Genomic DNA, 57,671 nt, shown 5'->3' on the forward strand with positions numbered 1-57,671 from the left:
ATTTACGTGATCCCGGTCGTTTCCAGAAATTAGGGGGTAAAATCCCTAAAGGTATTCTGATGGTGGGGCCTCCAGGTACAGGTAAAACATTATTAGCAAAAGCCATCGCGGGTGAAGCGAAAGTTCCATTCTTTACCATTTCAGGTTCTGATTTCGTTGAAATGTTTGTGGGTGTGGGTGCTTCTCGTGTTCGTGATATGTTTGAACAAGCTAAAAAAGCAGCACCTTGTATCATCTTTATCGATGAAATCGATGCGGTTGGTCGCCAACGTGGTGCCGGTTTAGGTGGTGGTCATGATGAACGTGAACAAACACTGAACCAAATGCTTGTTGAGATGGATGGTTTCGAAGGTAATGAAGGTATTATTGTTATTGCGGCAACTAACCGTCCTGATGTGTTAGACCCAGCATTACTTCGTCCGGGTCGTTTTGACCGCCAAGTGGTTGTTGGTTTACCTGATGTGCGTGGACGTGAGCAAATCCTTAAAGTCCATATGCGCCGTGTGCCTTTATCACCAGATGTTGATCCAGCAATTTTAGCGCGTGGTACGCCAGGTTTCTCTGGTGCTGACTTAGCTAACTTAGTTAACGAGGCTGCTTTATTCGCTGCACGTGGTAATAAACGTGTTGTCTCAATGGTCGAGTTTGAGAAAGCGAAAGATAAGATAATGATGGGCGCAGAGCGCCGTTCAATGGTGATGACTGAAGAACAAAAAGCATCAACTGCTTATCATGAAGCGGGTCACGCAATTATTGGCCGTTTAGTACCTGAACATGATCCTGTGCATAAAGTGACGATTATTCCTCGTGGACGTGCATTAGGTGTGACTTTCTTCTTACCTGAAGGCGACCAAATTAGTGCGAGTCGCCAGAAGTTAGAGAGCCAAATTTCAACACTTTACGGTGGCCGTTTAGCTGAAGAAATTATCTATGGTGCAGAACATGTTTCTACGGGTGCTTCTAATGACATCAAAGTTGCAACCAATATTGCACGTAACATGGTGACACAATGGGGCTTCTCTGAAAAATTAGGGCCATTGCTGTACGCAGAAGAAGAAGGTGAAGTGTTCTTAGGTCGTTCTGTTGCTAAAGCGCAGCATATGTCTGATGAAACAGCTCGTACAATTGACGAAGAAATTAAAGCTATCGTTGATCGTAACTATGTTCGTGCTCGTCAGATCTTAATGGACAACCTTGATATTCTGCACTCAATGAAAGATGCACTGATGACTTATGAAACTATCGATGCGCCTCAAATTGATGATTTAATGAATCGTCGCGATGTTCGTCCACCTGCGGGTTGGGAAGGCAATAATGGCAATAGTGGTACAACTACTGCCCAGCCAGCACAAGCGCATGTAGCGAGTGAGCCAAAAGATAAGCCAGAGTCAGAAAGTGATACACCTTCTGATAAAAATACTCACTAATCCTTATTGGGTTATGCACATTGAGTAAGCTATAAATACAAACCCCAGGCTTCTGGGGTTTTTTTTTGAAGGTATCAATGAAATGAAATTAATGGCGAGAGGAACAGAACTTAACTTATCAACACCTCAAGTTATGGGGATTTTGAATGTTACTCCAGACTCTTTTTCTGATGGTGGCACTCATAATTCACTTAATGATGCAGTTGATCATGCGGCAAAATTAATCGCTGAAGGGGCTTCTATCATCGATATTGGTGGTGAGTCAACTCGACCTGGCGCAAGTGATGTCTCTATTGATGAAGAGTTGCAGCGTGTTGTTCCTGTTGTTGAGGCTATTCGTCAGCGTTTTGATATTTGGATCTCTGTTGATACATCCAAAGCTCAGGTCATTACTGAATCAGCAAACGTCGGTGCTTCAATTATCAATGATATTCGCTCTTTACAAGAGCCGGGAGCACTTGAAGCAGCAGCTAAAACAGGTTTGCCTGTGTGTATTATGCATATGCAGGGCAACCCTAAAACTATGCAACAATCGCCACATTATGAGAATGTGATGATGGATGTTGATCGTTTTTTACAAGAAAATATTCAACGTTGCGTTGATGCAGGGATCGAAAAAAATCAAATTATTCTTGATCCAGGATTCGGCTTTGGTAAAAATTTAGCGCATAATTACCAATTATTAGCACACTTAAGTGAACTTCATCACTTTGGTCTACCTATACTTGCCGGAATGTCACGCAAATCAATGGTTGGACAACTATTGAATGTGCCACCACAAGAGCGTGTTGCTGGTAGCGTGGCATGCGCAGTTATTGCAGCGATGCAAGGCGCACAAATTATTCGTGTACACGATGTTAAAGAGACTGTTGATGCGATGAAAGTCGTACAAGCGACTCTTTCTGCAAAGGAAAATAATGAATGAGCGAACGTAAATACTTTGGAACAGATGGTATCCGTGGAAAAGTAGGTGATAGTCCAATTACACCTGATTTTGTATTAAAACTAGGTTGGGCTGCGGGCAAAGTATTAGCACGTCATGGCTCTCGCAAAATCATTATTGGTAAAGATACTCGTATTTCAGGCTATATGCTGGAATCAGCATTAGAAGCGGGTTTAGCGGCTGCAGGTTTATCAGCCTCATTTACTGGACCAATGCCAACACCGGCTGTTGCTTATTTAACGCGTACATTTCGTGCTGAAGCAGGGATTGTTATTTCAGCTTCTCATAACCCTTATTACGATAATGGGATTAAATTCTTCTCTATTGATGGTACAAAATTACCAGATGAAGTAGAAGAAGCTATTGAAGCTGAAATGGAAAAGCCAATTACTTGTGTTGAATCCGCAGAGCTTGGTCGTGCAAATCGTATCGTGGATGCGGCAGGTCGTTATATTGAATTCTGTAAAGGGACTTTCCCGAATGAAAACAATCTTAATGGTCTAAAAGTGGTTGTCGATTGTGCTCATGGTGCAACATACCATATCGCGCCAAACGTATTTCGTGAACTAGGTGCTGAAGTGATCACTATTGGTTGTGAACCAACGGGTATCAATATCAACGAAGAGTGTGGTGCAACAGATGTTCGTATGTTGCAAAAACGCGTATTAGAAGAAGGCGCTGATGTTGGTTTAGCTTTTGATGGTGACGGTGACCGTATCATCATGGTTGACCATCAAGGTCTAAAAGTTGATGGTGACCAAATTCTCTATATTATTGCGAGAGAAGCATTACGCCAAGGTCAATTACGCGGTGGTGCTGTTGGTACTCTAATGAGTAATATGGGATTAGAGATTGCACTTAAACAACTGGGTATTCCTTTTGTCAGAGCAAAAGTGGGTGACCGCTATGTGCTTGAAAAACTACAAGAGAAAGGCTGGCGTTTAGGTGCCGAAAACTCAGGCCATATTATTTTATTAGATAAAACAACGACAGGTGACGGTATTGTTGCAGGTTTACAAGTTTTAAGTGCAATGGTGCGTAACCATATGAGCCTACATGATCTATGTAGTGGCATGAAGCTATTACCGCAAGTGTTAGTGAATGTTCGCTTTACGGGTAGCCACGACCCGTTACAAACATCTGAAGTTCAGCAAGTCGCCAAAGCAGTTGAAGACGAGCTGGCTGGTAAAGGTCGTGTATTGTTGCGTAAATCAGGTACAGAACCTTTAATTCGTGTCATGGTTGAAGGTGAAAATGAAGAGCAAGTTACTGCGATGGCAAATCGTATTGCTGACGCAGTGAAGCACGTGGGTTAATTGATGATTTTTTCTTCAATCAATCACTTTGTAGTAAAATAACCTTGCTTGTCAGTTCAGCTTTGGTTAGTATTCACACCCGCTTAGTAAGGTCTTGAACTAAAGCGGGTGAAGCAATCGAAGGTTATCGTTAAGACGATAAGTTCCATAGAAAAGGTAACGCAAATGTATACGGCACTCATTGTTATTCTTATCATTGTAGCAACAGGGCTAGTTGGTCTGATCCTGTTACAGCAGGGTAAAGGTGCTGATATGGGCGCTTCTTTTGGTGCAGGTGCTTCCGGTACAGTATTTGGTTCAAGCGGTTCAGCTAACTTTATGACCCGTATGACCGCTGTTTTAGCAACAGCTTTTATTGTACTTGCCCTTATTTTAGGTAATCTAAGTGCCAATAAAACTGTGCGTGAAGACAGCAAATGGATGTCTATCGAGCAGACTACAGAAGAAGCTAAAAAAGCTGAGCAGTTAGCAGCGCCTGTAGCGCCAGCAAATACAGATATTCCGCAGTAAACTAAGTAAAGATTTAAATGAGATTGTTAATATTTACGCAGTAACAGTCTCATTAAGTGCCGAGGTGGTGAAATTGGTATACACGCTACCTTGAGGTGGTAGTGCCTATAAAACGGGCGTACGGGTTCAAGTCCCGTTCTCGGCACCATTATTCCAGATAGCTTGCGTTTTGCTTGTTATCAGCGTAAAATTTGCCACGTTTTTCGAACGCGGGGTGGAGCAGCTTGGTAGCTCGTCGGGCTCATAACCCGAAGGTCGTCGGTTCAAATCCGGCCCCCGCAACCACTTCTAACAATACAGCACTTTTCTCATTAATCATCTTGTTGAACCGATTATGATCCTGAGTGGAATGTGCCGTAAGAAGAGGTTATTCTCGAATGGCAAGTTACAGGGTCCAGTTGCATAAAGCCCCGAATTTCGGGGTTTTTTGTTATCAGAGAATAGAATACTGGGCTATAGGCCCTTTTTTTATGCCTTGGGGGTGGGTTTGTCCACATTAGAGCAAAAATTAACAGCGATGGTTTCAGCACCAGTAGAAGCATTAGGCTTTGAATTTGTCGGTCTTGAGTTTATTCGTGGCCGAGAATCAACATTGCGCATCTATATTGATAGTGAAGACGGTATCACTGTTGATGATTGTGCTGATGTTAGCCACCAGGTCAGTGCTGTGCTGGATGTTGAAGATCCAATTCAAACAGTTTATAACCTTGAGATTTCTTCTCCTGGTTTAGAACGACCTTTATTCACTGCAACGCATTATGAGCAATTTATCGGTGAAGAAGCCGCTATTGTATTACGAATTGCAATGCAAAACCGCCGTAAATGGCAGGGCATTATTAAGTCTGTCGCTGGCGAAATGATCACGGTTACTGTGGATGGTAAAGACGAAGTGTTCGCACTGAGCAACATCCAGAAAGCTAACCTGGTACCCCACTTTTAAGTTTTGAAGAGGCAACTAGGATGAACAAAGAGATTCTGGCTGTTGTGGAAGCGGTCTCTAACGAAAAATCTCTTCCTCGTGAAAAGATTTTTGAAGCACTGGAAACCGCACTAGCGACAGCAACTAAGAAGAAATACGAGCAAGAGATTGACGTTCGCGTTTGTATCGACCGTAAAACCGGTGACTTCGATACATTCCGTCGTTGGGTTGCTGTTGATGAAGTGACTCAACCAACTCGTGAAATCACACTTGAAGCAGCTCAATATGAAGATCCTAGCATTGAGCTAGGTGGTTATATTGAAGATCAGATTGAATCTGTCACTTTCGACCGTATTACGACACAAACCGCTAAACAAGTTATCGTACAAAAAGTACGTGAAGCTGAAAGAGCAATGGTTGTTGATCAATTCCGCGAACAATTAGGCGAAATTATCACGGGTGTTGTGAAGAAAGTGAACCGTGAAAATATCACTTTAGATTTAGGTAATAACGCTGAAGCGGTTATTTTACGCGAGGATATGTTACCGCGTGAAAACTTCCGCCCAGGTGACCGTTTACGTGGTGTTTTATACGATGTACGTACAGAAACCCGTGGTGCACAACTTTTCGTGACACGCTCTCGCCCTGAAATGCTGGTTGAACTTTTCCGTATTGAAGTACCAGAAATTGGCGAAGAAATCATTGAAATTAAAGCTGCAGCGCGTGATCCAGGTTCCCGTGCCAAAATCGCAGTAAAAACTAACGACAAGCGTATTGACCCTGTGGGTGCTTGTGTTGGTATGCGTGGTGCACGTGTACAAGCCGTTTCCAGCGAATTGGGCGGCGAGCGAATTGATATTGTTTTGTGGGATGATAATCCTGCACAATTCGTCATTAATGCAATGGCTCCGGCAGATGTTGCTTCTATTGTTGTCGATGAAGACAAATGCACAATGGATGTTGCAGTCGAAAGCAGTAACCTTGCACAGGCAATCGGCCGTAATGGTCAAAACGTTCGTCTGGCAGCACAGTTACTGAAAAAACATCGTGGTGATGACAAGTGGGAATTAAACGTCATGACTGCTGATGAACTGAATGCAAAACATCAGGCAGAAGCAAACGCAGCCATTGAAATATTTACTAAGCATCTCGACATTGATGAAGACTTCGCAACTGTTTTAGTTGAAGAAGGTTTCTCTACCCTTGAAGAGTTAGTTTATGTGCCAATCAGTGAACTGCTGGCTATTGACGGATTAGATGAAGACACCGTTGAAGCTCTACGTGAAAGAGCAAAAGCTGCACTAACAACGATTGAGTTGGCTCAAAAAGAAAGCCTAGGCGATAACCAGCCAGCCGAGGACTTATTAGCTCTCGAAGGCTTGGAGCGCTCTTTAGCATTTGATCTAGCTGCCCGTGGTATCTGCACACTGGAAGATCTTGCCGAACAGGGTATCGATGACCTAACTGATATTGAAGGTTTAAATAGTGAGCGCGCAGGCGAACTCATTATGGCCGCACGTAATATCTGCTGGTTTGGGAATGATGCGTAACAACTGAGCAGGAAGGAACAGAATGACAGATGAAACAGTAAAATCACTGGCAGAAGAGATTCAGACACCGGTTGAACGTTTGGTACAGCAGTTTGCTGATGCCGGTATTAAGAAGACCGTCTCTGATTCTGTCTCCCAAAAAGAGAAAGAAACCTTACTGGCTTGGTTGAATCGTGATAAAGACGTATCAACCAACCAACCAGAAAAATTAACGTTACAACGCAAAGTGCGTAGTACGTTAAGTGTTCCTGGTACAGGTGGCAAAAGTAAATCAGTAGCCATCGAAGTCCGCAAAAAACGCACTTATGTGAACCGTGACGCCGTTGAAAAAGCGCAAGCGGATGAGCAAGCTCAGCGTGAAGCGGAAGAAAAGGCGCATCGCGAAGCCGAAGAAAAAGCCCAGCGCGAAGCACAAGAGAAAGCACAGCGCGAAGCTGAAGAAAAAGCAAAACGTGAAGCTGAAAAGGCGAAGAAAGACGCCGAAGAAAAAGCGAAACGTGAAGCTGAAGAAGCAAAACGTGAAGCAGCGGAATTAGCTAAGCGCGAAGCAGCGGAAAAAGATAAAGTGAAACAAAACGATAAACCAAAAGCTGATAAAGCAGCAGATCAGGAAAAAGCACGTCGCAATGCTGAACAGGCTGAACTGAAGCGTAAAACGGAAGAAGCACAGCGCCGTAAAGCGGAAGAAGAAGCACGCATAGCAGCAGAAAAAGCACGTCGTTTAGCTGAAGAAAATGCTGAAAAATGGACTGCTGAACCTAAAGCACCAGAAGCTGAAGGCTCAGACTATCATGTAACAACATCACGTTATGCTCGTGATGCAGAAGATGAAAGTGATGCTGAAGTTGAAGGTGGCCGCGGTCGTGGTCGTAATGCTAAGGCTCCTCGTCCTAAGAAAAACAACCGCCATTCTGAAAAAGCAGATCGTGAAGAAGCACGTGCTGCTGGCCGTACTAACAAGAAAGGTAAACGTAAAGGTAGCGCATTACAGCAAGGCTTTAATAAGCCAGCGGCTGTTGTAAACCGTGATGTTATTATCGGTGAGACTATTTCTGTTGCTGAACTGGCTAACAAAATGGCAGTAAAAGGGTCTGAAGTTATCAAAACTATGATGAAAATGGGTGCTATGGCGACCATTAATCAGGTTTTAGACCAAGAAACTGCGCAGCTTGTTGCTGAAGAAATGGGTCACAAAGTTATCTTACGTCGTGAAAACGAGTTAGAAGAACAAGTCATGAGCGATCGTGATACTGGCGAAGAAAGCGCAGTATCTCGTGCTCCAGTTGTGACTATCATGGGTCACGTTGACCATGGTAAAACATCATTACTGGACTACATTCGTTCAACGAAAGTAGCATCAGGCGAAGCGGGTGGTATCACCCAGCATATTGGTGCTTATCACGTTAAAACTGACAAAGGTGAAATCACCTTCCTAGATACTCCAGGTCACGCCGCGTTTACTTCAATGCGTGCTCGTGGTGCTCAGGTTACGGATATCGTTGTTCTGGTTGTTGCGGCAGATGATGGTGTAATGCCACAAACTATCGAAGCAATCCAACACGCAAAAGCAGCAAACGTACCGGTTGTTGTTGCAGTGAACAAAATTGATAAACACGAAGCTGATCCAGATCGCGTTAAAACTGAATTGTCTCAATATGGCATTCTGCCAGAAGATTGGGGTGGTGAAACTCAGTTTATCCATGTATCTGCAAAACAAGGTTTAGGTATTGACGAACTGCTAGATGCTATTCTTTTACAAGCTGAAGTTCTCGAACTGAAAGCAGTTAAAGAAGGTATGGCAAGCGGTGTTGTTATCGAATCTTACCTTGATAAAGGTCGTGGTCCAGTTGCAACTATTCTTGTCCGTGAAGGTACGCTAAATAAAGGTGACATCGTTCTGTGTGGTTTCGAATATGGTCGTATTCGTGCAATGCGTAACGAATTAGGTCAAGACGTTCAATCTGCTGGACCATCAATGCCAGTTGAGATTTTAGGTCTGTCTAATGTTCCTTCTGCGGGTGATGAAGCAACGGTTGTTCGTGACGAGAAGAAAGCGCGTGAAGTTGCATTATACCGTCAAGGTAAATTCCGCGATGTTAAACTGGCTCGTCAGCAGAAATCTAAACTGGAAAACATGTTTGCTAACATGGAAGAAGGTAAAACTTCTGAACTGAATATCGTTCTGAAAACTGACGTTCAAGGTACTTGTGAAGCGATTACTGATGCATTAGTTAAACTTTCTACTAATGAAGTTAAACTGAAAATCATCGGTTCAGGCGTAGGTGGTATCACCGAAACTGACGCAACATTAGCGGCCGCTTCTAACGCAATCATTCTTGGTTTCAACGTTCGTGCTGATGCATCTGCTCGCCGTATCATTGAACAAGAAAGTGTTGATTTACGTTACTACTCCGTTATTTATAGTCTGATTGACGAAATCAAACTGGCAATGAGCGGCATGTTGGCACCTGAATATAAACAAGAAATCATGGGTCTTGCAGAAGTCCGTGATGTGTTTAAATCACCTAAATTCGGTGCGATTGCGGGCTGTATGGTGGTTGAAGGTAACATCAAACGTAATAACCCAATTCGTGTTCTACGTGATAACGTGGTTATCTATGAAGGCGAACTTGAGTCACTACGTCGCTTTAAAGATGACGTCAACGAAGTGCGTAATGGCATGGAATGTGGTATCGGTGTGAAAAACTACAACGATGTCCGTGTTGGCGACATGATTGAAGTCTTCCAAGTTATCGAAATCAAACGTTCTATTGATTAATTTAGTACGTCTTGTTTTAAAAGGGAGCTCAAGGGCTCCCTTCTTATTCCTTTCTTTGTTGTATTCTCCTCTTATTTTCTCTCCATTTTTCAATATAACCGAAATAGATTGCCTTTCAGTAATTTATGAAAGTGAAATAACAGGGTAAAATAGCACCAAAGAAACATTTTATTTCTAAAGAAAGAAATCAGAGAAAGCGGTTGTTAAATACCACTTCATGTATACTCTTTAGATATCATTGATTTTAGATTTGAATTAATAATGACAAGCAGGGCGATACCCTATTGTCAGGGAGAGATAAAATGGCAAGAGATTTTAGCCGTAGTCAGCGCGTTTCTCAGGAAATGCAAAAAGAAATCGCCATCATTTTACAACGTGAAGTCAAAGATCCACGCATTGGAATGGCCACGGTTTCTGGCGTTGAAATTTCTCGTGATTTGGCTTATGCCAAAGTGTTTGTCACCTTTTTAAACTTATCTGGTGGTGAAAAAAGCGAAGAAGAAATGGTTGCAGAGGGGTTAACTGCACTTAATGAAGCCGCTGGTTTTATTCGTTCTTTATTAGGCAAAGCGATGCGTTTACGCATTGTGCCTGAGCTGACATTTGCTTATGACAACTCATTAGTTGAAGGTATGCGTATGTCTAACTTAGTTTCTAACGTCGTTAAAAGCGATGAAGAGCGTCGTCATAAAGAGGACAAATAATGGGGCGTCGTCGTAAGGGGCGTGAGATTAACGGCGTATTGCTACTCGATAAACCCCAAGATATTTCATCTAACGATGCACTCCAAAAAGTCCGCCGTATGTTTAATGCCAGTAAGGCTGGGCATACAGGGGCACTGGATCCTTTAGCAACAGGTATGCTCCCTATTTGTTTAGGTGAAGCAACGAAATTTTCACAGTTTCTATTGGATTCTGATAAGCGTTATCGAGTTATTGCCCGTTTAGGGCAACGAACCGATACTTCTGATGCACATGGTGAGGTTATTCAAGAGCGCCCTGTGCAATTTACACAGAAAGCTTTAGATGATGCCTTGGATAGTTTTCGTGGCGAAACATTGCAAGTCCCTTCAATGTACTCTGCCTTAAAACATCAAGGTAAACCGCTTTATGAATATGCCCGACAAGGTATTGAAGTTGAGCGTGAAGCAAGACCGATTACCGTTTATGAACTTCAGTTTATTCGCTGGGAAGGTGATGAATTAGAGCTGGAGATCCATTGTTCTAAAGGTACTTACATTCGAACAATTATTGATGATCTTGGTGAGAAATTACAATGTGGTGCTCACGTTATTTTCTTACGTCGACTAGAAGTTGCAGATTATCCTAAAGAGCGAATGGTAACGTTAGAGCAATTAAGCGCGATGATAGAGAAGGCTCAAACTGCACAAGAAGATCCTTTCTTGGCGCTTGATGCGCTGTTATTGCCTATGGATACTGCAGTTGCACATTTTCCTGTTGTGAATCTGACCACGATTATTGCGGGTTATCTTAAGTTGGGACAACCTGTTCGTGTGAATCATGACATCAGTGAAGGTGAATGGGTAAGAGTAACTGAGGGTGATGAAAAAAAATTCATTGGCCTTGCTATCATCAAAGATGGCTTAGTTGCACCGAAAAGAGTTGTTGTAGACTATAGCGCACAAGATAACACTTAATAGCAATCTTGCGCTAAAGGTGTTTGAAGCGTAGAATAATGCGGCTATCTGTTTAGGTGGCTGAGTTGGATAGCTGAATTAGAGATTGGCTATCTGAAAATTTTACTTAATTTGGAGTTTATTATGTCTCTAAGTACTGAAGCGAAAGCACAAATCGTTGCTGAATTTGGTCGTGATGCTAACGATACTGGCTCAAGCGAAGTTCAGATTGCACTGCTGACTGCAGAAATCAACCACCTGCAAGGTCACTTTTCAGAGCACAAAAAAGATCACCACAGCCGTCGTGGTCTGCTGCGTAAAGTTTCCAGCCGTCGTAATCTGCTGGACTACCTGAAACGTAAAGATGTTGCTCGTTACTCTGCACTGATTGAACGTTTAGGTCTGCGTCGCTAATCAAGAGAGTTTCACTGGAAAGGGGCCTGTTGGCCCCTTTTCTACTAGAAAGTGCTATTTTTAATATTAGTCGTTATGTTTTAATGTGGTGATTGTTATTTAGTCTCTCTAGTTACGACAATTCGCGCGGCTAATGAAAGTATTTCTCACTAAGTGGTTAATATTTTCATTAGTCGCGAGGGGACGTAGCGGAGAAAAGATCATTCATCGTCGCTAAACATCTGGCGACAATAAGATAAAGGATATTATTTTGCTGAATCCTACAGTTCGTAAATTTCAATACGGTCAACATACTGTTTCATTAGAAACAGGCATGATGGCTCGTCAAGCAACAGCTGCTGTTATGGTTGACATGGACGGCACCGCTGTTTTTGTCACTGTTGTTGCAAAGAAAAAAGTTAAAGCTGGACAAGATTTCTTCCCATTAACAGTTAACTATCAAGAGCGTTCATACGCTGCTGGCCGTATCCCTGGTAGCTTCTTCCGTCGTGAAGGCCGTCCTGGTGAAGGCGAAACGTTAATTGCACGTTTAATTGACCGTCCTTTACGCCCATTATTCCCAGAAGGTTTTTTAAACGAAATTCAGATCGTTGCTACTGTTGTTTCAGTTAACCCACAAGTTAACCCAGATATCGTTGCAATGATTGGTGCTTCTGCGGTATTAGCGCTGTCAGGTGTTCCATTCAATGGCCCTATTGGTGGTGCTCGTGTTGGTTTTATCGATGGACAATATGTTTTAAACCCAACTGTTGATGAGCTGAAAGTCAGTAAATTAGACTTAGTGGTTGCCGGTACGGCAGGCGCAGTCCTGATGGTAGAATCGGAAGCTGATTTACTATCAGAAGAAGAAATGTTAGGTGCAGTTGTATTTGGTCATGATCAACAACAAGTTGTTATCGAAAACATTAATGCATTAGTTGCAGAAGTGGGTAAAGAGAAATGGGATTGGGCGCCAGAAGCTATCAATCAAACTTTACATGACCGTATTGCACAATTAGCTCAAGCTCGTATTGGTGATGCTTATCGTATCACTGAAAAACAAGAACGCTATGAACAAATCGAAGCTATCCGTGATGAAGTTATTGCGACGCTAGTCGCTGAAGATGAAACTTTAGATGAAGCCGAAATCAGTGAAATCTTCTCAGGTCTTGAGAAAAACATCGTTCGTGCTCGCGTATTAGCTGGTGAACCACGCATTGATGGCCGTGAAAAAGACATGGTACGTGCATTAGATATTCGCACTGGTTTATTACCACGTACTCACGGTTCAGCACTATTTACTCGTGGTGAAACTCAGGCTCTGGTAACGGCAACATTAGGTACTGCACGTGATGCTCAAACCATTGATGACATCATGGGTGAGCACACTGATACATTCTTACTGCATTATAACTTCCCTCCATACTCTGTTGGTGAAACAGGCATGATGGGTTCACCAAAACGTCGTGAAATCGGCCATGGCCGTTTAGCAAAACGTGGTGTGTTAGCTGTAATGCCAACAATTGAAGAATTCCCATATACTGTTCGTGTGGTTTCTGAAATCACTGAATCAAATGGTTCATCTTCAATGGCATCTGTTTGTGGTGCTTCTTTAGCGCTGATGGATGCAGGTGTGCCAATTAAAGAATCTGTTGCAGGTATTGCAATGGGTCTAGTCAAAGAAGGCGACAACTTTGTTGTTCTTTCCGATATCCTGGGTGATGAAGACCATTTAGGCGATATGGACTTTAAAGTTGCTGGTAGCCGTAACGGTGTCAGCGCATTACAGATGGATATCAAAATTGAAGGTATCACTCGCGAAATCATGCAGGTTGCATTAAACCAAGCGAAAAGCGCACGTCTACATATTTTAGGCGTAATGGAAGATGCAATTAGCAAACCTCGTGCTGATATTTCTGAATTCGCACCGCGCATTCATACAATCAAAATTAATCCAGACAAGATCAAAGACGTTATTGGTAAAGGCGGTTCTGTTATCCGTGCATTAACGGAAGAAACTGGTACAACTATCGAAATCGAAGATGATGGTACAGTGAAGATTGCTGCAACAAGTGGTGATCAAGCAAAACAAGCTATCGCTCGTATCGAAGAGATCACGGCAGAAGTTGAAGTGGGTCGTATCTACAACGGTAAAGTAACTCGTATCGTAGATTTCGGTGCATTCGTTGCTATCGGTGGCGGTAAAGAAGGTCTGGTTCATATTTCTCAAATCGCAGACAAACGCGTTGAGAAGGTGAGTGACTACTTGGAAATGGGTCAAGAAGTGCCAGTTAAAGTACTGGAAATTGACCGTCAAGGCCGTATTCGCTTAAGCATGAAAGAAGCTCAAGCTAATCAGCAGGAAGCAACAGAAACTTCTTCTGAAGATTCTGCTAATTAATGATACTCTACTACCGATATCTAGACATGGGTATCGGTAGAGACTTATTATGATTGACAAGTAGGACGTCTAGAACGCTTTTTGTTGAAAGGTCTGACTTTGGGAGTGAGAAATGAAAACATTTCTGCGCGGTTGTTCTATTGCTGTTTTCATCTTTATTTCCGGATGCAGCACTAGTCCAGAGTGGCGTCAGAATGCGATTTTTGCCACACCATTGCAGCCTTCTTTACAACAAGAAGTGATATTGGCTCGTATAGAACAAATCCTAGCGAGCCGCTCATTAACCGAAGATGAATACGCACAGCTTTTATATGAGCGTGGTGTGCTGTATGATAGCCTCGGTTTACGAGCTTTAGCGCGTAATGATTTTTCAATGGCGCTATCAATACGACCAGATATGCTAGAAATTTTTAATTTTCTAGGTATCTATTTTACGCAAGCAGCGAATTATGATGCTGCTTATGAAGCGTTTGATTCTGTTTTAGAGCTTGATCCAACTTACAATAATGCGCGTTTTAATCGTGGTATCGCTTCGTACTACGGTGGCCGATTGAAATTGGCGCAGGATGATCTGCAGGCGTTTTATCAGGTCGATCCAAATGATCCCATTCGTTCGCTTTGGTTATATCTTGTAGAAAAAGAGATAAACACTGATTTGGCTAAACAACAGCTAAAACAGCGATACCAGCAGGCGGATAAAACGGGACAATGGGGATGGAATATAGTTGAGTTTTATTTAGGCGACATAAATGAGAAAACATTAATGTTGAAACTAAATGAGGCTTCAACCGATAACACTTCGCTCGCTGAGCATCTTAGTGAAACTAACTTCTATTTAGGTAAGTATTACCTAAGTCTGGGGGATACGGATAGCGCAGAAGCGTTATTCAAGCTGACGGTTGCCAACAACGCACATAACTTTGTTGAGCACCGCTACGCATTGTTGGAATTAGCACTGTTAGGCCAACAAGAAGACCTAGCGGAATCGGACCAGCAATAGCTGACGAACATTTCTCTGATCAGTTTGAAAGCCATCATCTACACAGGATGAGGGCTTGTTTGTTCGTTTAATAATATAATTTGAGCCAGTTCACATTTTAGATGATAAAGACCGACAAACCATGCGGTATGTTATGTCAACTGGCTGCCATAATGAATGAGGCACAGTGACATGACTACTGAAACCGATATGACTTTTGCTGATCTAGGTTTATCAGCACCTATTTTGACTGCACTGAATGACTTAGGCTACGAGAAGCCTTCTCCAATTCAGCAACAATGTATTCCTTTCCTTTTAAACGGTAATGATGTTTTAGGTATGGCACAGACGGGTAGTGGTAAAACTGCCGCATTTAGCCTGCCGTTATTACATAATCTTGATGAATCATTAAAAGCACCACAAATTTTAGTTTTAGCACCAACTCGTGAACTTGCGGTTCAGGTTGCTGAAGCAATTGAAGATTTTTCTAAGCATTTACCAAAAGTAAATGTTGTTGCTCTGTATGGTGGTCAGCGTTACGACGTTCAATTACGTGCGTTACGTCAAGGGCCACAAGTGGTTGTAGGTACACCAGGTCGTTTATTAGACCATTTAAACCGTGGCACATTAGACTTATCTAAATTAAAAGGTTTAGTCTTAGATGAAGCTGATGAAATGTTACGTATGGGCTTTATTGAAGATGTTGAAAACATTTTAAGTAAGATCCCAGCAGAACACCAAACTGCACTGTTCTCTGCAACAATGCCAGAAGCTATTCGTCGAATTACTCGTCGTTTTATGAACGATCCGAAAGAAGTTCGCATCCAAAGTAGCGTAACAACACGTCCAGACATTAGCCAAAGCTATTGGATGACATTTGGCGCGCGTAAAAATGAAGCGTTAATTCGTTTCTTAGAAGCAGAAGATTTTGATGCGGCAATTATTTTCGTTCGTACTAAAAACGCAACATTAGAAGTAGCTGAAGCTTTAGAGCGTAATGGTTATAACAGCGCAGCGTTAAATGGTGATATGAACCAATCACTGCGTGAGCAAACATTAGAACGTCTGAAAAATGGTCGTTTAGACATTTTAATCGCGACTGACGTTGCTGCTCGTGGTCTTGACGTTGACCGTATCAGCCTTGTTGTGAACTATGATATCCCAATGGATTCAGAATCTTACGTTCACCGTATTGGCCGTACAGGTCGTGCAGGTCGTGCTGGCCGTGCAATTTTATTCGTTGATAACCGTGAGCGTCGTTTACTGCGCAATATCGAACGTACAATGAAGATGACTATTCCTGAAGTAGAGCTGCCAAATGCAGAACTTATCAGCCAACGTCGTCAGGAAAAATTTGCACAGCAAATTGCGCAACAATTAGAAACTAGCAACCTTGACCAGTATCGTGCTCTGTTACCTAAATTAGCTCCACAAGGTGAAGAAGCGCTGGATATGGAAACACTGGCTGCGGTATTGCTGAAGATGGCTCAAGGTGAGCGCGCACTTATTCTACCACCTGATCCCGTTCGTCGTCCTCGTCGTGAATTTAACGATCGTGACGATCGTCGCCGTGATAACGATCGCGAGCGTTCTCCTCGTCGTGAACGTCGTGATGCTGGCGAAATGGATTTATACCGTATTGAAGTGGGTCGTGATGATGGTGTTGAAGTTCGTCATATTGTTGGTGCGATTGCTAACGAAGGCGATATCAGCAGCCGTTACATTGGTAATATCAAACTGTATGGTTCTCACTCAACCATCGAATTACCAAAAGGTATGCCAACAGATTTATTAAGCCATTTCACACGTACGCGTATTATGAACAAACCACTGAATATGCAATTAGTGGGTGATGCACAATCTCAGCCTTTCCGTGAGCGTCGTAATAACAGTCGTCGTGATGGTCAGCCACAAGGTGGTCGTCGTTTTAGTAACGGTGATCAACCACAACGTCGTGGTAATAACGATCGTGGTGGTGAACGTGGTAACTTCCGTGGTCGCAATAACGAAGGCACACCTCGTCGTCGTAGTAGCACTCATAACCAATAAGAGTTGGTAATTAACTTAATTTTAAATTGAGTTGATGACAAAAATAAAACCAGTCAACGAGAGTTGGCTGGTTTTTTTATACTTATTTTAATGGTATAAAATTTGTCACGACCGACTTCCATTAATCATAGGAAAGTTCATGCAAACCAATCAATTAGAATTACGTTGTATTCAGCAAGATGATGATACTCAACGTACAGACTTCAATTTTTATATTGATGGTATAGCATTGGATAAATGGTTCGGGTTTGAGAAATAAACAGATTTACGCTTTTCAGATTTTGACTTGGATTTTTTCGTTGTTGATAAAGCTCGTTTCCCGAATTATGACCGTCATAAAATTATTCGCAGTAAAATAGAGCAATATTTAGGAAATAAACCTGTTTATACTCAATTAGATAATAATCGATTGGTGTTGTATCGTTGTCATTGTGGTAGCGATTATTGCTCTGTGATCGCTTGTGATTTAGAAATTACAGAAGATCAGGTGAAGTGGAATAATATTGCTTATGAAGATGGGTTAGATAAAGAAGACGCACTAGAACTTGATGAACATGGAATTACGCCTATTGAACAGCTTATTTTTGATCGTAAGCAGTATCAGCAAGTTTTTAATGAGTATTTAGAACAATACTTATGATTATCTAAATACCCATTTATTACAGGGCGTTATTAATTAGCTTAAACCAATCGCTTCTTTTAATGGTTTTAGATATCGGCGACTAACAGGAATTTGGCTATTATTGTGTAATATCAATTCTGCCTGCCCATTATCACCAAAAATAATCTCATTAACATAATCCATATTCACTAAATATTGGCGATGGCAACGAACTAATTGTGTACGTGTTTCTAAGGTACGTAGTGTTAATTCAGTAAAGCCTTCCTGACCTTGATTATTGGTAACATAAACACCACTGAGTCTTGATGTTGCAAATACAGCCTCATCAATGGGCATTAACCAAATTCGGCTATGACCGGTACATGGAATGCACTTTAAACGCTCTTCAGGCGGTGTTAAGAGATCAATATTCTGCTTCTTACCTTGGCGTAAACGATTTAGTGTTTTCGTTAATCGCTCTTGCTCTAATGGCTTGAGTAAATAATCAAAAGCGTGCTCTTCAAAAGCCTGAATGGCATACTCTTCAAATGCAGTTAAAAAGACAATATAAGGGCGATGTTCAGGATCAAGCATTGTGACCATTTCAAGGCCAGTAATACGAGGCATTTGAATATCCAGAAAAACAACATCAGGCTTTTTACGATGTATTTCTCCTATAGCTTCAATCGCATTACTGCATTCACCAACAATATGAATATCCTTTTCAGTTTCAAGTAAACAACGTACATTTTCACGAGCCAACGGCTCATCATCAACGATTAATATATTCATTGTTATGTAACTTTATCCATGCTTTTTTCCAGAGGTAAGCAAATTTTCACCTTTGTATATTTATCGGCTTGGCATTCAACTAAAACACCATAAAGCTCGCCATAGCGTAATTTTAATCGTTTATCCACTAGTCTCATGCCTAAACCTAATTGATGCGATGGGCATTGATGACGGTAAAGTCCGGCATTATCACAAATTTCGATAATGATTAAATGATGCTCTTGATATGCTCTAATTGTAATCTTTCCTGTGTCCAATAACTGTGATGTTCCATGTTTAATTGCATTCTCGACCATGGGTTGAAGAGAAAATGCTGGTAAGCGTGCATTAGCTAAGTTTTCGGGTATTTGAATATCAATCTGTAACCGTTCCTGAAAACGCGCTTTTTCGATTTGTAAATACGCATTCACATGTTCAATTTCGTCACTTAATGTCACCACTGCCTCGGGTCTTTTTAAATTCTTACGGAAGAAAGTAGAGAGAAATTGCACTAATTGCTTTGCTTGTTCGCTATCACGTCGAATAACCGCTTGTAATGTATTAAGTGCATTAAAAAGAAAGTGAGGATTAACTTGAGCATGTAAGAGTTTAATCTCAGATTCTAAAAGAGATTGCTTATTTCGCTCATATTGTCCTGCCAAAATTTGTGCAGATAATAGACTTGCGATACCTTCACCTAAGGTGCGATTAATAGAACTAAATAGGCGATTTTTAGCCTCATAAAGTTTAATTGTGCCAATGACTTGGTTATTTTCACCTCTTAGTGGAATAACTAAGGTTGAGCCTAGTTTGCAATGGGGGGAAAGGGTGCAACGATAGGGCGTTTCATTGCCATCAGCATAGACTACTTCATTATTATTAATGGCTTGTTTGGATTGAATGGATGAAATAGGGGTTCCTGGTAAATGGTGATCAGCGCCAATACCAATAAAAGCCAGCAGCTTTTCTCTATCTGTAATAGCAACCGCACTGACTCTTAATTCCTGATAAATGACTTTTGCTACACGGGTACTGTTATCTTGGTTAAATCCTTTACGTAAAATACCTTCAGTACAGACAGCGATTTTTAATGCTTGTGTTGAGAATGCACTGGTATATTTTTCAAATATAGCGCGTCTATCTTGTAATATTCGAATAAACATTGCAGCGCCAATGGTATTAGCTACGATCATAGGGGCAGCAATATCTTTAACTAAAGAAAGTGCTTCATTAAACGGACGTGCTAATAATAAGATGATGCTCATCTGTATTATTTCAGCAAAGAAGGTCACTGTTGCTGCCGTCCATGGGTTAAATATTCGATGCATCTGCCCATGTTTTACGTAATAACGATGAACTAGCCCACCAATTAATCCCTCTGCAATAGTCGATACCATGCAGCTAAATGCAGTCATACCACCTAGTGAATAGCGGTGTAAGCCTCCTGTAAAACCCACAAGAAAACCGACGTAAGGGCCTCCTAGCAATCCACCTAAGACAGAGCCAATAGCACGCGTATTAGCAATAGAATCATTAATATGTAGCCCAAAATAGGTACCCATAATGCAGAAAATAGAGAATATAACGTAGCACATCAATTTATGTGGTAGTTTTATCGTGACCTGTAAAAGTGGCGTAAATAGAGGTGTTTTACTTAAAAACCAAGCAATAATTAAATAAACGCACATTTGCTGTAATAACAGCAAAATAAGATCAAATTCATACATAAGTATTGAGTACCGTTCTCTTTTCTATCTGATATATATAAAAAGTTCAGATAAAACGGGGATATTAATTAGACGATAAAGTTTGATATAAGAATAACTTAATCGCACTATCAAAGAAAATATTCCTTTGCGTCAGTGATCTGGCGCACAAAATTCTTAAAGAAATTCTGAGTTATTGTGTAATATAACTCTGTCAGTGAGTGTTCTACTTCACTATTAAGGTCTAATCGTTATATGAAAAAAAGAGCCATTTATCTTATTTTATTAATGCTAATACTAATTGCATTAGCCGTACTTTTCCGCGCGCATAATCAATATTTATTATTGCAAGGAGAAGTCGATGCGCCAGAAGTGATTGTTGCCTCTAAAGCAAAAGGTCGTGTTATAGAACGTCATATAGAGCGAGGTGATGATGTCAAAAAAGGGCAATTGATGATCACATTAGAAAGCCCCGAACTTAACGCACAAGTTGCAGCACTTGAGGCTGCTAAAGCACAATCTCAAGCTCAATTAGATTTGTCATTACATGGCACAAGAGAAGAGAGCATTCGTAATCTAGAAGCGGTGCTATCTCAAGCTAAAGTAGAAGCAGCAAATTCAGCAAGAGACTATCAGCGCATTAGTGCCGTTGCCAATAAAGGCTATGTTTCTGCAACAGAACTGGATAATGCGCGTCGTAGCCGTGACGTTGCTTCACAACGTGTAAGAGCGGCGCAAGCCGAATTAGATGAAGCCAAAAATGGCGATCGCATTGAGTTACGCCATAAATATATGGCAGCAGTACAACAAGCTGAACAACAATTAATTGAACTAAAAATTCAGCAAGATGACTTACAGGTGAAAGCCCCTGTTGATGGTGAAGTTGGTCCTATTCCTGCGGAAATAGGTGAACTTTTTAATGCCAATAGTCCGCTCGCTACCCTTATTCGTATTCCTGAAGCCTATTTTGTTTATAACCTTCGTGAAGATATTTTAGCGGATATTCGCAAAGGTGATCGCATTACGATCACGGTTCCTGCATTAGGTAATAAAGAGGTAGAAGCTGAAATTCGTTATATCGCTCCAATGGGTGACTACGCAACCAAAAGAGCGACAAGAGCAACGGGTGATTTCGATTTAAAAACGTTTGAGATCCGACTGTATCCTGTGACGCCAATTGAAGGGCTTCGCCCTGGCATGAGTGCATTATGGCGTTGGGATAAATAAGGATAAATAATGAGAGTAAAGGCAGCTTGGCGTGGCTTTAGTAGCGCATTTTCACGAGAAACTCATATGGCAGTTCGTAGCCCGGTTTTTCACTGGCTAAGCTGGTTATTTCCATTAATGTTGTTCACGTTAATTAGTGCTAACTTTTCTGAAGGTACATTGCTGAATTTGCCAGTTTCAGTGATCAATAATGATAATAGCCCATTATCGCGAACACTGGTTAGAGACTTAAATGCAGGCTCTCATGCGCAATTAAATACGCTAGATGGTAATCCTCGTACCGCAATGGAACGGCTTGGTAGCGCAAAAGATTACGCAATACTCACTATTCCTCGACACTTTGAAAGTAAGGTATTAGCAGGAAAACAACCTACTACACGTATGTATTACAACGGGTTGTATTATGCTGCAGGGAGCTATGCAATACAGGATTTTAGTGGACTAATTGCAGAACTTAATGCGCAATATCGCACGGTTTTAGCGCAAGAAATGAATAAACCTGTTCCCCCATTGGCAAAAGTGACCTTCTCTTATGACAGTTTGTTTAATGCCAGTGGTAGTTATATTTATTATCAGCAATTTGCGGCTACGATCCATATGCTCCAACTATTTGTCGTGACCTGTACGATTTATTCATTGTCGCGCGGTAATATGCTATTGAATATTAAGCCCTTCACATTTGCACTTATTGGTAAGCTCACGCCTTACACGCTGTTTTTCTTAACCTTATTAATTGTTGAATTAGCAGCATTAGTGCATTTTTCGGGGGCGAAAGTGAATGGTAATCCGCTCTATATGGTGTTAGTGGGATTCTTCTATATTATTGCAGCTCAAAGTGTGGGGTTGCTACTTTTTGCATTTACCAATAGTGCGATAACGGCATACAGTATGATAGGTATGTTGGTGAGTATAGCATTGGCATTTTCAGGCATGGCTGTACCTGAACTTTCGATGATCTTACCTGCAAGGATCATCTCTAACTTAGAGCCATTAACCCACGCCTTAAATGCGATGTTTGATATCTTCTTAAGAGAAGTATCACTACAAGGTATTTTATATGTTTGTTCACTCTTGCTGATTTATCCTTTTGCTATCGCCTTATTAGTTCGCAAACGTATTTTTAAACGGTTGGAATTACAGGTAGGTGTGGCATGATGCAGATGTACTTCCAAACCTTTAAGCGTGTTCTATTGGGTATGTTAGAAAAACCCATGTGGATGTTACTTATCGTTTCCCTATGCATTATGAGTTTGGTATATGCTAAACCTGTTTTATGGGATTTACCTGTAGCAGTGATTAATCAAGATCATAGCCCCGCAAGTTATTCACTGATCCGAGCATTAAACTCGACACCTAAATTAAGCATTAAGAACTACGATAATTTGGATGAAGCTCGACACGATATGATTATGCGTGAGCTTTTTGCCATTATTATTATTCCGACTGATTTTGAAAAGAAATTACTCAATGGTAAAGATGTCACCGTGCCGGTTTTTGGTGATGCAACAAACCGTCTTGCCAGCGGGCAAATTCAGCAGGAATTAATGTTGGCTTATCAACAGTTATTAGACTCTTACAATGGGCGCATTTTACAAAATGCAGGCTTTAGTGTTGAGCAATCAAAGATCCTATTAAAGCCTATTCAGGGTGAAACCATTGCGATGTATAACCCCGGAGTAAGTTTTGCTGCGATTATTTTCCCAGGCTTATTAGTGATGTTATTACAACATTCCCTTTTAATTGCCTGTGTGCGTGTCAGTATTGCCGTGAGAAGTACACCAAAAGGAAAGCCACCATTAGCGGTTTATTTAGGGGCGTTATCGGCACTTATTCCTATCTGGTTATTTTTATCTGCCGTCTTCTTTGCATTATGGCCTTGGGTATTAGGTTATCGACAAGAGGCTCCGCTTTACCAAATATGGATGCTCACTTTCCCATTCCTATTGGCAGTATTAGGTCTTGGTAAGCTAATTACAGAATGCTTACGCAGTGTTGAGATGATTTATCTGACCCTAGCATTTGTCACCACACCCGTGTTCTATATTTCTGGCACGATCTGGCCATTACAAGCAATGCCTGACTGGGTATTTGCCATTTCATCTGCATTACCTTCTACATGGGCAGTAAATGCTATGGCAGGCATAAATCAAATGGGATTATCATTCCAAAGTATATTGGGTGATATCGTGATGATGTTAGTTTTAGGCGTGATTTACACCGTGTTAGGTGTGCTGGTGGGGATGTTGCGTAATGGTGAGTTAAGACATATTACACACCAACTTAAGCGATGGTTACATTATCGTGGTGAGTCAAAATAAAAAGCCCTGATGGGCTTTCTATTTCATTACATTATGATTTGCTAAAATATTTTTACTCTACCAATTCCAATCCAGCTAGCTTACGCCAATAGCCATTACAGTCATGGTGATGAACGGTTATCAGTGGCTGTTGACCTTGTTCATTTTGGCGAAATTGTTTCAAGGTATCAAAAATTGCATCAGATTCAGGCGAAAGGCGAATAATGTCTACTAACCCTGTCATTGATGTTTGATCGTTACCCAAGTTATAACAGTAGCCACTTTGTGTTTGAATACCATTGAGCACAAATACTTGTTGGTTCTCTTGTGATAATACTTCACGACCTTGAGGGTATTTTTGACAGCAGGTTTCACAATCATCTTTAGAACGATTTTCAGAACGGGCAGTAAAACAACGAGCAGAATAGGCTAAAGGAAGATGTCCATAAGCCAATACTTCAACTTCAAATTTATTGCGAATGCCTAATTCTTCACATTGATTTAAAAGATTATTTAACCACTCACGAGAAAGCTCAACAGGCATACACCAACGTATCATGCCTTGCTTATACAATAAACGTAGTGCATAAGCGTTGTAGCAATTTAATCCGTGACCTGCGACAAAAGGAAGATGGCGCTCATAAAGCATATTGATCACGCCAAAATCATGTGCTTCAACTAAAAACTCACCATTATCAACTAACTTAGCAATTTCTTTTAATTCAGAAGGTGCTTGTAATAACGCTAAGGTAGAAAGAACTACTTGTTTACCGCTTTTAGCGACTTCTTTGGCTAGACTTATCCAATCTTGAGGCTTGATTTCTCTGCGCTTACTACAAACTGTTTCACCTAAATAGATAATATCAGCATCACACTGTGTTGCTTTTTTATAGAACGCTTCAAGTGTCTCTTTTTGCCAATAATAAAGTACAGAACCTAATGCATATTTCATTTTTATATCCTTATTATTGCCATTTGCGGTGATAAGCACCTAAAGTTGTTTGCGTTCCTTCTGATATTTTTCCTAATGCATTCATCCAACGCGGGTTGGTACTAAAACCTTGAGGATCTTTCTTGCATTGATCAATTGCAGCGCGCCAAACTCTTGCGACCTCTGTTACATAAGCTGGGCTACGTTGACGGCCTTCAATTTTGACTGATGCAATATTCATCGCCATGAGTTCAGGTAATAGAGACAGTGTATTGAGACTTGTTGGCTCTTCTAATGCATGATAACAGTGGTTATCAACAAAATAGCGTCCCTTACATAATGTTGGGTAACCTGCATTTTCATTGGGTGAATAGCGGTCGATAAGTACATCATTAAGACGAGATTCCATACCTTGTGGTGTCTGCTGCCAACGTACAAAACGAGCAGGAGAACAAGCACCAACGGTATTAGGAGATTCACCTGTTAAATAAGAAGAAAGATAGCATCGACCTTCAGCCATAATACATAAGCTACCAAAGGCAAAAACTTCTAAAGGTACTGGACTCGTTTGCGCTAATTGTTTGACTTGATGAAGAGACAGAACACGAGGAAGAACAATACGAGCCACATCGAAATTACGTTGATAAAACTCAATAGCTTGTGTATTGGTTGCTGAGGCTTGTACTGAAACATGACGTTCAATATGAGGATAACGCTCTGCAGCGTACTCTAACATGGCGATATCTGCCAAGATAAGCGCATCCGCACCTAAAGATGCTGCCATATCAACGGCTTTTTGCCAGCGTTCAAATCCATCAGGATGAGCAAAGGTGTTTATTGCAATATGCAATTTTCGCTGGTGGCGATGAACATAATTAACCGCTTCTTGTAACTTCTTTTCTGTGAAATTTAAACCAGCAAAATGTCTTGCATTAGTATCATCTTTTAAGCCGATATAAACCGCATCCGCACCATTATCTATGGCCGCTTTTAAGGCAGGTAAATTACCTGCAGGGCACAGCAATTCCATCTTCACTTCCCTTTAGAAATTAAGAATGATCAGAAATTGTAATGAGCAAGATAAAAAAAGGTTTTGATTTAGGGCAGAGAACTCTGTTTTTTGCTTAAGTAAAATCAAAGAACTCAAAATGTGAACAACGGATTAACTGAATATTGATATAGGATCGCAGAATAACTGTCTATATCTGGCACAATAGCCCATAATTTTATTTATAGGAGTCCGAACGTGTTTAACAAAATTCGTACCCATTTGGTTAAAGAGGGGCCTCGTTTTTTACGTTACCCTTTACAAGTTACTCCATTTGCTTTGCAACGCGATATCTTAGAACAGTTTTTAAGTTGGCAGTTTCGTGAATCATTAGCCGAAGGCGATTTACACTTCTTAGAAGATAAGTGGCTAAAAGTTGAGATAAGAGACTTACATTTACAGTGGTTTATCAGTGTTCGTGATGATAAATTAGTGGTTAGTCGCTTAGAAAAAGAAGATGTCAGCTTTAGTGGAAACGCTAATGATCTTATTTTAATTGCTGCACGCAAAGAAGATCCCGACACCTTATTTTTCCAACGTCGTCTACAAATTGAGGGTGATACAGAACTCGGGTTATATGTTAAGAACCTGATGGATGCAATTGAATTAGACTCAATGCCATCTGTGTTGCGTTTTGGTTTATTACAACTGGCTGAGTTTGTAAAAAGTGGACTTCAAGAAGAAAAAGAAGACACGCTACACAGCCATGAACTGAGCTCAACTTCATGCTAATACGTGTTGAAATTCCCGTTGATATTCCTGCAATTGATAGCCTTTTACGCCAAGCGTTTCCGACAAGTGCTGAAGCAGATTTAGTCGGACACTTACGTGAAGAAGGGTTATTAACATTAGGCATGGTGGCAATTAGCGATGAGGGCCAATTGATTGGCTATATCGGTTTTACACCTGTTGATATTGATGGAAAAGATTGTCAGTGGGTAGGGCTTGCACCACTTGCTGTTGCGCCTGATTTCCAAAACCAAGGTATTGGACGTCAACTGATAAATGAAGGATTAGATAGTCTAAATGAATTTGGTTACGGTGCTGTTGTGGTGTTGGGTGATCCTGAGTACTACCAAAAATCAGGTTTTATTCCAGCTAAATCACAGGGCTTACATTGTAAATGGCCGGATACAGAAGAAGCTTTTCAGCTTTATGCGTTAGAAAATGGCAATGTTGATGACATTCATGGTTTAGTCAATTATTCACCATTGTTTGACCAGTTTTAACTAAATTTATTTATCTTGTCTTAAATACAATGCAATGTCTGAAGGCTGGTCAATGATCAGCTTTTCTTTTTGCATCTTTTTCAACTGCTTTAATTGGTATTCTAGTTGAGAAGCACGTTGTCTATTCCCTACCTGACAATAAAACTCTAGTAATAAAGGGCCTTTCCCTTTCAGAGCTTTAGCACCAGTTCCATTCTGATGTTGTTGAAAACGCCGCTCAACATTTGTTGTGATCCCTGTATAAAGAGAACCGAGACGATTTCTAACTATATAGAGTGACCACATTGTCTCTGTCATCATTTTTCCCTTTTTGTGCTACTTTTTATTTTGATAAATAATATTTCTTAATTTTTTAAGTGAGTAATTTATCGTTTTATCAAAATGAAATCTATTAGATATATCAATATGTTGTGAAATATTTGTGACAGTAGATTCTATTATTTAAAAAATAATATTCAAATTTTTTGAAAATGAACAGCAATTATTGCTAATTTTAAAGTTAAACTAAAGCGCATAATATGATCTGCATCACAGAGAGACACTCCGCGATACTTAGCAAAATTAGAATATATTTGGAGTTTATTATGAAAAAATCTACATTAATCGCTGCCACATTAGCTTTAAGTGCTATTTCATTCGGTTCAATCGCATCTGATAGTGTATCAAAAAGTTCTTCGATGAATGGTGAGTATATCACAATCACAGGTAGTGATACTTTAGATGGTTTAACCGCTAAGATTGCCCAAATCGCAAAAGATGAAGGTGCAAAAAGCTTTAAAGTTGTCGGTGCAACAGGTGATAATTACCTCACAGTAGATGCTGAAATTTATCGTTAATATTAACTATTTCAGATAAATAACCTGTAATAAGAGACACTCGGAAAGACGCTGGTTTTGGTGATATAATTATCAACTAAACAGCGTCTCTTTGTGTATCTATACAGGTATATTATGTCTCCTTCAGACTCGATCAAAATAATTAAACAATACATACGTGATAACCACGTATTTACCTTATGCACAACACGTTCATTGAGTGATGTTTGGTGTGCTAATTGTTTTTATTGGTTTGATGAAAATCAGATGAGGCTTGTTTTTCTTTCTGAAAAGAAAACACGGCATGCTCAAATGATGCAGGAAAATTTATTAGTTGCAGGAAGTATTAGCACGCAAGAAATGGTTGTCTCAAATTTACAAGGGATCCAATTTACTGGCACGGTTTCTTTACTAACAGGTAAGGACGACATCAACGCAAGAAAACATTATTGTTTACGTTTTCCTGTCGCATTAGCCGCCATTCATGTACCTTTATGGGCGCTACAATTGCAAGAAATTAAGATGGTGAATAATCAATTAGGTTTTGGTTCTAAGCTCTATTGGCAACGTAATTAAACGCGTTTTTTCTTAACTTTCAGCTATTCCCAAAAATAATGATTTTTTTGTTCCCACCCTTTTAAAGACATACAAGAAGTGTAGAAGCTTTTTCTGTCTTCTTGATTAATGTCTTCAACATAGCTTTCTGTCATCGGTACTCGTTCAGTGTAGGTTTTTTTATCACCACAGTGGTCTTTATCATCTTTACGACATGTCTTTTGTACATCGCGATAGACCGTCCGTTGTAGCACTTCTTTGCGGATAGGGTAGCGAGTATTGGCATTAAGATCGCAAATGAGCTTTGCTTCTTGTAATGTGTAATCTGATATACCTTTGGGTTCCCAAGTAGTGCTACAACCTGAAAGTAAGATCATTGAAAATACAGAGAAGAGGGCTAATTTCATATCAAATATCATCGTAAAAAGAATAATTAAGAGTGTTAATAATAAAACAAAACTAATCACTTTGACTATCTTTTTTGAAAATGATTCGCATTTGATAACAAGTGTGATTAAACAGGGTGGTTTAATAGTGAAGTGACCCCTAATCGTTAGATAACAATTAGGGGCCTTTAGGGGTTACTCAAATGATGAAAGATTTTTTTCTATCTCTGCATCTATTTCAGTGTGTTGAAGATGTTTAGCACCGAGTTTCTTTTTCAATTCAGTGCCTAGCTTCACGAGTTGTTCTCGATTCGCTTTAGACTGCTTCTTACCCCATTTTTTTAAATGGTAGTTCAGTTCATGATCTTCAGAAAAGCTTACATATTTATTATCACTTAAAGGCATACATCCTCCAGTTAATTCAATGTGTATTACTTCAATTTATGGATCACCTGATTACTACTACCGCGCCACAGTAATGCGGGATCATAAAGTTCTTGGACGAACTTGCCATCAATCAGTACGTCAATATGGTTAACGACCTCTTGCTGTTCTGGGGTTAAATCAGCCAGTAGGTAGCCTGTCCAAACCCAAATATCTTTTTCAGGGCATTGCGTTTTAATACGTAGTACCAATTTTAATATAGCAGAAAGATTTTGAGGGTGTAGGGGATCTCCCCCTGAAAGTGATAATCCTTGTCGTTTGATTCGACTGTCTTGAAGATCGGCAATAATCTGATCTTCCATCTCTTGTGTAAATGGCTTGCCTGACGTTAATGACCACGTTGATTTGTTATAACAGCCTCGGCATTGATGTATGCACCCTGAAACAAACAGGGTGCAACGAGTACCTGGACCATTGACAACATCAACAGGATAATATTGATGGTAATTCACACGGTTAACCTAACTGACCATTTGCCAGATGTTTCACACGACGCTTAACTTCTTCTTGCTTACCCGCATTAAATGGACGTGAATCTGGGCTACCTAAATATCCACATACACGGCGAATAACAGAAACTCTCGCTGGATTGTGATTACCACAACGTGGGCAAGTAAACCCTTTGCTAGTACAAGAGAATTCACCGGTATAACCACAGTCATAACACTCATCAATCGGCGTGTTTGTCCCGTAATAAGGAACTCGGGTATAGCTGTAATCCCACACATCTTCTAACGCTTTGAGGTTATGCTGTAGGTTAGGATATTCGCCATAACAGATAAAACCGCCATTAGCTAAAGGAGGATAAGGCGCTTCAAAGTCTAATTTATCGTATGGGTTTACTTTCTTTTCAACATCTAAGTGGAAGCTATTGGTGTAATAACCTTTATCTGTAACACCAGGAATAATGCCAAACTCTGCTGCATCTAAACGACAGAAGCGATCACATAAGTTTTCACTTGGTGTGCTGTAGAGGCTAAAGCCATAACCAGTCTCTGCTTTCCACTGATCTGTTGCTTCACGTAGACGATTGATAATCGCCACGGCTTTTTCTCTTAAGGTCTCGTCGTCAAAAACGTGAGTTTGCGTGCCAAATAGTGCATTAATGGTTTCATGGACACCGATATAACCTAATGAGATTGATGCTCTGCCATGTTTAAAGATTTCAGCTACATTATCATCTGCTTTTAAACGAACACCACAAGCACCTTCCATATAAAGGATTGGAGCAACACGCGCTTTGACGTTTTCTAAACGAGCAATACGTGTCATCAGTGCTTTTTTCGCTAATTCAAGGCGAGAGTCAAGTAGTGACCAGAATGTGGCTTCATCACCTTGTGCCTCAATAGCAATACGCGGTAAGTTTAGGCTGATAACACCCAGATTATTACGACCTTCATGGATCATCTCACCATTTTCTTCGTAAACACCTAAGAAGCTACGACAACCCATTGGTGTTTTAAATGACCCCGTTACTTTAACGACTTGATCGTAATTTAAGATATCGGGATACATGCGTTTACTTGCACATTCAAGAGCAAGTTGTTTGATATCGTAATTAGGATCACCAAATTTATGGTTTAAACCATCTTTAATGGCAAAAACGAGTTTGGGGAAAACCGCCGTTTTGCGGTTTTTTCCTAAGCCAGCCATACGATTTTCAAGAATAGAACGTTGAATTAAACGTGCTTCTTTTGAGGTGCCAAGGCCAAAACCAAAAGTGACAAATGGTGTTTGCCCATTAGCGGTATGCAGTGTATTAACTTCATACTCTAAAGATTGGAATGCGTCGTAACACTCTTTTTCTGTGCGCGCATTAGCATAAGCTTCTTTATCAGCAATTTGCCATTCTTGCGCGACTTTATAGTGTTTGTCATAACTTGATTTTACAAACGGCGCCAATACTTCATCGATACGATTTATCGTTGTACCGCCATAAATATGGCTTGCCACTTGTGCAATAATTTGTGCAGTTACTGCTGTTGCTGTTGAAATAGATTTTGGGGGTTCTATTTCCGCATTTCCCATTTTAAAGCCATTGTTTAACATGCCCTTAAGGTCAATTAGCATACAGTTAAACATAGGGAAAAACGGTGAGTAATCGAGATCATGATAATGAATTTCGCCACGCTCATGAGCGAGTACCACATCTCTTGGCAGGATATGTAATTTTGCGTAATGTTTAGCCACAATACCCGCAAGTAAATCACGCTGGGTAGGGATAACCTTACTGTCTTTATTCGCATTCTCATGAAGAATAGAGACATCACTTTGTTCGATAAGGCCTCGGATTTCCTGAGTTAGTCTTCCACGTTGCTCACGAGCAACATCTCGGTCATGACGGTATTCAATATAGGCTCTGGCAACATCTTTATGTTTGCCAGCCATCAGCTGATTTTCTACGGCGTCTTGGATCTCACGGATATCGACATTCGAACGTCCTGCGAGAGATTGTGAAACAGATTGAGCGACAGATACGCAATAATCATCATCAGTGATCTCACAAGCTACGGCGGCTCTTTTGATAGCATCACTGATGCGGGTTTGGTCAAAAGAGACTTTACATCCGTCTCGTTTTATCACAATGGTTTTCACAATCTTGCTCCTTAACTATTTATCCACAGGCTCAAATCCCATAAAAACAGGTGATGGCACAGCATTCAGGCTTATTGTGGATAAGATGTGTATAATTACTATATGTTGTATATCGGTATGTATTAAAGCACAATATATAGTAATTGAAAGGGAAATAATCTTCATTAAAACTGATCTACATCAAGGTATTTTTGCTACATCAGGCATCAAGAGGGATTGGTAGAATTGTAAATATGTGCCAAAAACAGAAGTGATAAATTATTCATCAAAAAGTGAGAACATAAAAAAAGCAAAGTGCTCATAAAGAGACCTTTGCTTTTTTATGGCTTGCTATTGAGACGAAATTAACGGATAGCGATAACTTCGATTTCTACTTTTGCATCTTTTGGTAAACGAGCAACCTCAACACAAGAGCGGGCAGGGAATGCAGCGTTATGCTCTTTGAAGAATGCTTCATAAGCAGCATTGATTGTACCGAAGTCATTTAAATCTTTTACGAAAACAGTGGTTTTGATGATATTAGCAACCGTTAAACCTGCTTTTTCAATGATTGCTTTTACGTTTTCTAAAGATTGACGAGCTTGTTCTGCTGCATTATCAGAAACAAACTCACCAGTTGCAGGATCAACAGGTAATTGACCTGAAGTGATCACTAAATTACCTAAATCAACACCTTGTACATAAGGGCCGATCGCTGCTGGGGCTTTATCGGTATTAATTTCGTAAGACATGTAGAGCTCCTGTTTTTATAAGATTAACGCTAACATTCGATTAGTGTGGCGCTATTATAGCCAGTGCTTTAGGTTAGCAATATGACAGATATCAGGCTTTATCATAAAGTCTCTATCGATAAAAAGAAAATGAATGTAGAGTTATACGGCGTATTGACGCTGCTTTTAGTCCATAAAAATAGTGAGATCGTAGTAATATTTTTTATAAAAAAGAGGAAATAGACTAATTCTATTTTTAGTAAAAATAGTCTTGGGGCTTTTAAGAGATAATTATTCTTTTTTTATAAAAAACTATCTGCCCTTGCGAGCAGATAGTTAAAAGAATTAACGAATAACCGCGTGGCGTTCGAACTCTTTTTCACAGTATTTGCAGGTTAATACAACATCTGAGGCCAGTTTTTTGACTCGGAAACTGCTTTGTACTGGCTCGTTATGGCTAATACAGTTGCTATTAGGACAAGGCACCACATCTTCAAGTAGTTCAGGCAAGCTTAATGCCATCTTATTAACGACTTGATAATCATCGATAATATTGACCGTTGCTTGAGGTGCATACATTGCTAAACGGTTTGCTTGCTCAGAGGTTAAAAAGACATTTTCGATTTTAATTAAGTCTTTCTTACCTAAATTTTCTGAAGGCAAATTAAAACCAACGGTGATTCTTTCGTCCGTTTCTGTTAAGCGAAACAGTGAAAGAATTTTAAAGCCCACCTGCGCTGGAATATGATCAATAACAGTCCCACGTTTGATAGCTTCAACTTTTAGTTTGTGATCATGTGTCATGGTGTGCTCCTTATTAAAGAACTAAGTTTTTATTCAGAACTAAGGCAAGTAATGCCTGACGTGCGTAGATACCATTGCCTGCTTGTTGAAAATAATAAGCGTAAGGTGTTTTATCTACATCGGTCGTAATTTCATCAATACGTGGCAGTGGATGTAGGATTTTGAGGTTCTCTTTCACATTCACCAGATCTGCAGTGGTTAAGATAAATTGTGCTTTAACATTCGCGTATTCAGAGGGATCTAAACGCTCTTTTTGTACGCGTGTCATATAGAGAATGTCTAGCTCTGGCATGACTTCATCTACTGTTTCATGCTGGCTATATTCAACACCATTTTCTTCCAGTAAGTGAAGAATGTGCTCTGGCATGGCGAGTACTTTAGGGGCGATAAAATAGAGATGATTGCCTTTAAATTTCGCTAATGCTTGTGCCAGCGAATGCACTGTTCGGCCATATTTTAAGTCACCGACCATCGCGATATTGAGATTATCTAAACGACCTTGTGTCTCTTGAATAGTAAATAAATCAAGTAAAGTCTGTGTTGGATGTTGGTTTGCGCCATCACCTGCATTGAGTACCGGAATATCGCCAGCAAATTCAGAAGCTAAACGCGCAGCACCTTCTTGAGGATGGCGAATCACAATAGCATCGGCATAAGTGCGAAGAACCGAAATAGTATCCGCTAATGTTTCACCTTTCTTACCCAGTGACGTGTTGCTTCCATCAGAAAAACCAACAACGGATGCGCCGAGGCGGTTGATTGCTGTCTCAAATGATAAGCGAGTTCGTGTTGATGCTTCAAAAAAGCAACTCGCAATCACTTTGTCTTTTAACAATTCGTTATTAGGTTGCTGTTTTAGTTTATTAGCAACGTGAAGAACAGACTCCAAATCTTCCCTGTCCAGATCATTGATGGAGATAATATGCTTTTGGTAGAGCGGATTAGTCATTAGAGTTCTCCTTTGCGATGAATTGTGCGATAGATGGTTTTCTATAGGCCAAAAAAAACCCCTCAATAAGAGGGGTTTTAAAAAATAGGACTATTGGAAAAAAGAGAATGCGCTTGCGACCAGTTAAGGTGCTTGTTTTTGTTACGAATTGGAATAGGCGCTGTTTCATCTTTCCTCCTGACAAATTGTGGCGCATTATACGCATCTTAAAGTTGTGCGCAAGCGTTTGCTTTTGTTTTTTGCTAAAAAATTTTTTTTAATTTAAAAATCAATAAGCTCGAGATAAAACGAGAAAAACACCTATTTTTTTATCAATAAAAAAGAGGTGTTTTGCATGAATATGTATTTTAGAACGGATTTGCAAGGGTCGCGACCATCACCGCTTTGATGGTGTGAAGACGATTTTCTGCTTCATCAAACACAATGCTGTGTTTTGATTCAAAAACCTCATCAGTGACTTCAAAGCCACCATATAGGTTAAATTCTTCAGCTAATGCTTTACCCATTGTTGTCTCTTCGTCATGAAAAGCGGGTAAACAGTGAAGGAATTTAACGTCTGGATTCCCGGTTAATTTTATAACATCCATATTGACCTGATAAGGCTTAAGTAAAGCAATCCGCTCTTTCCAAACTTCTTTCGGTTCGCCCATAGAAACCCACACATCGGTGTAAAGAAAATCAGCTTTTTTAACTCCTTCTGCTATATTTTCAGTGAGTGTGATATTTCCACCATTTTTCTTGGCAATGTCTTGGCATTGAGCAATTAATTTTGCTTCAGGCCAACATGCTTTGGGGGCAACTAAACGTAAATCCATACCAGTTAATGCTGCCGCTTCTAGCATGGTATTTCCCATATTATTGCGTGCGTCACCAAGGTAAGCAAAGACTGTTTCTGATAAAGGTTTAGTTTGGTGCTCAGTGATAGTTAATAAATCTGCTAATAACTGTGTTGGGTGAAATTCATTAGTTAAACCATTCCAAACAGGTACACCTGAATATTGTGCAAGTGCATCTACCGTTTTTTGTCCGTAACCCCTGTACTGAATACCATCATACATACGTCCTAATACTCGAGCGGTATCTTTTATCGATTCTTTATGCCCAATTTGGCTTCCGCCCCCTAAATAAGTCACTCTTGCGCCTTGATCAAATGCAGCAACTTCAAATGCACAACGGGTACGTGTTGAGTCTTTTTCAAAAATCAGTGCGATATTTTTTCCAGTAAGATACTGAGTCTCTTGGCCTGATTTTTTGGCTTTTTTCAATTGTGCTGACAATGCCAGTAGTTGCTGAATTTCTGCAGGTGAAAAATCAAGTAAGCGTAAAAATGATTTTTGATAAAAAGGGTTCATAGAGTGATATCCTATTATTGAATTTATATTCAATTTATATCAATAAATATTCATCATCAACCCCTAAAGGAAAACTTTTAATTTAAACAGTATGCGATAAGGGCATCATATTAAGTATGGAGTGTTGATCCTGCCTGTGGGAGAATGAACAAGATACCTTTTCAGACTATTGCGGAGCATGATTATGGCGGACAGCAAAGAGTTAGCAGAACAACGTGAAGAAACACGTCTTATTATTGAAGAATTACTGGAAGATGGCAGTGATCCTGATGCACTGTATGCCATTGAGCACCATATCTCTTGTGAAAATTTTGAAACACTAGAAAAAGCAGCGGTTGAAGTCTTTAAATTAGGTTACGAAGTAACGGAACCTGAGGAAATTGAAGTTGAATCTGGTGAGATCTTAGTTTGCTTTGATGCGGTGAGTGAGAGTGGTTTGAATGCTGAACTTATTGATGCACAAGTTGAGCAATTAATGAATTTAGCTGAAAAAATGGGTGTCTATTACGATGGTTGGGGGACTTATTTTGAAGATCCTGACGCAGAGTATGATGATGAAGAAGGTGAAGACGACGAAGAAGAGTCTGATAAGTCATCACGTTTACATTAATTTTTGCTAAATGTTGTCCTTTTGTACCTGATTTGTCAGTGCAATATAACACCAGCCACAAAATTATCGCTTTGTGACTGGTGTTATTGTTTTTAAAGTAATGTCATTAATTCATGACACCAAATTTACCAGTGTCATAATCATAAAAAGCTTGTTGTAGCTCTTCTTGCGTGTTCATCACAAAAGGTCCCTGACCTGCAATAGGTTCATTAATTGGTTCACCTGTTAGAATTAAAACAATGGTGTCACCCATTGATTCTAATATCAACGTATCGCCATGATTATCTAACATCACCATATCGTGTTGGCGCGCAATTTCACTGTCATTGATATGTACAGCACCTTTTACCACAAACAGCATTGCATTATGACCTTCAGGAATACTGTGATGTGAAACACCCGCGCGATTTAAACGCAGATCCCACACATTTAGCGGTGAGTAGGTCATTGCCACTCCTTGTGTATTGGCGTAATCACCGGCAATGACTCTGACATAGCCTTGGTTATTAGGTAATTCAACATGGGGGATGTCCTCTGCTTTCAGTGCCTGATAACGAGGCTCTGTCATTTTGTACGCTGTTGGCAGGTTCACCCAAAGTTGCACCATTTCTAATACGCCACCTTCTTTGGTCATTTTTTCAGAGTGATACTCTTTATGCAAAATACCAGAAGCAGCAGTCATCCATTGCACATCGCCTGCGGTAATGGTTCCTGCGTGACCTTTAGAGTCATGATGAGAAACCTCACCTTGATAAGCGATTGTCACGGTTTCAAACCCACGATGAGGATGCGCACCTACACCACGGGCATTGGTAACAGGTTTAAACAGTGTTGGTTCAGCATAATCCATCAGCAGAAACGGGCTATGTTTCTCACCGTTTTCCTGATAGGAAAATAAGGTGCTGACTGGAAAGCCATTGCCTACCCAGTGTGAATTTGGCGCCGAATAAATATGATTAATCTGTCTGATAGTCATGATTGTTCTCCAAGTTAAGGAAAGAAACCGCAATAACCAAGACACAGAAGGAGGTAATACAGTTTATTGCGATTTCTTAATGAAGCTGATCATAAAGTGTTCGCGAGATGAACAAAATAGGGGGATTTTGTTGATGGTATTCAAAAAAAATGAATAACTTGAGCGGATAAAAATAAAAGACATGTAATACATGTAATAAGGAAAATAGAAACAATAAATAGGTTATATTTGAACAATTGAGTGACGATATTTTAATTGAATAAATTTAATTATTATTTTTCTAGTAAATAGAAAAAAACCACATTCTTTCTTAGCAACAATAAGTCAGAATGTAGTTTATTAATATGATTGTTTCTTAAATCTTATTTGTTTGTGTCGCCACAACCACCAATAATTTTAGAAACAGAAACTGCTGGGTGCAGTAAGTAGTCATAGTTACAGTCTTTTTCTTTATTGTATACGCTACCAGTACAGCCAGTCATTACAGTAATCACAGAAGCAATAAGTGCAATTTTAACAAAGTTTTTCATGGAAAAATTCCTTTTAAATTTTAGAGTTATAAAAGCCAATACATGACTTTATCCGTATAAAGATATTAAATTAGCTATAAATAGCAATATAAAAAAATCTTTTTTTTTAAATATAAAACAAGATAAATAATATTTTATTTAAGAGGGGAAATATAATTATCTAGAGTGAAATGAAAAAAAATTTAAACTTGTGAGTTTTAATAATATTTAAGATAAGACTTTCATTAATAATTTTTTGATAATAGTTAATTAAGAAATTAATTATGAAAATAAGCATAAGAATATACTGTATTTATATCATTCTAATAAATAGGATTTGTGTTAATAGATGCTATTAGGGCTAATAAAAACCCGCATAAGAAATGCGGGTAAAGTAGAACTTATTTTATTTATTGTATGACGTAGGGAACAGCAAGAACGCTTAAAGTGGCTTCACCATACGGATCTCACAATCACTATGTCCAGTGTTACCTAATGCTTCATCAATAAATTCGAATCCTAGTTTTTCGTATAAACCGACAGCCGCTTTTAAGATATCTGTGGTTTCTAAATAGCAACGGCTAAAGCCTTGTTCTTTACCAAATTCAAGAGATTGTAAAACGATTCTTTTCGCAATACCTTTGCCTCGTAGTTTGGATGAAAGGTACATTTTTTGTAATTCACAAGTATTGCCATCACCACCAGCCAGTGGTGCGACACCGCCACCGCCAACAACTTCTCCATCCATTTCTACAACCCAGTAAGCACTGCGTGGTTGATGATAAACTTCATAGAGGGTATCTAAAATAGGATCGGCAACAGCAAAGCCTTTATCGGCAGTTAAACCATGTTCTGCTGAGACTTCACGAATAACGCGTGCAATACCTGCGTTGTCTTTTTCTTCAATAGCTCGGATAACAATATTTGGGGTTATAGTTTGGATTGCAGTCATAGTTGCACTCATCGTTTCACTTATTAGTAAAATATTTTTTGATTATTTATTGAGAGAGCACCGGAAAGGAACTTCTTCATTGAAAGTAGCACGGATGGCTACAAAAACTATCTTAATTGATTAAGCGTGTTTGTAAACCGTAAACCTTTTTTCTTTGCTTACTTACTCTCTTTATTTCTAGCGTTATATTTTAGTGGATGATTAAATTTAAGAGAAAATAAGTAATAGAAATACATATTGACGAGAATAGAACCGAGAATAATAAGAAATAAAGTGAAAAATGGTTTTATTTTTTGACTGAAAGAAGCTAAGTAAAAACCCGCGATAAAACGCGGGTTTTCATTATTAATCTCTGTGTCTTTAAAGCGATAGTGCTTATAAAGAGGCGATAGAGATTTTCTGCGCGATCAGCTTCTCTTTTGCACTTAAGCATGTTGCTAAGCGTTCACGCTCTTTAGCTACAACTGTTTCTGGCGCACGGCTGACAAAACCATCGTTAGATAATTTGCTGTCTAAAGTTGTGATATCTTTCTCTACTTTTTCAATTTCTTTATCTAAACGTGCAAGTTCAGCATCTTTATCGATAAAGCCGGCCATTGGGATCAGCAATTCTGCACCGCTAACCAGTTTAGTCACTGATAATGGTGCTTCTTCACCTTCTGCTAATGGACGAATATCAGCCAAACGACCCATAGCTTTTAAGAAACCAATATTGTCACTAACACGGCGTTTAGCATTGTCATCAGCGCCACGTAAGATAACATCAAGTGGTTTACCTGGTGCAATATTCATTTCAGCACGGATGTTACGAACTGCAACAATCACTTCTTTGATCCACTCAAGATCGTTAAGTGCTTGTTCATCTACCAGTGAAGCATCGAACTCAGGGAAAGCTTGTAGCATGATGGTTTCACCTTCAATGCCTTTCACTTCCTTCACTCGTTGCCAGATGGTCTCTGTGATAAATGGAATAATTGGATGAGCAAGACGTAGTAAGCCTTCTAACACCTCAATCAGTGTATGACGTGCTGCGCGTTTTTGTGCATCATTACCTTTGTGTACCGCAGGTTTAGATAGCTCAAGATACCAGTCACAGAATTGGTTCCAAGTGAACTCATATAAAATACCGGCAGCGATATCGAAACGATAGTTGTCTAACGCTTCTCGATAGGCTTTAACGGTATTGTTAAATTCAGCTAAGATCCAACGGTCAGCGAGTGAGAATGTCATTTCGCCACCTTGGTAACCACAATCTTGCTCTTCTGTATTCATCAGAACAAAGCGACTTGCGTTCCATAACTTGTTACAGAAGTTACGGTAACCAGATAGACGTTTCATATCCCAATTAATATCGCGACCTGTTGATGCTAATGCCGCTAAGGTAAAGCGCAGGGCATCTGTACCATGTGCTTCAATTCCTTCTGGGAACTCTTTGCGAGTACGTTTAGCAATTTTTTCAGCCATTTGTGGCTGCATCATATTACCAGTACGTTTTTCTAACAGGTTCTCTAATGAAATACCGTCGATCATATCCAGAGGGTCAAGTACGTTACCTTTGGATTTTGACATCTTCTGGCCTTCTTCATCACGAATAAGGCCTGTCATATAAACCGTATTAAATGGAACTTGCGGTTTACCGTCCTCATCTTTGATAAAGTGCATGGTCATCATGATCATGCGAGCGATCCAGAAGAATATAATATCGAATCCACTGACTAAGACATTCGTTGGATGGAATGTTTTCAGTGCTTCAGTATTTTCAGGCCAGCCTAATGTTGAGAATGTCCATAGTGCAGATGAGAACCATGTATCCAGTACGTCCTCATCTTGGCGTAATGCGACATCAGCTGCGATATTGTTTTCACGACGAACTTCTTCTTCGTCACGACCAACATAAACGTTGCCTTGGTTGTCATACCACGCAGGGATACGGTGACCCCACCACAGTTGACGAGAAATACACCAATCTTGGATATCGTTCATCCATGAGAAGTACATGTTTTCGTACTGTTTTGGTACAAATTGGATATCGCCATTTTTAACTGCTTCAACGGCTGGTTTCGCTAAAGGTGCTGCACGAACATACCATTGGTCTGTTAATAAAGGCTCGATAACTACACCACCACGGTCGCCGTAAGGTACAGTTAAATCGTGAGGTTTGATCTCTTCTAGTAAACCTAGACGTTCAAATTCAGCGACTATTGCTTTACGGGCAGCAAAGCGTTCCATACCTTGGTAGGCTGCTGGAATTTCAGTGCTGTAAATATCAGACTCAACACCATTAGTATCTAATACTTCTGCACTTACACGGATATTGCCGTCAAAATCCATGATATTAATCATTGGTAATTGATGACGACGTCCAACTTCATAGTCATTAAAGTCGTGAGCTGGAGTGATTTTTACGCAACCTGTGCCTTTTTCCATATCAGCGTGTTCGTCCGCTAAAATAGGGATACGACGGTTAACGATTGGCAGAATAATTTCTTTACCAATTAAATCTTTATAACGAGGATCTTCTGGGTTAACAGCAACACCAGTATCACCTAACATAGTTTCAGGACGTGTTGTTGCAACAATCAGGTAATCTTTACCTTCCGCTGTTTTTGCCCCATCGGCTAAAGGATAACGCAGATGCCACATCGATCCTTTAACTTCACGGTTTTCGACTTCAAGATCAGAAATCGCGGTGTGTAACTTAGGATCCCAGTTTACAAGGCGTTTGCCACGGTAGATAAGATCTTCTTTATGTAAGCGGACAAAAGCTTCTTTAACAGCTTTAGATAACCCTTCATCCATTGTGAAGCGCTCACGTTCCCAATCAACAGAGTTACCTAAACGACGCATTTGGTTAGAGATGTTACCGCCTGATTCGGCTTTCCATTCCCAAATTTTATCGATAAATGCATCACGACCATAGTCATGACGATTTTTACCTTCTTCAGCGGCAATTTTACGTTCAACAACCATTTGCGTTGCGATGCCTGCATGGTCAGTACCTGACTGCCATAAGGTGTTTTTGCCTTGCATGCGCTGATAACGGATCATGGTATCCATAATGGTCTGCTGGAAAGCATGACCCATATGTAGGCTACCTGTGACGTTTGGCGGTGGGATCACGATACAGAAGCTTTCTTTCGTTGTATCGCCATTGGCTTTGAAATAGCCATTTTTTTCCCAATGCTGATACAGAGGTTGTTCAATTTCTGTTGGATTATATGTTGTGTCGAGCGATGGCTCTTTCGGTGCGGATTTATTTTCCATATTCTTTACGTATTCAATAGGTTGGCGGCGTAGCCATTGTCAAAGTAAAGCCGACGCTACGATAAATTTTATATCGTTCACGCGCCAACTGTTTTAATTGTTCATCGATAGGCACAAAGTCTATCACTTCATGGAAAGCTGTGGCAAAGTCTACGAATTGAGATTGTAAATTAATCAAGAGATCACGAGGTGCATTACCACGTTTTCCAGGCCAACATAATTCAACAGGAGAACCATAACGAGGACCTTCACCTGCAAGATTATGAGGAACAAACTGATGTGGTTCTCTTGCCCATAATGCCTCATCAAGCAATTCAGCTTGAGCTTGAGACTCACAAACCAACAAAATACGTTTGCCTAATCGCCAATGTTCAGCGGTAAGTTGACAGGCAAGCCACTCATGAGCCTGTAAATCATCGTGTATTGATGGTTGTTCCATTAAATAAAACGTGGCGTTTTTCATGATATCCCGATAACAGAAGGGTATTGCGTTGCAATACCCTTCTTGGAGTCTGCTCTATTTACCATAATAATAGGGTAATACCTTAACCCTGATAATTATGCGGTATTACTCGTCGCTATTCAAACCCGCGCGATTAAGTAAGAACTGAGATAATAAAGAAACAGGACGGCCTGTTGCGCCTTTTGCTTTACCAGAACGCCATGCTGTACCTGCAATATCTAGGTGAGCCCAGTTATATTTAGTCGCAAAACGAGCTAAGAAACAACCCGCTGTAATTGCGCCACCTAAACGGCCTCCTGTATTTGCTAAATCAGCAAAATTAGATTCGATTTGTTCATAGAACTCCTCGCCTAATGGTAAACGCCAAGCGCGGTCACCTGCTTGCTCTGATGCATTCATTAATTCATGTGCTAATGGATTATGATTAGACATTAATCCGCTGTAGTGATGTCCTAAAGCCACCATACAAGCACCCGTTAATGTAGCGATATCGACAACTAATTCAGGCTCAAAGCGTTCAACATAAGTTAACGTGTCACATAGCACTAAACGACCTTCAGCATCGGTGTTTAATACTTCAACGGTTTGGCCTGACATGGTTGTTAAAATATCACCTGGGCGATATGCTTTTCCACCTGGCATGTTTTCACAACCCGCAAGTACACCAATGACATTGATTGGTAACTGGAGTTCAGCAACAACACGCATCACACCATAAACCGTTGCAGCACCACACATGTCGTATTTCATCTCATCCATGCCGTCAGCCGGTTTGATAGAAATACCCCCTGAGTCAAATGTCAGCCCTTTACCTACTAACACAATTGGACGAGCTTCAGGATCTTTATTGCCTTTATATTCGATAATCGACATTAAAGATTCATTTTGAGAGCCTTGTCCTACTGCAAGGTAAGCATTCATATTTAGCTCTTTCATTTGCTCTTCGCCAATAACACGCGTAGAGACATTTGAAGATGAATCTGCTAATTGACGAGCTTGAGATGCCAAATAAGCGGCATTACAGATATTTGGTGGCATGTTAGCTAAATCTTTACATGCTTTAATGCCTGATGCGATGGCTAAACCGTGTGCAATTGCGCGTTCACCACTTGGTAGTTCACGACGAGTAGGTACATTAAAGACCATCTTACGTAATGGACGGCGTAATTCTGTCTTATTGCTTTTCAGTTGATCAAAGGTATAGAGGCAGTCTTTTGCAGTCTCAACCGCTTGACGTACTTTCCAGTAATTATTACGACCTTTAACATGTAACTCAGTCAGAAAGCATACGGCTTCCATTGAGCCAGTTTCATTGAGCGTGTTAATGGTTTTTTGAATGATCTGTTTATACTGACGTTCATCCAATTCACGCTCTTTACCGCAACCAATCAGTAAAACGCGCTCAGAGAGAACATTAGGTACATGATGTAACAGCAGTGATTGTCCAACTTTGCCTTCCAGTTCACCTCTGCGTAACAGGGCGCTGATATAGCCATCACTGATTTTATCAAGTTGCTCCGCGATCGGAGATAAACGACGAGGCTCAAACACCCCCACGATAATACAAGCGCTGCGTTGTTTCTCTGGGCTGCCGCTTTTTACATTAAACTCCATGCGTTCTCCTGAATATTAAAGACAAAAACGGAAAGTATCGTTTAGAATAGTGATCCGCATTAATCTACCCCATAGAAAGTTTACTTTTTATGTTAAGCTAAATGCATTAATTGAATACAACTAATTTAGCTAACTTATAAGCTTGTTCTTATTGGGAACCTGTTTATAGCATGTTTTGATATCATTTGGGCTGCAAGAATGTCTAACTGAGATGCACAAATGATAGATATACAACGAAGTTAGCGATTTTCCTGCAAAAAGACAAGTTTTCACAGGCATAACTAGCGTGATTATAATTCGATATTTAGCTCGGGAAACCCTTAAAAGTCAGATAGCCATCTTATTTATTTTGATGCTTATCTTTTTTAGCCAGAAATTGGTTGAAATTTTAGGGGCTGCTGTTGAAGGTAACATTCCTACAAACCTCGTGATTTCTCTGCTGTGGCTGGGAATTCCTGAGATGGCACAGCTTATTCTTCCATTAAGCCTTTTTCTTGGGCTTCTGATGACTTACAGCAAACTTTATGTTGAAAGTGAGATAACCGTCATGAATGCGTGCGGAATAGGTAAGAAAGCATTAGTGCAAGCGGCACTGTTGCTCTCATTACTGACCAGCGCATTAGCCGCAGGAAATGTCATTTGGCTTATTCCTTGGTCTTCGGTGCATCAAGAGCAAGTCCTTGAGGATGCTAAAGCAAATCCAAGTTTAGCTGCGTTGATGGAAGGGCAATTTAAAATGTCCAGTGACCGCAATATGGTACTCTATCTTGGTAGTGTAAAAGGAAACCAATTCCAAGATGTGTTCCTTGCACAATTACGTCCAACGCAAGATCAGCGTCCTTCTGTCGTGGTGGCAGATAAAGGCTATACCAAAGAATTACCTAACGGGAATCAGATAGTCGTATTGAGTGAGGGAACTCGCTATGAAGGTACGGCAGTACTCCGTGATTTTCGTATTACCGATTTTAATGACTACCAAGCTGTTATTGGACACCGTGAATCGACCATTAGCAGCAATCGCGTAGAACAAAAGACAATGTCTGAGCTTTGGCATTCTAATGAAACAGAGTCTATTGCTGAATTCCATTGGCGCTTAACCTTGATTTTCTCTGTTGTCATTATGGCGGTGATGGTCGTACCTTTAAGTGAGGTAAATCCACGTCAAGGTCGCGTATTAAGTATGTTACCTGCCATGTTGCTTTATCTGGTGTTCTTTTTATTACAAAGCTCATTGCACTCTAATGGTGAAAAAGGAAAAGTGGACCCCCTCATTGCAATGTGGAGTGTTAATGGCGTTTATCTCGCCTTGGCAATCTTATTGAATGTTTGGGATACCTTACCTATGCGGAAATTCCGTGCGCGCTTTAAGAAAGGAGTTGCCTGATGTTTGGTGTATTAGATAGATATATCGGGCGTACTATTTTACAGTCAATTTTGATGACACTGTTTTTGCTGGTTTCACTATCTGGCATTATCAAATTTGTCGATCAACTTCGTAAAGTAGGGCAAGGCGATTTCACCACGCTGGATGCGGGTATTTACGCTATTTTAAATATCCTTAAAGATGTGCAGATTTTCTTTCCTATGGCTGCCTTATTGGGGGCGTTATTAGGACTAGGTGCATTAGCAACGCGCAGTGAGTTAGTGGTGATGCAAGCATCGGGATTTACCCGTTTGCAAATTGCAGGCTCTGTGATGAAAACCGCTATTCCGTTAGTACTGTTAACGGTACTTATTGGTGAATGGGGTGCACCACAAGGTGAACAATATGCACGTAACTATCGTGCTGAAAAAATCATGGGTAACTCTTTAGTTTCTACTAACCGTGGTATGTGGGCTAAAGATGGCAATCAATTTATTCATATCAATCGAATAAAGAGCCAAAATGAGATGCAAGGCATCACGCTCTATGATTTTAATAATGATAGAAAACTAGAAACGGTACGTTATGCATCAAGTGCAACTTACGATGTGAATAAAAAAACGTGGATGTTGAAGCAAGTCGAACAGTCAGACTTGACGGATCCACAAAAAATCACAGGTAAAAAACAGGTATCACTTGAATGGCCAACACGATTAACGCCAGAAAAGTTAAGTGTTGTGGCATTAGATCCGGATGCATTATCGATCAGTGGGCTCTATCAGTACGTAAAATATCTAAAACAGAGCGGGCAAGAATCAGCAAACTATGAATTGAATTTCTGGAAAAAAATCTTTGCTCCAATCTCTGTTGCGGTAATGATGTTAATGGCACTGTCATTTATCTTTGGCCCATTACGTACTGTACCAATGGGATTAAGAGTTCTAACAGGGATCTCTTTTGGTTTCCTGTTTTATATCGTCAATGAAGTTTCAGGACGATTAAGTTTGGTTTATGGCATACCTGCCGTGATTGCAGCATTAGTACCAGCAATATTATTCCTAACATTGAGTCTATGGTTATTGATGAGACGTAATCGCTAGGTAATATCTACTTCAGCCAGAAAAACAAAAAGCGCCTTAAATAAGGCGCTTTTTTTATCGTTATAGTGTTTGCGATCACTGATAAAAATCTTTTGCTAATGCTCGAACAAGCGCATTAGTCCCCTGAGTCACTTCACTAAATTTAGTGCCATTAGGTTTGCGAGTGATCACCACAAATACACCGATATTTAATTCAGGAATGGTTGCCATATAAGTATTAAATCCACCGCCACCGCCTGTTTTTTGGTAAATTGCCGGGATACCATTGGCGGGAGCCATATAAACCCAGCCTAAGCCTAAACCATCAGCACGACCCGCAACATCCATTCCTTCTACTGAAGAGAGTCGATTACGAGGAAAGTAGACAGATTGCTCTTTGCTTGCCGTTGCTTTTCGCATGGCATTATGAGAAGTCAAAAAGCCTTGCATCCAACGTTGCATATCGGCAGGCGTCGAGTACACACCTCCACTTCCTGCTGCTGCAAGGGTGTTAGAACATGGACTGGGTTTATATCCCACGAGTAGCCGTTGACATTGTTCTGGCGTCGGCGTCAACGTGGTATTGGTCATACCGGCAGGTTGAGTAACATATTGTTGTAAAAGTTGAGGATAACTTTTGCCGGATGCTTTCACTAAAGCATCTGCTAATAGATCGTAAGCTAGGTTTGAATACGCCGCTTGCTTCCCTGCTGTGGATGTCAGTGTCGCTTTTTTCAGCCAGTTCCAGCGGTCGCCATGTGTTGGCCATATAAAAACAGGTCTTCCCCATTTTCCGCCGGGTTGTTCTCGTGGAAAACCACTAGTGTGGCTTGCTAAATGATAAAGACGGATAGGGGATTGAGCGCTGACTAAGGGGATGTTGACACCATAGTAGCTATATTTTTGCAGTGGATCTGTGACTAATAATTTTCCATCATCTTGTAATTTTAACATCACTTCACTCGTCATCAGCTTTGTGATAGATGCGATACGGATCAGTGAGTTCATTGAGGGGGCATTACGGCTTTCAGGTGTTGTTGTCCCAAAAGAACGATTCAAGGTCTGAGAGTTATTGATCATAACAATAACCATGCCTTGAGGATGACTCTTTTGATAAATTTGTGATGCGTATTTATTAAACAGCGCACTTGCATTGCTTGCATTAGGGCTTAATGCTGTAGGCCATTGTGTTAATTCAGGCACACTGTTCTGTTGATTTAACATAGAAGGTTGTGTTGCTGGTGGTAATGACGAACGTTGGCTACACGCATTCAATGTCAGTAAAGCGACGGGGATCATAAGATATTTTAGAAAATGTTTTTTCATTTTTACTTTCAACAGAAGTCAGTGAGGTGAAAGGAATGCGATCAACATAAAATGATTTATGTTTTAATTTGGTGCCTTTCTTATCGCGCTATTTTTTCTTTATCATTTTTAATACGGCCCCTAAGATAATACCAACAAATATACCTGTTATAATCCAGCCAACAATGCCCATAACACCGCCTTCTAATCCGATTTAAACCAAATTTTGATTATATTATCAGAAATAAGAATGTCTATCAGTGCAAGAGACAGTTATCAAAAAGTTGGCATTAAATGTGTCAAATTGTCTCTAAGAAAAAGATAGTGAAGAAAAATTGCATCATAAAAAGACATTTACCTCATATTTCTTCTCTAAAAATGAGGTAAGTATTACCGTTAAGTTACAATCTCCGATAATTTCCCCTGTTTTTAACCTAATTATTAGCTTTTCTTTATTATTAAGTTAGGATGTGTATATCAAGAAATTGTTAATGAATGGTGTTACAATCTTTATTATTACATTTCTATGGATTATTATTCTTATTTTTATCTTTAATTGATTTTTTGTTGGATATTTATAAAAATAATATAAGGGTGTGTCATATTTTGTAATAATTTACTGATTGTAGGATTGTACAATTAAACTTATTATAGCTTCATCAAGTCGAGAGACTGAAAATATAAGCGTTACAGCGCAAAGATAACACAGCAATAATAGAGTGAAGTAATAAGAAGACATATTATAAAATGGCCTCTTCAATAATAAATAATTTATATATTAGTTGTAATATTTCAACACCATTATATTAAAGAGTAGTATCTTCGTTATAGTAGTAAATAAATACCTTTATATTAGATAGTAGTACCTGATTTAAAGTAATAAATCTTTTATATCAATAACATGTAGTATAGATAAAGAAGTACATTATATTAATAAAACATAATTACTTTCTTCCTCACACCAGGGAAGAGAAGGGCAGTGACGCTATAAAAACAACTTATAGTCATTAAAATAAAACTAAGCCCTCGTTTAGCAGTACTGTCGGATCAAAACACTAACCCAAGTTTTGATCCTTTTTTTATTTATCGCTATATATATTATAATATATCGATTAAATAAGTTAGTTCTAATGAGTTTATTTAATGACGATGTAATCTTTAAAAGAAAAAAGGTAAGAAAAAGCATAAATAAGGTAAAAATAAACTTAGATACAAAAACAACAAGATAATTGATTTATTGATACAACATGATTAAAGCATTAACGATAGATACCTCGATGTAACCTATAGGCCATGTTTTATGATAGCAATAAAACCTAAATGCACTTTTTTTCGCCAATCAAACTGAAAACTAACAATAATTGTTGCGGGGGTTCTTTACGCAAGTATAATGGACAGGTTTTCCAAACACTTCAGTGCCGGAGTGGCGAAATTGGTAGACGCAGTTGATTCAAAATCAACCGCCTTCGGGTGTGCCGGTTCGAGTCCGGCCTTCGGCACCATGAGAACATCAATGGACGTCAACTGACGTCTTTTTTTGTATCTGAAATCCCAGTTTTACAAGGCTTTTCCCCACTTTTCAGTCTTCTCAAGTATACTAAGGTCAACCCACATCAAGTACCAGCTGTTGGTATATGTGTTGGTATCTCTCGATTCGATAATAGTTTGTACCAACAGAAGGAGATAAATCATGGCTCTTACTGATGCTAAAGTCAGGGCTGCCAAGCCTTTGGATAAATCGTATAAATTGACCGATGGTGATGGTATGCACTTGATGGTACATACCAACGGCTCAAAATATTGGCGTTTACAGTATCGCTTTGGAGGTAAGCAAAAAATGTTAGCGCTGGGTGTTTATCCTGATATTTCACTCGCAGAAGCCAGAGAGAAAAGAGATGCCGCCAGAAAGTTAATTGCTAATGGTTTTGATCCCAGTGAAAAGCGTAAGGAAGTTAAAGAAGAGCAACAAAAAGAATTTAATACCTTCGAAAAGGTTGCTCGTGATTGGCACGCGACCAATAAGAAATGGTCAGAAGGTCATAGTAACCGAGTCCTCAAAAGCCTTGAGGACAATATCTTTGCAACTCTTGGTAAACGCAATATTGTCGAACTGAAAACTCGCGATCTCCTCGAACCGATTAAAGCCGTAGAGGTGTCTGGACGTCTTGAGGTGGCAGCTCGTTTACAACAACGTGTGACGGCGATAATGCGTTACGCAGTACAAAGCGGTTTAATCGACTATAACCCAGCTCAAGATATGGCAGGTGCAGTTGCCACTGGTAAACGAGTCCATAGAGCCGCTTTAGAGCTCAAACGTCTACCCGAGTTATTACAACGTATCGATGATTATAAGGGAAGACCTTTAACTAAACTTGCAGTCAAACTCACCTTGTTAGTTTTTATTCGTTCCAGTGAATTGCGTTTCGCCCGTTGGGATGAAATCGATTTTGACAATGCCATGTGGACGATCCCTGCTGAACGAGAAGCGATCGAAGGGGTTAAATACTCTCATCGTGGATCAAAAATGCGTACTACTCATTTAGTCCCTTTAAGCCGACAAGCCATTGAGATCTTAAAACAGATCTACCAATTCAGCGGTAACAATGAACTGATCTTTATCGGTGATCATAATCCAAGAAAGCCAATGAGTGAAAACACGGTTAACAACGCATTACGTGTGATGGGTTATGATACTAAGACAGAAGTGTGTGGTCATGGTTTCAGAACGATGGCATGTAGTTCGTTGATTGAGTCAGGGCTGTGGTCGAAAGATGCAGTAGAAAGGCAAATGAGCCACCAAGAGCGTAACTCAGTGAGGGCTGCTTACATTCATAAGGCAGAACATATTGATGAACGCCGATTAATGGTGCAATGGTGGGCGGATTATTTGGATGCTAATCTGGAACAAACTATTTCGCCTTTCGATTTTGCCAAGTTTAATAATCCAATGAATCACTAAGACTTTAACCATGTCATATAGGAAATCCATTTGCAATACGAGGAGTCGAATAATACGGTAGTATGCCGACTACATCGATTCTTTGGAAAGTCAAAATAAAGTGATTTCGAAATAGCTTATGCCTAAAAACGTAATCATAATTACAATTTTATTGTAATGTATTTTAGTTTGTAGCCCATACCCCACCAAAAGCGAGAGCCTCTGTCCATCATAAACTGACTCCAGTTTATTGGACAGGGGCTTTTTTCGTTTTAACCCGCGCAAAGAAATCATGATAGAAAGCATAACATGTTATCGGGACTGTAAGGCAACTCATTATCCTGCTCTAAAACGTCATTAATCATTTTTAAAGCAGATTGTCTATTTTCAACTGATTGGCTTTTTATATCAATATCATCTTCTAAAGGGAAATAGATCCTTTTATCAAAATATCGCCATTAATTAAATCACAATACATCAATAATAGGACATGAATATGCGCATAACTGCGACGGCTTCCCCATGCCTAAAATCGGGGATAATTTCTGTTTTTATCACAAATTTAGGAAAATATAACGAAGGAGAGCTGATTGGTGAGTGGCTTGAGCTTCCGGCAACCTCAAAAGAGATCGAACACTGTTTAATGCGGATTGGCATTGATGGCATTCACTATGAAGAGTATTTCTTGACCGACTATGAATCCTCCATTGATGGCCTTTCTTCTTACATTTCAGAATATAGCTTTTTAGATGAGTTGAATGAGTTAGCCACGCAATTAGCCATGTTATCGCCTGATGAAATTGACCTTTATCAGGGGGTAATTGAAATCGGTTCTTCAGCGAGTTCAATCCATGATTTAATTCATTTAGCGGATAATTTAGATTCTTTCCAGCAATTATCGGGGATCAATAATGAATATGACTTAGGTTATTACTGGATAGAAGAAAGTGGTTGTTATGATTTAGCACAACTGGGTCATTTATCCCATTACTTTGACTATGAACGCTATGGACGTGATGTTTGTCTTGAACAAGGCGGTATTTTTCACAGTGGAGGATATGTTTATCATACGGGTGGGTAGATAGGACAACAACATGAGAGTCAAACCGCTTTCATCCCTCAAGGCGGGAAATAAAGAATGTCGAGGTACCCCAATGACATCCATAATCTAGAACGTTAATCAAACTAAACTCTATTTTAAGCCATCTTTACGGACATCCGTAAAGATGGCTATTATGGTGTTCTTTTTTTATTTAATGCAAACCATTAAATGGATATTTATCTTACTGTGATGACAAATGCACTAGTAGAAGCAAGATAGCCAAATATTGGCTTTCAACATAACACCTTATGCACCATCCCCCTTGGTGTAAGTAGAATGGACGAGTGTTAATCAGGTGGCCTTGCGCACATTGCAGTTTCAGCTTTTGGTTGCCCTTTTCAGGGTTAAGCCATACACTACCCTAGACCGCCACGATTTGGGCGATTTTGGCCTTAAGCTATTCAGAATAGGCTTGGATACTTTGCCCCACATTACTAGGCCAACTGTCAATCACAGCAAGAAAAGCGCGTTGTTGTTCCGGCGGCGCATGACGCAGAGCAAAGCCTGCTTTTGCGGGTAATTTAATCAATATCATTAGTTACCTGCTTTGGTGTATGGGTTATAATCAAAGCAGATAACAAATAACTCACTGAATAAATTTAAACATAGGAAAGTAAACGTTTTTTAAGATATTCTAAAAAATCAGCAGCATATAGCTGACTATTATCACCAATTAATACATAGACCTTTTTCATATCATTAGTATCCCAAAAAAAAATTCCTCACCAAAATCCGTATTTGACAAGGAGATTCGTTCGGATGCTAAATTCTTATTGGCGATTACATTCTGATATACTATATCTCCACCTATTGCTTCATCAAATGGTAAGCAATAAATACTATATATCTCTTCCCCACAAATCATCCTGTTGCGGTGAGCAAATTGGTGGTGGGCAGCCATTATTGCCCCCTCCATTATTTCAGCAACTATGGAGTAAACATGTGAAAACTCACAACTAAACAGGTTATTGCATACAGCAAAGCCGGCCCAAAAAAATATTCAGATGGTGAAGGTCTATACTTTTGCGTCCGCAAACAAGGCTCGCCTTACTGGATGATCCGCTACACCACAGCCAAAGGAAGACGAGAAGCAACCTTGGGGCAATTTCCTTTAATGTCGTTGGTAGACGCCAGAATTGCCGCCGCATACTTTCGAAAGGAAGTACGTGACGGCATAGATCCTCTTCTAGAAAAACAGAAAATCGAGTTACCTGACATTGAGACCGTGGATCAACTGTTCCATGACTGGTATCGAACCGATCTGAGTAGACGACTAAAGCATCCCAAGATTCCGTATCGGGTTTACACTAAAGACATAAGCCCTGTCATTGGCATTAAGAGCCTATCCCAAAAGGAATTATCGTATAATATAATGAATTACGATAATTTCTGAGGGCGAAGCGTGACGGGCAACAAGTGGCAGATCAGTGATGGACTCTGGGAGAAAATGGCTCCACTGATTCCGGAACATAAAACTCACCATCCTCAGGGTACTCACCGCAAGCAGGTTGATAATCGCGCTGCAATGAACGCCATCTTCTTCGTACTCAGGACGGGTTGCCAGTGGAATGCGCTGAATGCCACCGGTATATGCTCGTCAAGCTCTGCTCACCGCCGATTTCAGGAGTGGCGGGATGCTGGCGTATTTGAACGCTTCTGGCAAAACGGGTTGCTTGCTTGCGAACAGTTGGACGCTATTGACTGGTCGTGGCTGTCGATGGATGGTTGTATGACCAAATCACCGCTGGCAGGCTCAAAAAAACAGGCAGGAACCCTACAGACCGGGGGAAACAGGGCGTAAAGCGCAGTCTGATGACTGACGCGAACGGGCTTCCGCTTGCACTGGTTGTAGCTGGAGCAAATACGCACGACATAAAGCTGGTTGCGGATACGCTCGATGCCCTCCAGACAGGCAGACCATGCAAGAGGCTCCGGTTGTGCATGGACAAAGGGTATGAAGCGGAATGGTTGGAATCGTATCTGAGAAGTCGTCGCTATGAACCTCATATCCAGTCACGGAAGGATGAGTCAGAAGCCATTAAAAACACGGATTTTAAGGCTCACCGCAGGGTTGTAGAGAGAACACACAGTTGGATGAATCGCTACCGTCGTGTCCTGACTCGTTGGGAGAAGAAAGTCGAGAATTATGAGGCGATGCTGCATTTTGTCTGTGGTATCATTGTCTGGAATAAAACCCTATTGGGATAGGTTCTAAGTGTATTGCTGAGGTGACCGCACGAGACGTGCGCGAAGTATTAGAGCGCATTCGAGAAAGTAACCGCCCTACTATTGCCAACGATACCTTGATGTACATGAAGCAGCTGTTTCGACATGCGATAAAGCTCGACTTAACGCTGAACAACCCAGCCGCAGCATTTACCGTGGACGATGCCGGTGGCGTGGAGTCCAAGTAAAGACAGGATGCTCAGCAAAGAGGAAATTCACTACGCCTTTAGCGTGTTTCATACCCATATCAATAGCTTTGGCCGCGACAACTACCTCGCTTGCTGTCTGTTTTTGGTGTTGGGCGTGCGCAAAAGCGAATTGTGCGAAGCCATGTGACGTGAAATGGATTTAACCACAGGCGTGTGGGATCTGCCCAAAGAACGCAGCAAAACCGGCGTGCCCATTAGCATCCCCTTACCGCGCCAAGCCATTGCCTGGTTTAACGAGCTGCAAGTCCGCGCTTGTGGCTCGCCTTATGTTTTCCCAGCCAGACGAGCAAGCCATCGTCCACATATGGGGCCAGATACGCTGAACCGTGCCATTTCTAAACTCTTTGGTCGCGAGCCTGGGCGCAAAAAACAGCCACCGAATAAAATGGGCAAGCTTGAACACTTCACCGTACACGATTTGCGCCGCACCTTTCGCAGCCTTGCCGCCTCTTTGGGCATTGCAGGCAACGTAGCCGAACGCTGCCTTAACCATAAGTTAAAAGGCGTTGAGTGCATCTACGACCGCCACGATTACTTTGAGGAGCGCCGTATTGCCCATCAAATCGTGGCTGATGTGATCGAACCACTGGTGAACTTTGAGCACTCTTCACAGCACAACACAGGAGGGCATTAACATGCAATTTATGATGCGACTTGCCCCATTACCTTTCCAATCGCCATGCTGGCAGGCCTTGGTTGGTGTATTGGCATTGCCTTACTCGAACAGCCTTATGGTATAGGCTACGCACTTACTCGGCATTGCCTGATGGTATTCGTGGTACTCGCTCCTTGGCTGATGCTAAAACCCATGTTCTACGTGATTGTCAGTTTAGGACGCAAACTGGGGCTCATCCCGCCTGCACGCCCAACGCACAGCTTGGGGTATGAAGAATCACTCTATTGGTTCAGAGTATTGGCCTTTTTCGATGGCAAACGCAGTCGCATGCCGAAAAGGCCCATCAGGCGAAACTAGCAAGCCCCCATTTGCTCACTTACTGTGGGCAGTTGGGACAATGGGGCAACACTTGATACAGCGAGCTTTAGAAAGTGAATAAGAAGAAATTAAACTGCCCCAAGGAATGGGGCAATTGGGGCTTTGATTGACAAAATAGGTCACTAAACATAATCTTCAAGCCAATATGGCCGACGCCTCTGCATTTCTGTACGCGTCGGTTCTCATTTCGCCTTGTCACTATTCAGCCATTGCTTTTCCTACCGATAGCTCGCTTACAAAATACCACACCCAGCTTTAAGCTAAATCAACCAACCCAATTACTTACTTTGATCGGCTGATGCAATCCCCCCTAGGCGTCATTTGCTAATCCATGAGTTTCAACAGCCGCCACACACTTCCCCATGCCTTTACCCCCTTACACCAAAACCACTATCCGTTTGGCTTTTGGATCGAAACGCCAAACAGGGAAATTAGCCCATTCACTGTTTGGCTTCTCGATTGAAATCCAACGCTGCTAAGCCTTGCCAGTACTGGATAAAAGCAAGGTTTGGCACTTTTTGCGCCTTAAACCAACTTCGAGCCCAAAGTACAAACCGTTTGATTTTTTAAACCCAAAATGCAAACGATCGTTTGGCGTCTCGATTTTTTGCACTTGGCGAATGCCGCCAAACAGCACTGTATTGGACTATGTATATCAAATAGTTAGCCGCGAACAGGTCATCATAAAAAACCGATTTGACTGGTTAGTTTCATGGCCATTTCTTTCATCTATTTCACCACCGAGTCTGCACCCGACGACTGAAAATAGACGGCAAGACGAACCAACAAGGTGATAAGTGACGTGTTATGGGCAAGTGGCAACGATTGGGATAGAGAATGGATACAGCAGGTGGTCGCTTTACTGGTTGGGGATGGTGCGTTTACTCTCTACCCAGCATTAAGCCAGTGCGATAATGCGGCCGAACGCTTAACCCGCTGGTTGACCTATCAGTTACCACGCGTTAAACAAGCGCAGCCAGGCTGCCCGATTCACCAATGGCTAAATAGCATTGGCGCACAAGTGATCGTAGAAAAATAGCAAAGCCCCGAGCAATGGCCAAACCTATATTGGCTACCTTTACCTGAGGTTGATGGCAACGCGCAAGGCGGGTTAGCTTTGTTACCAGCGCATTTATTACCGGCAGATTTTTTATCGGTATATGTGGATGGCACGATTCAAACCAGAACATTGCAAGCAAACACACTGGCTAACACCTGTATTTTTTGGTGCATCACACCTTTATCTAAAACAGGAAAGCGCGCTACCTTGCACCCCAAACAGCAAAACCGAGCTTTTTGCCTGCCCAGCTCGCCGGAGCAAATGGGTAAATCGTGCACAGGTTTATTACTGAGCGGTTTAAGAAAAGACAATGGAAAACGAAACGGCAACGTGATCAGCCACCAGATCAACCTAGCGCTGCTGCACCATCTTTGTAGACCGGAGAATGATGTTTGGATGAAAGCGAGTTTTGGTACCCTCAATGATGAGGGTACCAACAGCAAAATACTCGGCGAATGCTATTGTCTAAGCACAGCGCCAAGCCTTAGCGGCACGAATAGTTGTTAACCTTACTCAGCTTTAGCAAACTGCTGGGTGAAGTAAACCAACGAATTAGCTTCTTTCACAGCATCATGCGGAATGAGTAAGTATTTCCAGGGCTTGCCACCGTGCTGTGCAAGGTATTCGCTGGCATGACTACACCACTTCACACCACTGCGGGCTTTTTCGGTGACTTCCTCATTCCAACTGCCGTCTTGGTTTTGATGTTGAGTACTTTTAGTTTCAATCATCAATACATAGTCGGCGGTTTCAGCAACGAAATCCGGCACGTATTCAGGATGCTCGCTACCGCGTTTGTAGTACATCTTGAATTGGCCTTTGGCAGGCTTAAACCACTTCTCGCAGTCGCGTTCTAAAATCACCGCAAAACGGCGCTCAGTGTCTGAATCAAACTTTTGCAATGGGTATAGACAACGGCTAAAGCCGCCAAAGAGCATTTGTTTGATGCGACTGACATCGCGTATTGTATCACGGTAGCTTTGCACCGGCTGGTCTTGCGCTATGGTGTAAGCGCAGTCACGTAAGGTACTAAAGCCACTGCGTACATCGACGACGTACTCGGTTGCTTCTTCAAAGAAGTGGTTGTTCAGTTGCGCATGAATTAACTTCGCAATCGCATCACTCTGGTTTTGCAGAATGTTCTCAACCACATCATCGTCGTTTTCAGCGGCCAGTGTATTGACAGCTTGAGTGGCTAGGTCAAACAAAAGTTCAGCTTGCTCGTCGTAAGGAATATCGTCGTAATCGAACAGCTTCTTCAAAATATAGTTTTGTTTCACCGGCTCGTAGTTGCCCGAATCGCCTTCGCCACGAATGGTTTGGTGATTGTCTTGCAGGCTTTGTTGAATCAGAGTTCGGTCGATAGGTTTTAAACCTTTAATGGCAGCAATGTCCAAATCGAACGGGTAATAGCCGGTACGTACTTCACCTGATGGTGAAACAATAATACGCGGAATATCTATGGTGTTATCCACCGTGAGCTGGGTGACTTGCTCAACAATCGCCGCAATATCCACCGATTCTTCAGTAAATAGCTCCCGTTGCTCTTGGGTTAACTGAGCTTTTACTTGTTCGGTGATCTGTGCTTTTACCTCAGTCGTTAACAATGCTTTGCTGGTCGGTGCATCGGTAGGGCGTGTTTGATATTGCTTGATCACGTTCAATGCAGCGCGGGCAACGGTTTG

The 57,671-nt window shown here is 40.7% G+C and carries 54 protein-coding genes, 3 tRNA genes and 2 pseudogenes (2 of these 59 cut by a window edge); 37 read left to right on the forward strand and 22 right to left on the reverse strand.

Going from position 1 to position 57,671, the window contains the following annotated elements; translation table 11 throughout:
* The 16 genes from ftsH to DK858_RS18270 form a co-directional block, all read left to right on the forward strand.
* Positions 1–1,427 carry the 3' portion of an ATP-dependent zinc metalloprotease FtsH gene (ftsH, locus tag DK858_RS06445; protein WP_162556662.1) on the forward strand. Its footprint begins 517 nt before the window's first position, so only the last 1,427 of its 1,944 coding nucleotides appear in the window; its start codon lies beyond the left edge, outside the window; its stop codon occupies positions 1,425–1,427.
* 82 nt (positions 1,428–1,509) lie between these two features.
* Complete coding sequence (folP, locus tag DK858_RS06450) at positions 1,510–2,352, forward strand: dihydropteroate synthase (protein WP_109396706.1); 843 nt, start codon at positions 1,510–1,512, stop codon at positions 2,350–2,352.
* Complete coding sequence (glmM, locus tag DK858_RS06455) at positions 2,349–3,686, forward strand: phosphoglucosamine mutase (RefSeq protein ID WP_072064554.1); 1,338 nt, start codon at positions 2,349–2,351, stop codon at positions 3,684–3,686. The genes folP and glmM overlap by 4 nt, the downstream gene beginning before the upstream one ends.
* 165 nt (positions 3,687–3,851) lie before the next feature.
* Positions 3,852–4,196 carry a preprotein translocase subunit SecG gene (secG, locus tag DK858_RS06460; protein WP_036914692.1) on the forward strand — a complete coding sequence of 115 codons (345 nt, stop codon included), beginning with the start codon at positions 3,852–3,854 and terminating at the stop codon, positions 4,194–4,196.
* Positions 4,197–4,254: 58 nt separating this feature from the next.
* Positions 4,255–4,344 (forward strand) — tRNA-Leu (locus DK858_RS06465).
* A 60-nt stretch (positions 4,345–4,404) separates the two neighbouring features.
* A tRNA-Met gene (locus DK858_RS06470) sits at positions 4,405–4,481 on the forward strand.
* A 202-nt stretch (positions 4,482–4,683) separates the two neighbouring features.
* Entirely contained in the window at positions 4,684–5,136 is a 453-nt protein-coding gene (rimP, locus tag DK858_RS06475) for a ribosome maturation factor RimP (RefSeq protein ID WP_036914691.1), read from the forward strand.
* Between the two features lie 20 nt (positions 5,137–5,156).
* Complete coding sequence (nusA, locus tag DK858_RS06480) at positions 5,157–6,665, forward strand: transcription termination factor NusA (protein ID WP_006535691.1); 1,509 nt, start codon at positions 5,157–5,159, stop codon at positions 6,663–6,665.
* A gap of 22 nt (positions 6,666–6,687) precedes the next feature.
* A complete protein-coding gene (gene infB, locus DK858_RS06485) occupies positions 6,688–9,444 on the forward strand; it encodes a translation initiation factor IF-2 (RefSeq protein ID WP_109396708.1) in 2,757 nt (918 codons plus the stop codon).
* Positions 9,445–9,746: 302 nt separating this feature from the next.
* Positions 9,747–10,148 carry a 30S ribosome-binding factor RbfA gene (rbfA, locus tag DK858_RS06490; RefSeq protein ID WP_006535687.1) on the forward strand — a complete coding sequence of 134 codons (402 nt, stop codon included), beginning with the start codon at positions 9,747–9,749 and terminating at the stop codon, positions 10,146–10,148.
* Positions 10,148–11,101, forward strand: coding sequence for a tRNA pseudouridine(55) synthase TruB (gene truB / locus DK858_RS06495; protein WP_109396710.1), 954 nt, complete (start codon positions 10,148–10,150; stop codon positions 11,099–11,101). Before rbfA ends, truB begins: the two co-directional genes overlap by 1 nt.
* A gap of 123 nt (positions 11,102–11,224) precedes the next feature.
* Positions 11,225–11,494 (forward strand): 30S ribosomal protein S15, encoded by a 270-nt coding sequence (gene rpsO / locus DK858_RS06500; protein WP_023583571.1) that lies wholly within the window; start codon positions 11,225–11,227, stop codon positions 11,492–11,494.
* A 250-nt stretch (positions 11,495–11,744) separates the two neighbouring features.
* Positions 11,745–13,874, forward strand: coding sequence for a polyribonucleotide nucleotidyltransferase (pnp, locus tag DK858_RS06505; protein ID WP_036914690.1), 2,130 nt, complete (start codon positions 11,745–11,747; stop codon positions 13,872–13,874).
* Between the two features lie 112 nt (positions 13,875–13,986).
* Positions 13,987–14,874 (forward strand): lipoprotein NlpI, encoded by an 888-nt coding sequence (gene nlpI / locus DK858_RS06510; protein WP_109396712.1) that lies wholly within the window; start codon positions 13,987–13,989, stop codon positions 14,872–14,874.
* Between the two features lie 171 nt (positions 14,875–15,045).
* Positions 15,046–16,902 (forward strand): DEAD/DEAH family ATP-dependent RNA helicase, encoded by a 1,857-nt coding sequence (locus DK858_RS06515; protein WP_109396713.1) that lies wholly within the window; start codon positions 15,046–15,048, stop codon positions 16,900–16,902.
* 286 nt (positions 16,903–17,188) lie between these two features.
* Positions 17,189–17,542 carry a hypothetical protein gene (locus DK858_RS18270; RefSeq protein ID WP_228407199.1) on the forward strand — a complete coding sequence of 118 codons (354 nt, stop codon included), beginning with the start codon at positions 17,189–17,191 and terminating at the stop codon, positions 17,540–17,542.
* 36 nt (positions 17,543–17,578) lie between these two features.
* On the opposite strand, the gene btsR is transcribed toward DK858_RS18270, so the two are convergent.
* Together btsR and DK858_RS06530 are read right to left on the reverse strand one after the other, a co-directional pair.
* Positions 17,579–18,295 (reverse strand): two-component system response regulator BtsR, encoded by a 717-nt coding sequence (gene btsR, locus DK858_RS06525; RefSeq protein WP_109396714.1) that lies wholly within the window; start codon positions 18,293–18,295, stop codon positions 17,579–17,581.
* Positions 18,296–18,297: 2 nt separating this feature from the next.
* Positions 18,298–20,001 (reverse strand): sensor histidine kinase, encoded by a 1,704-nt coding sequence (locus tag DK858_RS06530; RefSeq protein ID WP_109396715.1) that lies wholly within the window; start codon positions 19,999–20,001, stop codon positions 18,298–18,300.
* Between the two features lie 234 nt (positions 20,002–20,235).
* Here DK858_RS06530 and DK858_RS06535 point away from each other — a divergent pair, with 234 nt between their 5' ends.
* From DK858_RS06535 to DK858_RS06545, 3 genes are read left to right on the forward strand one after another with little or no spacing between them, the layout of a single operon-like run.
* A complete protein-coding gene (locus DK858_RS06535; RefSeq protein WP_109396716.1) occupies positions 20,236–21,207 on the forward strand; it encodes an HlyD family secretion protein in 972 nt (323 codons plus the stop codon).
* Between the two features lie 9 nt (positions 21,208–21,216).
* Positions 21,217–22,362, forward strand: coding sequence for an ABC transporter permease (locus DK858_RS06540; protein WP_109396717.1), 1,146 nt, complete (start codon positions 21,217–21,219; stop codon positions 22,360–22,362).
* Positions 22,362–23,525: an ABC transporter permease gene (locus DK858_RS06545; protein WP_109396718.1), complete on the forward strand. Its 1,164-nt coding sequence runs from the start codon at positions 22,362–22,364 to the stop codon at positions 23,523–23,525. Before DK858_RS06540 ends, DK858_RS06545 begins: the two co-directional genes overlap by 1 nt.
* Positions 23,526–23,577: 52 nt before the next feature.
* On the opposite strand, the gene DK858_RS06550 is transcribed toward DK858_RS06545, so the two are convergent.
* Positions 23,578–24,456, reverse strand: coding sequence for a U32 family peptidase (locus tag DK858_RS06550; protein ID WP_109396719.1), 879 nt, complete (start codon positions 24,454–24,456; stop codon positions 23,578–23,580).
* A 13-nt stretch (positions 24,457–24,469) separates the two neighbouring features.
* Entirely contained in the window at positions 24,470–25,465 is a 996-nt protein-coding gene (gene ubiU / locus DK858_RS06555; protein WP_109396720.1) for a ubiquinone anaerobic biosynthesis protein UbiU, read from the reverse strand.
* A 216-nt stretch (positions 25,466–25,681) separates the two neighbouring features.
* On the opposite strand from ubiU, the gene ubiT reads away from it, so the two are divergent.
* Both ubiT and DK858_RS06565 read left to right on the forward strand, forming a co-directional pair.
* Positions 25,682–26,215, forward strand: a complete 534-nt coding sequence (ubiT, locus tag DK858_RS06560; RefSeq protein WP_006535669.1) for a ubiquinone anaerobic biosynthesis accessory factor UbiT — start codon at positions 25,682–25,684, stop codon at positions 26,213–26,215.
* Entirely contained in the window at positions 26,209–26,712 is a 504-nt protein-coding gene (locus tag DK858_RS06565; RefSeq protein WP_109396721.1) for a GNAT family N-acetyltransferase, read from the forward strand. Before ubiT ends, DK858_RS06565 begins: the two co-directional genes overlap by 7 nt.
* Before the next feature lie 6 nt (positions 26,713–26,718).
* Here the strand turns inward: DK858_RS06565 and DK858_RS06570 are convergent, their stop codons facing one another.
* Positions 26,719–27,009 (reverse strand): GIY-YIG nuclease family protein, encoded by a 291-nt coding sequence (locus tag DK858_RS06570; RefSeq protein ID WP_109396722.1) that lies wholly within the window; start codon positions 27,007–27,009, stop codon positions 26,719–26,721.
* Between the two features lie 287 nt (positions 27,010–27,296).
* Between DK858_RS06570 and DK858_RS06575 the strand changes: the two genes are divergently transcribed.
* Both DK858_RS06575 and DK858_RS06580 read left to right on the forward strand, forming a co-directional pair.
* Entirely contained in the window at positions 27,297–27,548 is a 252-nt protein-coding gene (locus tag DK858_RS06575) for a YdgH/BhsA/McbA-like domain containing protein (protein ID WP_072064542.1), read from the forward strand.
* 114 nt (positions 27,549–27,662) lie between these two features.
* Positions 27,663–28,103, forward strand: coding sequence for a YhbP family protein (locus tag DK858_RS06580; protein WP_109396723.1), 441 nt, complete (start codon positions 27,663–27,665; stop codon positions 28,101–28,103).
* A 23-nt stretch (positions 28,104–28,126) separates the two neighbouring features.
* Here DK858_RS06580 and DK858_RS06585 read toward each other — a convergent pair whose 3' ends face one another.
* The 8 genes from DK858_RS06585 to argF all read right to left on the reverse strand — a co-directional run bounded on the left by DK858_RS06585 (position 28,127) and on the right by argF (position 35,322).
* Positions 28,127–28,489 (reverse strand): hypothetical protein, encoded by a 363-nt coding sequence (locus DK858_RS06585; RefSeq protein WP_109396804.1) that lies wholly within the window; start codon positions 28,487–28,489, stop codon positions 28,127–28,129.
* 174 nt (positions 28,490–28,663) lie between these two features.
* Positions 28,664–28,873: a hypothetical protein gene (locus DK858_RS06590; protein ID WP_023583554.1), complete on the reverse strand. Its 210-nt coding sequence runs from the start codon at positions 28,871–28,873 to the stop codon at positions 28,664–28,666.
* A 26-nt stretch (positions 28,874–28,899) separates the two neighbouring features.
* Positions 28,900–29,364, reverse strand: coding sequence for an anaerobic ribonucleoside-triphosphate reductase-activating protein (gene nrdG / locus DK858_RS06595; RefSeq protein ID WP_109396724.1), 465 nt, complete (start codon positions 29,362–29,364; stop codon positions 28,900–28,902).
* A 4-nt stretch (positions 29,365–29,368) separates the two neighbouring features.
* Positions 29,369–31,507: an anaerobic ribonucleoside-triphosphate reductase gene (gene nrdD, locus DK858_RS06600; protein WP_109396725.1), complete on the reverse strand. Its 2,139-nt coding sequence runs from the start codon at positions 31,505–31,507 to the stop codon at positions 29,369–29,371.
* Between the two features lie 344 nt (positions 31,508–31,851).
* Entirely contained in the window at positions 31,852–32,238 is a 387-nt protein-coding gene (locus tag DK858_RS06610; protein WP_006535650.1) for a RidA family protein, read from the reverse strand.
* 324 nt (positions 32,239–32,562) lie between these two features.
* Complete coding sequence (gene pyrI, locus DK858_RS06615) at positions 32,563–33,021, reverse strand: aspartate carbamoyltransferase regulatory subunit (protein WP_006535648.1); 459 nt, start codon at positions 33,019–33,021, stop codon at positions 32,563–32,565.
* Between the two features lie 13 nt (positions 33,022–33,034).
* Complete coding sequence (gene pyrB / locus DK858_RS06620; RefSeq protein WP_109396726.1) at positions 33,035–33,970, reverse strand: aspartate carbamoyltransferase; 936 nt, start codon at positions 33,968–33,970, stop codon at positions 33,035–33,037.
* 347 nt (positions 33,971–34,317) lie between these two features.
* On the reverse strand, positions 34,318–35,322 hold the full coding sequence (argF, locus tag DK858_RS06625) for an ornithine carbamoyltransferase (protein ID WP_109396727.1): 1,005 nt from the start codon (positions 35,320–35,322) through the stop codon (positions 34,318–34,320).
* Between the two features lie 184 nt (positions 35,323–35,506).
* Here argF and rraB point away from each other — a divergent pair, with 184 nt between their 5' ends.
* Entirely contained in the window at positions 35,507–35,932 is a 426-nt protein-coding gene (gene rraB, locus DK858_RS06630) for a ribonuclease E inhibitor RraB (RefSeq protein ID WP_109396728.1), read from the forward strand.
* Positions 35,933–36,038: 106 nt separating this feature from the next.
* On the opposite strand, the gene DK858_RS06635 is transcribed toward rraB, so the two are convergent.
* The 6 genes from DK858_RS06635 to pepA all read right to left on the reverse strand — a co-directional run bounded on the left by DK858_RS06635 (position 36,039) and on the right by pepA (position 43,710).
* The gene (locus DK858_RS06635) at positions 36,039–36,908 is read right to left on the reverse strand and encodes a pirin family protein (protein WP_109396729.1); all 870 of its coding nucleotides are present in this window, start codon (positions 36,906–36,908) and stop codon (positions 36,039–36,041) included.
* 362 nt (positions 36,909–37,270) lie between these two features.
* The gene (locus DK858_RS06640) at positions 37,271–37,438 is read right to left on the reverse strand and encodes a YhfL family protein (RefSeq protein WP_006535641.1); all 168 of its coding nucleotides are present in this window, start codon (positions 37,436–37,438) and stop codon (positions 37,271–37,273) included.
* Positions 37,439–37,859: 421 nt separating this feature from the next.
* Positions 37,860–38,369: a GNAT family N-acetyltransferase gene (locus tag DK858_RS06645; protein ID WP_109396805.1), complete on the reverse strand. Its 510-nt coding sequence runs from the start codon at positions 38,367–38,369 to the stop codon at positions 37,860–37,862.
* Between the two features lie 375 nt (positions 38,370–38,744).
* Positions 38,745–41,633: a valine--tRNA ligase gene (locus DK858_RS06650; protein ID WP_109396730.1), complete on the reverse strand. Its 2,889-nt coding sequence runs from the start codon at positions 41,631–41,633 to the stop codon at positions 38,745–38,747.
* 13 nt (positions 41,634–41,646) lie between these two features.
* Entirely contained in the window at positions 41,647–42,096 is a 450-nt protein-coding gene (locus DK858_RS06655; RefSeq protein ID WP_109396731.1) for a DNA polymerase III subunit chi, read from the reverse strand.
* A gap of 105 nt (positions 42,097–42,201) precedes the next feature.
* Positions 42,202–43,710 (reverse strand): leucyl aminopeptidase, encoded by a 1,509-nt coding sequence (gene pepA, locus DK858_RS06660; protein WP_109396732.1) that lies wholly within the window; start codon positions 43,708–43,710, stop codon positions 42,202–42,204.
* Between the two features lie 286 nt (positions 43,711–43,996).
* Between pepA and lptF the strand changes: the two genes are divergently transcribed.
* The gene (gene lptF, locus DK858_RS06665; RefSeq protein WP_109396733.1) at positions 43,997–45,094 is read left to right on the forward strand and encodes an LPS export ABC transporter permease LptF; all 1,098 of its coding nucleotides are present in this window, start codon (positions 43,997–43,999) and stop codon (positions 45,092–45,094) included.
* Positions 45,094–46,173 carry an LPS export ABC transporter permease LptG gene (gene lptG / locus DK858_RS06670; protein ID WP_109396734.1) on the forward strand — a complete coding sequence of 360 codons (1,080 nt, stop codon included), beginning with the start codon at positions 45,094–45,096 and terminating at the stop codon, positions 46,171–46,173. Before lptF ends, lptG begins: the two co-directional genes overlap by 1 nt.
* A 75-nt stretch (positions 46,174–46,248) precedes the next feature.
* Here lptG and ampH read toward each other — a convergent pair whose 3' ends face one another.
* Complete coding sequence (gene ampH / locus DK858_RS06675) at positions 46,249–47,478, reverse strand: D-alanyl-D-alanine-carboxypeptidase/endopeptidase AmpH (protein WP_109396735.1); 1,230 nt, start codon at positions 47,476–47,478, stop codon at positions 46,249–46,251.
* 1,396 nt (positions 47,479–48,874) lie between these two features.
* Between ampH and DK858_RS06680 the strand changes: the two genes are divergently transcribed.
* The 3 genes from DK858_RS06680 to DK858_RS06690 all read left to right on the forward strand — a co-directional run bounded on the left by DK858_RS06680 (position 48,875) and on the right by DK858_RS06690 (position 51,476).
* Positions 48,875–48,959 (forward strand) — tRNA-Leu (locus DK858_RS06680).
* A 188-nt stretch (positions 48,960–49,147) separates the two neighbouring features.
* Entirely contained in the window at positions 49,148–50,416 is a 1,269-nt protein-coding gene (locus DK858_RS06685; RefSeq protein ID WP_109396736.1) for a tyrosine-type recombinase/integrase, read from the forward strand.
* Between the two features lie 475 nt (positions 50,417–50,891).
* A complete protein-coding gene (locus DK858_RS06690) occupies positions 50,892–51,476 on the forward strand; it encodes an antirestriction protein ArdA (RefSeq protein ID WP_109396737.1) in 585 nt (194 codons plus the stop codon).
* 418 nt (positions 51,477–51,894) lie between these two features.
* Here DK858_RS06690 and DK858_RS18125 read toward each other — a convergent pair whose 3' ends face one another.
* The gene (locus DK858_RS18125) at positions 51,895–52,032 is read right to left on the reverse strand and encodes a hypothetical protein (protein WP_165799453.1); all 138 of its coding nucleotides are present in this window, start codon (positions 52,030–52,032) and stop codon (positions 51,895–51,897) included.
* Positions 52,033–52,458: 426 nt separating this feature from the next.
* Here DK858_RS18125 and DK858_RS06700 point away from each other — a divergent pair.
* From DK858_RS06700 to DK858_RS18280, 8 genes and pseudogenes are all read left to right on the forward strand, one after another.
* Positions 52,459–52,890 (forward strand): annotated as a pseudogene (locus tag DK858_RS06700) (Arm DNA-binding domain-containing protein); the annotation flags it as partial.
* Positions 52,891–52,944: 54 nt separating this feature from the next.
* Positions 52,945–53,624 (forward strand): annotated as a pseudogene (locus tag DK858_RS06705) (IS5 family transposase); the annotation flags it as partial.
* A 116-nt stretch (positions 53,625–53,740) separates the two neighbouring features.
* Positions 53,741–53,911 (forward strand): hypothetical protein, encoded by a 171-nt coding sequence (locus DK858_RS18550; RefSeq protein ID WP_458368150.1) that lies wholly within the window; start codon positions 53,741–53,743, stop codon positions 53,909–53,911.
* 154 nt (positions 53,912–54,065) lie between these two features.
* Positions 54,066–54,566, forward strand: a complete 501-nt coding sequence (locus DK858_RS18555; RefSeq protein WP_423807059.1) for a tyrosine-type recombinase/integrase — start codon at positions 54,066–54,068, stop codon at positions 54,564–54,566.
* Positions 54,567–54,586: 20 nt separating this feature from the next.
* Positions 54,587–54,820, forward strand: a complete 234-nt coding sequence (locus tag DK858_RS06715) for a hypothetical protein (RefSeq protein ID WP_194294827.1) — start codon at positions 54,587–54,589, stop codon at positions 54,818–54,820.
* Entirely contained in the window at positions 54,817–54,987 is a 171-nt protein-coding gene (locus DK858_RS18130; protein WP_194294828.1) for a hypothetical protein, read from the forward strand. Before DK858_RS06715 ends, DK858_RS18130 begins: the two co-directional genes overlap by 4 nt.
* A gap of 741 nt (positions 54,988–55,728) precedes the next feature.
* Positions 55,729–55,965 (forward strand): hypothetical protein, encoded by a 237-nt coding sequence (locus DK858_RS18275; RefSeq protein WP_228407203.1) that lies wholly within the window; start codon positions 55,729–55,731, stop codon positions 55,963–55,965.
* Between the two features lie 78 nt (positions 55,966–56,043).
* A complete protein-coding gene (locus DK858_RS18280; RefSeq protein ID WP_228407205.1) occupies positions 56,044–56,493 on the forward strand; it encodes a hypothetical protein in 450 nt (149 codons plus the stop codon).
* 2 nt (positions 56,494–56,495) lie between these two features.
* Here the strand turns inward: DK858_RS18280 and DK858_RS06725 are convergent, their stop codons facing one another.
* On the reverse strand, positions 56,496–57,671 hold the 3' end of the coding sequence (locus DK858_RS06725; RefSeq protein WP_228407207.1) for a DEAD/DEAH box helicase. Its footprint extends 1,563 nt past the window's final position; 1,176 of the gene's 2,739 nt are visible here — the last part of the coding sequence; the start codon falls outside the window, past its right edge; its stop codon occupies positions 56,496–56,498.

Source organism: Proteus faecis (assembly GCF_003144395.1).
In the GTDB taxonomy this organism is placed as follows: Bacteria; Pseudomonadota; Gammaproteobacteria; order Enterobacterales; family Enterobacteriaceae; genus Proteus; species Proteus faecis.

Bases quoted from the DNA above. Each gene is read 5' to 3' on its own strand.
- argF (WP_109396727.1), bottom strand. From the start codon at position 35,322: ATGAACCCTTTTTATCAAAAATCATTTTTACGCTTACTTGATTTTTCA.
- rpsO (WP_023583571.1), top strand. From the start codon at position 11,225: ATGTCTCTAAGTACTGAAGCGAAAGCACAAATCGTTGCTGAATTTGGT.
- infB (WP_109396708.1), top strand. From the start codon at position 6,688: ATGACAGATGAAACAGTAAAATCACTGGCAGAAGAGATTCAGACACCG.
- lptG (WP_109396734.1), top strand. From the start codon at position 45,094: ATGTTTGGTGTATTAGATAGATATATCGGGCGTACTATTTTACAGTCA.
- folP (WP_109396706.1), top strand. From the start codon at position 1,510: ATGAAATTAATGGCGAGAGGAACAGAACTTAACTTATCAACACCTCAA.
- DK858_RS06610 (WP_006535650.1), bottom strand. From the start codon at position 32,238: ATGTCTTACGAAATTAATACCGATAAAGCCCCAGCAGCGATCGGCCCT.
- DK858_RS06585 (WP_109396804.1), bottom strand. From the start codon at position 28,489: ATGAAATTAGCCCTCTTCTCTGTATTTTCAATGATCTTACTTTCAGGT.
- DK858_RS06645 (WP_109396805.1), bottom strand. From the start codon at position 38,369: ATGACTGCAATCCAAACTATAACCCCAAATATTGTTATCCGAGCTATT.
- DK858_RS06635 (WP_109396729.1), bottom strand. From the start codon at position 36,908: ATGACTATCAGACAGATTAATCATATTTATTCGGCGCCAAATTCACAC.
- secG (WP_036914692.1), top strand. From the start codon at position 3,852: ATGTATACGGCACTCATTGTTATTCTTATCATTGTAGCAACAGGGCTA.
- DK858_RS06640 (WP_006535641.1), bottom strand. From the start codon at position 37,438: ATGAAAAACTTTGTTAAAATTGCACTTATTGCTTCTGTGATTACTGTA.
- DK858_RS06515 (WP_109396713.1), top strand. From the start codon at position 15,046: ATGACTACTGAAACCGATATGACTTTTGCTGATCTAGGTTTATCAGCA.
- ubiU (WP_109396720.1), bottom strand. From the start codon at position 25,465: ATGGAATTGCTGTGCCCTGCAGGTAATTTACCTGCCTTAAAAGCGGCC.
- DK858_RS06545 (WP_109396718.1), top strand. From the start codon at position 22,362: ATGCAGATGTACTTCCAAACCTTTAAGCGTGTTCTATTGGGTATGTTA.
- nlpI (WP_109396712.1), top strand. From the start codon at position 13,987: ATGAAAACATTTCTGCGCGGTTGTTCTATTGCTGTTTTCATCTTTATT.
- btsR (WP_109396714.1), bottom strand. From the start codon at position 18,295: ATGAATATATTAATCGTTGATGATGAGCCGTTGGCTCGTGAAAATGTA.
- DK858_RS18125 (WP_165799453.1), bottom strand. From the start codon at position 52,032: ATGATATTGATTAAATTACCCGCAAAAGCAGGCTTTGCTCTGCGTCAT.
- DK858_RS06535 (WP_109396716.1), top strand. From the start codon at position 20,236: ATGAAAAAAAGAGCCATTTATCTTATTTTATTAATGCTAATACTAATT.
- pyrB (WP_109396726.1), bottom strand. From the start codon at position 33,970: ATGACTAATCCGCTCTACCAAAAGCATATTATCTCCATCAATGATCTG.
- rraB (WP_109396728.1), top strand. From the start codon at position 35,507: ATGGCGGACAGCAAAGAGTTAGCAGAACAACGTGAAGAAACACGTCTT.
- DK858_RS18130 (WP_194294828.1), top strand. From the start codon at position 54,817: ATGAAGAATCACTCTATTGGTTCAGAGTATTGGCCTTTTTCGATGGCA.
- rbfA (WP_006535687.1), top strand. From the start codon at position 9,747: ATGGCAAGAGATTTTAGCCGTAGTCAGCGCGTTTCTCAGGAAATGCAA.
- DK858_RS06685 (WP_109396736.1), top strand. From the start codon at position 49,148: ATGGCTCTTACTGATGCTAAAGTCAGGGCTGCCAAGCCTTTGGATAAA.
- DK858_RS06575 (WP_072064542.1), top strand. From the start codon at position 27,297: ATGAAAAAATCTACATTAATCGCTGCCACATTAGCTTTAAGTGCTATT.
- DK858_RS06550 (WP_109396719.1), bottom strand. From the start codon at position 24,456: ATGAAATATGCATTAGGTTCTGTACTTTATTATTGGCAAAAAGAGACA.
- DK858_RS06565 (WP_109396721.1), top strand. From the start codon at position 26,209: ATGCTAATACGTGTTGAAATTCCCGTTGATATTCCTGCAATTGATAGC.
- DK858_RS06540 (WP_109396717.1), top strand. From the start codon at position 21,217: ATGAGAGTAAAGGCAGCTTGGCGTGGCTTTAGTAGCGCATTTTCACGA.
- DK858_RS06580 (WP_109396723.1), top strand. From the start codon at position 27,663: ATGTCTCCTTCAGACTCGATCAAAATAATTAAACAATACATACGTGAT.
- glmM (WP_072064554.1), top strand. From the start codon at position 2,349: ATGAGCGAACGTAAATACTTTGGAACAGATGGTATCCGTGGAAAAGTA.
- DK858_RS06655 (WP_109396731.1), bottom strand. From the start codon at position 42,096: ATGAAAAACGCCACGTTTTATTTAATGGAACAACCATCAATACACGAT.
- DK858_RS06650 (WP_109396730.1), bottom strand. From the start codon at position 41,633: ATGGAAAATAAATCCGCACCGAAAGAGCCATCGCTCGACACAACATAT.
- DK858_RS06570 (WP_109396722.1), bottom strand. From the start codon at position 27,009: ATGACAGAGACAATGTGGTCACTCTATATAGTTAGAAATCGTCTCGGT.
- pyrI (WP_006535648.1), bottom strand. From the start codon at position 33,021: ATGACACATGATCACAAACTAAAAGTTGAAGCTATCAAACGTGGGACT.
- DK858_RS18555 (WP_423807059.1), top strand. From the start codon at position 54,066: ATGGATTTAACCACAGGCGTGTGGGATCTGCCCAAAGAACGCAGCAAA.
- pepA (WP_109396732.1), bottom strand. From the start codon at position 43,710: ATGGAGTTTAATGTAAAAAGCGGCAGCCCAGAGAAACAACGCAGCGCT.
- truB (WP_109396710.1), top strand. From the start codon at position 10,148: ATGGGGCGTCGTCGTAAGGGGCGTGAGATTAACGGCGTATTGCTACTC.
- DK858_RS06690 (WP_109396737.1), top strand. From the start codon at position 50,892: ATGCGCATAACTGCGACGGCTTCCCCATGCCTAAAATCGGGGATAATT.
- DK858_RS06590 (WP_023583554.1), bottom strand. From the start codon at position 28,873: ATGCCTTTAAGTGATAATAAATATGTAAGCTTTTCTGAAGATCATGAA.
- DK858_RS06530 (WP_109396715.1), bottom strand. From the start codon at position 20,001: ATGTATGAATTTGATCTTATTTTGCTGTTATTACAGCAAATGTGCGTT.
- ampH (WP_109396735.1), bottom strand. From the start codon at position 47,478: ATGAAAAAACATTTTCTAAAATATCTTATGATCCCCGTCGCTTTACTG.
- nusA (WP_006535691.1), top strand. From the start codon at position 5,157: ATGAACAAAGAGATTCTGGCTGTTGTGGAAGCGGTCTCTAACGAAAAA.